The sequence below is a fragment of the Anaerostipes sp. CAG:276 genome (genome assembly GCF_000432215.1).
In the GTDB taxonomy this organism is placed as follows: Bacteria; Bacillota; Clostridia; order Lachnospirales; family Lachnospiraceae; genus Anaerostipes; species Anaerostipes caccae.
Genome location: NZ_FR889179.1, coordinates 7975 through 63393, shown reverse-complemented (window position 1 = coordinate 63393; position 55419 = coordinate 7975). Strand labels below are relative to the sequence as shown.

The following is a 55419-nucleotide window of genomic DNA, read 5'->3' as shown; positions in this document are numbered from 1 at the left end:
ATATCCATATCAGTATTATGGTGGAACGCCTGATTCTGGAAAAAGGGCGGCTGCCTTTAGAAGATGGATCACAATTTGCCAAGTGTCATTCTGAGTTTATTTTAAACTCAAAAAACAGCTTTTCTGTCATAGAATCTAAATATAATGTGTCAGTAAATCAAAAAGAGCTGAAATTAATTTATGAATTAATCACCGGGAAAAGCGGAGGTCCTGCATGAAAATGCAGGGTTTTCTTTTTTCTCTGAAGTTTTTGCATTAAAAGTTGGCACAAAAATTGCTGTATAGCTTTATATAAACAATTTACAGCTGCATGCAAAAGGAGGGCCGAGATGATTGAAATGGTGATAGCAGCGCACGGAGGGTTTGGAAAAGAGCTGCTGAATAGTGTATCACTGGTCGTGGGACCGGTGGACAAATGTGCCGCATGGTCCCTGAATCCCGGGGATAATATTGAGAGAACAGGACTTCAGCTGAAAGAACTGCTGGATGAGATGGACGATGAGGAAGGAGGGATTGTCTTTACGGATATCTGGGGAGGGACTCCGGCCAATCTGTCACTTAAATACTCCAGAAATAAAAACATTAAAGTAATTTCCGGAGCGAGCCTGCCGATGATACTTGAGTTTATAAATGTGAGAGAGGAGCTGGGTCTTTCAGAAACTGCAGAGCGCTGTGTTGAAGCTGCGAGAAAAGGGTCGGTTATCATCAGTGATCTTTTTAATGAAAGGAGGAAGGAAAATGGCTGAGATTCAAATTGCAAGGATCGACTACAGGCTGATTCACGGACAGGTAGTGACAAAATGGATGAAGGCTTATCCCGCAAAGCGCATTGTCATTGTGGATACAGAGCTGGCGCAGGATGATTTTATGGCTGATATCTATGCGATGGCCGCGCCGGCAGGAACGAAAGTGGATGTGGTGGAGACAGACCAGGCAAAAAGTTTTTTGGAAGGAACGAAAGGGAGTGTGTTTTTACTGTTTAAGAATGTGGAATCCTGTTATGAAGCATTTTCTGACGGTGTGATATTTCCAAAGCTGGTCGTGGGAGGAATACCTACGGATGCGGGGAAAGCCCTTGTTTACAGCAGCATTTATATGAGTGCGTCTGAGTATGAGAAGCTGGAAAAGATCAGCGATACAGGGATACAGGTAATTCTTCAGTCCACACCGGACGACTCTTATGCAGAACTTTCAAAAATTAAAGAAAAACTATAAGGAGGATTTGTTATGGATGTACAGACGTTAATCATGGCCATCGCCATGGGTGTGCTCTATTGGATAGCCAACGGATATCTGGGATATACATTGTGGATATCAGTGGGAACGCCGTTTACCATGGGATTGGTCGCAGGGCTGATCTACGGAGATATTGCAACAGGTATTATTTTGGCCGGCAGTATTAAATTGATCTACCTGGGAGTCTTCGCACCGGGAGGACAGCTGCCGGCGGATGAAGGAATAGCCGCAGCATGTGTCATCCCCATTGCCCTAAAGACCGGGATGGCGCCGGAGGTAGCGATTTCTCTGGCCGTGCCGGTTGGGCTTCTGGGAGCATTCCTTTATAACTTTAAAAAGATTGCAAACTGCATGTTTGTTGTAAAGGCCGATAAGTATGCAGAGGAAGGCAACATGAAGGGGGTATGGCGGTGTGCAAGTATCTGGCCGTTCCTTCTCAGTGCACTGCTCTTTTTCCTGCCGGTATTTCTGGTAAATATTTTTGGAGCCGACGTAGTAAAACCTGTTTTGAATGCAATTCCTGAATGGCTGATGCACGGGCTGGAAGTTGCCGGAGGAGTGCTGCCTGCCGTGGGATTTGCAATGATCATTTACATGATAGGAAAAGCAAAATATATTCCGCTGTTTCTCATTGGATTTTACCTGGTGAAAATATCAAATATCAATACACTGGTTGCGGGCGTGTTTGCAGTCTGCATCGCAGTCACAGCCATTGTACTGAAGAGGGAAGTAAAGGAGGAACTGGCTGATGAGTGAAGATATGAAGGTAAAAGAAGCAGTTGAATCAGAAAGCAGAGAAGGCTCAGTCCTCACCAAAAAGGATATTGACAAAGCCTACTTCCGCTGGTGGATGACGGCGGAAATAAGCGCCAACTATGAGAGGATGCAGGGCCTTGCATATGGGGCGAGCATGATCCCGATCCTGGAAAAGTTATATCCGGAGAAAGAGGATCTTTCCGAAGCGCTAAAGCGGCATCTTGCGTTTTTTAATTCAGAGGCGACATGGGGCAGTATGATTTTCGGAAGCGCCATTGCGATGGAAGAAGAGAGGGCAAAACATAAGAAAATGCCCGGAGAAATGATCACCAGTTACAAGACCGGTCTCATGGGACCGGTTGCGGGAATCGGCGATACGGTGGATCTGGCGACGATCTTTACTCTTGTAAGCGCATTCTGCTGCAGCTTTGCGATGAAAGGAAGTCTGGCGGCTCCGATCATCATGTTCCTGTTGGGGGCGGCTATGTATGTAGAAGGGCTGATCTTCCACAGAGTCGGATACAAAATGGGACGTTCTTCTGTGAAGAATATCATGTCCTCCGGTAAATTAAAGGATATGATAAACGGTGCAAATATGATCGGTATGTTTATGATGGGTGCGTTATCCGCAGGTTTGGTCAGCCTGTCCACAGTAGTCAAAACAAAATCTTTTAACCTGCAGGAGACACTGGACTCCATCGCACCCGGAATATTGCCTCTGCTGGTGATTTTTCTGGCATATTTCGGACTGAAGGGAAGGAAGATGTCTGCACCGAAAATTGTTATCCTGATTATTCTTGTGTGTGTAGTGGGATCTTTGCTGAAAGTATTATAAATATAATGAAAATAAAGAAGGTGGTATTATCAGTCTGATCAGCTGTAATTTTTACTCCAGGTCATTGGGGCGCAGCACCCGATTCTATGCGGCTCTGCCAAAGGAAACGGTGGGAGGAAAGCTTCAGGTGCTTTACCTTCTGCACGGGGGAGGGGACAACGAGACAAAGTGGCACCGCAGAGTGCCTGTGGAACGGATTTTCTCCGGGCTGAAAGTTTTAGTCGTCATGCCGGACGGAGGCCTCAGCTATTACACCGATACAGTTTGCGGAGAAAACTACTGGACCTATCTGAGCGAGGAACTGCCGGAGGTCATAAGAAGTTATTTTCCGGTATCTGAAAAAAGGGAAGATACATTTACGGCTGGACTTTCCATGGGAGGATACGGAGCCATGAAACTTGCGCTGCTTAAACCGGAACGGTTTGCCAAAGCGGCAACATTTTCAGGGAGCCTTGACATGGTGAGAGAGATTGGGGTTGTCATGTCCGATACGAAGGAACGGGAAGAATTTCTTGGGGATTACGAAATGGATGAGACATTTTATACATCCATTTTCGGAGATTTAGACAAAATAAAGGGCAGTCCGGCAGACATTTATCATCTGCTGGAAATGCACCGGGGGAAAACAGAGCATCTGCCTGACATCTATCAATGCTGCGGTACGGAAGACTTTTTATACAGGTTTAATCTGCTCTTTAAGAATAAACTGAACCATATGGGGGCAGGGCTTACGTTCGAAGAATGGCCGGGAGGACATGACTGGGTATTTTGGGAAGAAGCCCTCCGCCGCTCAGTCAGATGGTTTTCATTTAAAAGAGAGTATATCTCAGACGGGGAGGTGTAGCTTTGGCGTACATACTCTGTGATTTTTATTCCAGGTCATTGGGAAAAGATACGGTTATTCATATGATTTTTCCGGAATATGGACAGATCGGTAAAAAGAAGATTAAGATCTGTACTCTGCTGCACGGCCAGAGTCAGGATGCTTCTTTCTGGATCCGCAGAACAAATATAGAGCAGATTGCCGGGGAAGAGAACATGGCTGTTATCATGCCGGAGGCAGCGAGAAGCTTTTTCGTGCAAATGCCCAATGAAAGAAATTTTCAAAAATTTCTGCGGGAAGAGCTGCCGGAATTTTTGGACCATACGTTTCCTTTTTTATCAAAGAATCCGGAAGATCACATGATCGCATCCAGCGAAAAATCTTGTGCAGGGAGAATGAAAGATATTGTGTCAGAGGGCTGTTCTTATTACGGACGGTGGAGCTGTCTTCCGCGTGATTTTACAGATGCGGACCTGCGGTTTCTGATGTCGGGAACAGAAATTCATGAAGATGGTTGACATTTAAAAATGCCTATACTAAAATAAACACAAATAAACATTTTCAAAGAGTGTTGACAGAGACAGTACTTATGCTGTAAAAGCAGAGAGCGAGTCAGGGGCGGTGGGAGCCTGATGCAAGTAGCACATAAGGAATATCACTCTTGAGCTGCAAGCTGAACAAAGTAAGCTGTGCCGGCATCCTCCGTTATCAGGATAACATATGTCAGTATGTGAAATAGGTGGTATAGAAGCAGCAAGTGTTGTCCTATTTTAGGACAGCACTTTTTTATTTTACAGGGAAGGTCGCAGAACTTCCCTATGAAATAAAAACGCCGTCTAAGAAAATCAAAATTAATAAAAAAGGAGAAATAGACGATGTACAAGAAAGTATCTTCCGACCTGAATTTTGTTGACCGCGAGAAGCAGACCGTTGAGTTCTGGAAAGAACACAAGATTTTTGAAAAGAGTATCGAAGAGAGAAAAGGGGATGACACCTATACTTTTTATGACGGGCCTCCGACAGCAAACGGAAAACCCCATATCGGCCATGTTCTGACACGTGTCATCAAGGATATGATCCCGCGCTATCAGACGATGAAAGGTCACAAGATCATCCGTAAGGCAGGGTGGGACACCCATGGTCTTCCGGTAGAACTGGAAGTGGAAAAGAAGCTTGGATTGGACGGAAAAGAACAGATCGAAGAATACGGACTGGCTCCTTTCATTAAAGAATGTAAAGAAAGTGTCTGGAAGTATAAAGGCATGTGGGAAGATTTCTCAGGTGTGGTAGGCTTTTGGGCAGATATGGATGATCCCTATGTAACTTATCACAACGACTATATCGAATCCGTCTGGTGGGCATTAAAACAGATCTGGGATAAAGGTCTCCTTTATAAGGGATATAAGATTGTACCTTACTGTCCTCGCTGCGGAACCCCGCTTTCTTCCCATGAGGTAGCCCAGGGATATAAAGATGTAAAAGAAAAATCAGCCATTGCAAGATTTAAAGTGAAGGATGAGGACGCATATATTCTGGCTTGGACCACAACCCCATGGACCCTTCCTTCTAATGTGGCACTCTGTGTGAATCCGAATGAGACTTATGTCAAAGTGGAAAATGACGGATATACTTATTATCTGGCAGAAGCGCTCTGTGACAGTGTACTCGAAGGTGAATACAAGGTGCTTGAGACATACAAAGGAACAGACCTGGAATATAAGGAGTACGAGCCGCTGTTCCCGTTTGTGACACCGAAAGAGAAGGCATATTACGTAACCTGCGATACCTATGTCACGCTGACAGACGGTACAGGAGTGGTCCACATCGCCCCTGCATTTGGTGAGGACGATGCTCAGGTCGGCAGAAAATACGGACTGCCGTTCGTACAGCTTGTGGATGAAAAAGGTGAGATGACAAAAGAGACACCTTGGGCAGGAACGTTCTGTAAAGATGCGGATAAACTGATCCTGAAAGATCTGGTAGAAAGAGGTCTCTTATTTGCGGCACTTGACTTTGAGCACAGTTATCCTCACTGCTGGAGATGTGATACTCCGCTGATCTACTATGCGAGAGAATCCTGGTTTATTAAGATGACGGATGTAAAAGACCAGCTGATCAAGAACAACAATACCGTCAACTGGGTTCCGGAAAACATCGGAAAAGGACGTTTCGGGGACTGGCTGGAAAATGTCCAGGATTGGGGCATTTCCAGAAACCGTTACTGGGGAACTCCGCTGAATGTCTGGGAATGTGAATGCGGACATCAGCACGCCATCGGTTCTATTGAAGAGTTAAAGAGCATGTCTGACAACTGCCCGGAGGACATCGAACTGCACCGCCCATATATTGACGATGTGACTGTAAAGTGTCCGGAGTGCGGAAAAGAGATGCGCCGGGTGGAAGAGGTCATCGATTGTTGGTTTGACTCAGGTTCCATGCCGTTTGCCCAGTGGCATTATCCGTTTGAAAATAAAGAAATCTTCGAGGAGAATTTCCCTGCTGACTTTATATCCGAAGCAGTGGACCAGACAAGAGGATGGTTCTATTCTCTCCTGGCAATCTCTACGCTGCTGTTTGACAAGGCTCCATATAAAAATGTCATTGTATTAGGTCATGTCCAGGATGAAAACGGACAAAAGATGTCCAAGTCCAAAGGAAATGCAGTCGATCCTATGGAGGCACTGGCAGAGCACGGGGCAGATGCCATCCGCTGGTACTTCTATACAAACAGTGCCCCATGGCTTCCGAACCGGTTCCATGGAAAAGCCGTGACTGAAGGCCAGAGAAAGTTCATGGGAACACTGTGGAATACTTATGCATTCTATGTGTTATATGCAGAGATCGATCAGTTTGATCCAACGAAATACAGTCTGGATCATGACAAGCTGCCGGTCATGGACCGCTGGCTTTTATCCAAGCTGAATTCTCTCGTGAGAACTGTGGATGAGAATCTGGGCGCTTACAGGATTCCGGAAGCCGCAAGGGCTCTACAGGAATTTGTCGATGAGATGAGCAACTGGTATGTAAGACGATGCCGTGAGAGGTTCTGGGCAAAGGGAATGGAGCAGGATAAAATCAATGCATATATGACTCTTTACACTGCGTTGACAACTGTCTGTAAGGCAGCGGCTCCGATGATTCCGTTTATGACGGAAGAGATTTATCAGAATCTTGTAAAAAGTGTGGATCAGGAGGCTCCTGAGAGCATCCATCTGTGTGACTTCCCGGCTGTGGATGAGAGTCTCTGCGACAAAGAGCTGGAAGAAAATATGGACGCCGTATTAAAGATTGTCGTTCTCGGACGTGCGTGCAGAAACAGTGCCAGCATCAAGAACCGCCAGCCGATCGGACAGATGTATGTAAAAGCGCCATCAGAGCTGCCGGAATTCTATCAGGATATTATCCGTGAAGAATTAAATGTGAAAGCCATTGAGTTTACAGACGATGTTTCAAATTTCACCACATACAATTTCAAACCGCAGTTAAAGACAGTGGGACCGAAATACGGAAAACTATTAAACGGCATCCGCAAACATTTGACAGAGCTGGACGGAAACAAGGCCAAAGCAGAGCTGGATTCTAAGGGAATGCTTGAGTTCACTGTGGATGGCATGCCGGTGGAACTTTCCGAAGAGGATCTCCTGATCGAAATGGTGAAGCAGGAAGGCTTTGTGACAGAGGCGGACAGTGACTTTACGGTTGTGCTGGATACGAATCTGACAGAAGAGCTTCTCGAAGAAGGCTTTATCCGGGAAATCATCAGCAAGGTTCAGTCTATGAGAAAAGAGGCGGGATTTGAAGTGATGGATCAGATCACGATTTCTTATGAAGCAAATGAAAAAGTTAAAGAGCTGATCTCAAAAAATGAAAGTACTGTCATGAATGATGTGCTGGCTACGGGAATTGTGGCAGGAGAGGCAGCAGGCTTCACGAAAGAGTGGAATATCAATGGAGAAAAAGTAACTCTTGGAGTGAAAAAGAACGAAGAATAATTATTAAATAAAGATGAAAAAGAGATGGGCGGGATATCATCAGCAGATAGGTATTCCGCCCGCCTTTTGCAGATAAAAAGGAACAATATGTAAACGATAAAGTATTGTATCACTTTAACTTTTTTAGCATAGATAAAACGTCTGGCTGGGTAGGGGTAAATTTAACACCTCGTTTGAGCATACCTAGAACTTTTTTTGCTTTCGTTTGGACGATCTGAGCGGTATGTTCGCTGGTTAACTTTAAATGATTCCCGGAAATGGTATAGGGACGCTTGATATATTTTTCTGTTACTGGAAACATATCCTGTATTAAGAAAACACTTTCGATGCCGGTATCCAATTTTGCGATATGCAGGATATCACAAGGCCGGCCATCAGAAATGCGCTGATCTATGAGTTTTTGATATTTCTTTATCTTACTGTTCATAGGAATCATCTAGTAAATTTCATGTGAAGTATCCTGAAAGCAGTAATAATGCGGTCTGGATTCAAGTTTATTGCCTTTCAAATATGGATCGTTCATATCGTGGAAAAATTCATCTTTTATAATATAGAATCCTGAGGTTGTCATATAAATATCCTTTTTTAGTATAATTATGTAAACATAGATTATAAAAACTTCCCACAATTTGTGGGAAGTTTACAACCCAACTATTTATATACCGCATATTGGTCAGCGGTAAACTTTATATATTTATCATAACATATGTTTTTTAAAAGTCAATATATATTTCTATATTTATACAATTATAATAGAAAATGTCATGTTTTGGACTTTGGAATAAATTCAATCTTTAAAGACATTCCCATACCGTCTGCTAGTCTTTTTAACAGATTTAACGTGGGATTTCTAGTTCCGTTTTCTAGTTTGCTTATATCTGCCTGATCAATTCCTGTTCTGTCTGAGAGCTGCTTTTGAGTAAGATTCTGGGAAATTCGGGCATCTACCATAGCTCTGATCACATCCATTTCAGGCTGGAGTTTTTCGTATTCCCTTTTAAATTCGGGATCTTTCAGCTGCTCATTTATAACTTTGTTTAAAGTTTTCATTTTTTCACTTCCTTTTTAAATAATCCATTTTCCGCTTTTTGCTAATGAAATTTCTTTGACTGGAGTTTTCCGTGTTTTTTTAATGAATCCATTTATTAAAATTATTATTCTCCCATAATAGAAAAAATATAAAACTCTGGAAATATCAGTTCCGACCTTAATACGAATTTCAAAAATTCCATCACCAAGATATTTAGTGTAAGCTTCTCTCAGTTGGTTGCCTTTTTTTTGAAGTATCTTTAAAATACCAAGTAATTTAGCTTTCATTTTAGTATCTAAACTTAAAATAAAGTGTTCAACAGGAAGATTGCCATTTATATCTTTGTAAAATTCAATTGTAAATTGATCCAAAGTAAAATTCTCCTTTGTTAAAATAATTATATGGCGTATATCCCATATTGTCAATGATTATAAGTAAAAATAACAAACATGTATTATGAAAAATGTAAATTAATGTATATTATATAGGATTAAAGTTTTTTAATCAAGAAAATATAAAGGAATACATTCTGCCTGTCCTGAATAAAATAATAAGACGGACAGGAAGGGGGATTTTAATGAGAAATAAATTGTCCTACCTTTTCTTTTTGCTGTTTCTGTTCTGCAGTGTTCCATATCTGCTGACAGTGGTGCTTTCAGGAAAAGAAGAAGCAAAACCTGTGGATTTTCAGACCCACACCAGCGGTTACACTGTGACAGTGAGCGGAAAACCGATGGATTTAGAAGCCTATTTGCTGGGTGTACTGCCGACACAGATTTCTATGGATGATGAAAAAGAGGCGTTAAAAGCCCAGGCGGTCATTTTGAGGACAGATATTCTGCGAAGAATCGGTGACAAAAAGAACATAAGCCAGGATTCTCTTCCATACAAATATGAGTCGGATGACAACTTGCAGGAAAAGTTAGGGGAACGAAAATATAAAATAACCGATCAGTCAAGAAAACAGGCAGTCGGGGAGACGACAGGAGAGGTCATTACATATGAGGGAAAATATATACAGCCGTATTTCCATGGCATCAGTGTCGGTACTACTTTGAGTGCCAAAGAATGGTTCGGAAAAGAGATTCCTTATCTTCAGGAAAAAGACAGCCTGAAAGATGTGGAATCACCGGAATATATGACTGGGATTCCAGTGACATATGGGCAGGTGGTGACTCAGCTGAAAAAGGAGAATAAGATCAGTCTGTCAGTGGAGGAAGCCAGGAAATCCATTCGGATCAAAGAAAAGACAGGAAACGGTTATGTCAAAAAAGTACAGGTCGGAAAATATGTTATGACCGGAGAGGCTTGGGCAAAATGCTTTCAGCTGAACTCTACGAACTTTTATCTGGAGCCGTATGACGGCAAGCTGAGGATGGTAGCGCTGGGAAAAGGCCTTGGGCTCGGACTGTCCCAATATGGAGCCAATGAGCTGGCCAAGGACGGAAAAAGTTATAAAAATATTTTAAAATATTATTATACAGGAATTCAAATTACAAAAATGTCTGATCAGTGAATAAAGCCTCAGAATTCGGTAAAACTATCACTGAGGTGATGAAAATGAAAGGACATAACCGGGACGTCTCTTCCCCATTAAAGAAATACTATGCGGTGATGCTGGTAGGACTGGCCCTTTTTATCGGGATCATGACATATTACAGCATAGAATTTAAAAATAAAAGAGACTTAGCAAAACAGCAGGTAGATTTAAACAAGGATTCCGTCGGTGTCAATAACGGGGCTACCGAGGGAACAACAGAAGCAACGACCACAGAAGCGACGGAGGCAGAGACTGAAAAGACCACAGAGACTATGAACCAGAATACGGTATCATATGATGGAAAAACAAAGCTTGCCTGGCCGCTGACAGGAAACGTTCTGATGCCTTACAGCGTTGACTCCACTATTTATTTTGAATCCCTGGACCAGTACCGGGTAAATAAGGGAATCATGATCGAGGCAAAAGAGGGAATGGCAGTAAAAGCTCCGAAAAACGCAAAAGTAGAAGAAATCCGCAAGACCGAAGAATATGGACAGACTGTACTCCTGGATTTAGGGAACGGTTACACCGCACTCTACGGACAGCTGAAAAATCTCGCTGTGAAAGAAGGAGATACAGTGACAAAGAACCAGATTCTTGGTAAGGTTGCGGCCCCTACTGACTGCTTTACACTGGAGGGTGCAAATGTATACCTGCAGATGGAAAAGGACAAGAAGACAATTAATCCAACCAGTTATTTAGAATAGTGGAACAAAGATCTGAAAATATCGTATACTATATAAGAAGCAAAAATAACAGTCAATGTACTTTTTACTTTACTTTGCTTTTAAGGGTATCTTACTTTTCACATCTTTGGCTGCTGTAGAAGAAAGGCTGCCGCTTCGGCAGCTTTTTCTTCGAATAAACGAAGGAGAAATTGAGATGAAGAACTATACATATGTTTTAAAGTGCAGCGACAAGAGTCTCTACACAGGATGGACCAATGACATTGAAAAACGGCTGAAGTCCCACAACGAGGGCAAAGGCGCCAAGTACACAAGAGGCCGGACACCGGTTGAGCTTGTGTACTTGGAGGAGTTTGATACAAAAGAGGCGGCGATGAAAAGAGAAGCCGCCATAAAAAAGATGAGCCGGGCAGAGAAATTAAGGCTGCCCGGCATAAAAGTGTGAGTTTTTTAGCACTATCGTTGTTTCTGTGAAGAAGATTACTGGGTATAGTAAGTAAAATTCAGATTTTACGGCTCTATTGCAAGCCAGTTAAAGTCTGTTGACGCGGCTGTATTATATACTCCGATTTCAAATCCGGTATCAGTCTTATTTCGGATGGAACATGAACACGGAGCAATATTTGTACGCACATGAGAAGCGACAACCATCGGGACACTCTTGTGCGGATACCTGTAACTCACTGCAACAAATGACCATTTACCACTGCCCTGTCCAGCTACGGTTACAGTGCCGCATTCAAATCTATTTGTTAAAGCCGAATTTAAATCATCAACCCTATGATTCACTTTGCTGATTGATTCTGTATGTTCTTGATAAGCTTCAATATTTACCAGTCCCTTGGAGTTCAGTAATACTTCAAAAGGTGCTGTGTTGGAAGTGTTAAAATAAAAATCCCATGTAACAGAATAACCCGAACTTTCCGTCTCGGAAGGAATATGTTTCGCCTGAGATGCCTGTGAAATACAAAATAATATTTCACCTTCATCCGGATCTTCTGCAAAAAATCCAACTTGCCATAAGTCATAACTTTCTTCTAAACCTGTGTTTTCAAGCAGAACTGGAAGAATTGTTTTTTTACCTTCTGCTCTTGAGGGCTGAAGTGTTATATCATATCCCCCTTCTGTGACGTCTGTCTGCTGCCGAAGATCCACAATCGGGACCTTTTTGGCACCTGTCGTAACTCTTGTGATTTTTAATGTCTGTCCCTGAAGCAGCTTAGCCTGTAATACTCTTCCTTTGTCTGTTAATACTGTGTTTTCCCAAATATCCATAACATTACCTCCTGGTTTGTTATCCCTTAAAAAAGCCAATGATAATATGTGGCAAATAACAGCTACTCTAAAAACACCAGATCATGATCTCTATAAATACTATAACATGATGACCATGGGCAATGTGGGCGGGTTCTGTATGGGGCACTATAAAGAGAATAATGTAAGTTATAGTTTCACATAAATAAATCTTATTAAGGCAATTGCAGAAACAGTGCCAGTTCCATGATTCCAAAAATATACTTTTGAATTATCACAGTAATGACAAGTAACTCTTGGGGAGTTTGTTATTGCACATTGTGTGAATAAAAGTTTATATCCAGATAAAGTTGGAGGGGATAAATTATAGTTTACTGATGAAGAGGCTCCAACACTATAAGACATCCACTGTTCTCTTATTGTAACATAATTTGTTAGCTTATTTGTAGTCTCGACTATTTTATTGTTTGCAGAACTTAATTTATCGTTGAGATCATATATTCTGCTATTCACCTCATTAATCGCTTCTGTATGTTCCTGATAAGCCTCAATATTCACCAGACCGCTGGAATTCAATACAACCTCAAATGATACCGTATTGGAAGGATTAAAATAAAAATCCCACGTAACAGAATACCCCGGGCTTTCTGCCTCAGAAGGTATATGTTTCGCCTGTGATGCCTGTGAAATGCAAAATAATATCTCACCTTCATCTGGGTCTTCCGCGAAAAATCCAACCTGCCATAAGTCATAGCTTTCTTTTAAACCTGTGTTTTCGAGCAGAACCGGAAGAATTGTTTTTTCGCCTTCTGTCCTTGAGGGCTGAAGTGTAATGTCATATCCTCCTTCCGTGACATCCGTCTGCTGCCGAAGATCTACAATCGGCACCTTTTTGGAACCCGTCGTAACTCTGGTGATTTTTAGAGTCTGACCCTGAAGCAGTTTCGCCTGCAGTGCTTTTCCCTGGTCGGTCAACACTGTGTTTTCCCAAATATTCATTTTCTTCTCCTTTGTAAAAAATTGATTTGTTAACTGCAGATATGAATATAGCATGATGACCGCGGGCAATGTGGGCAAGTTGAATTTGGGGAGATATCAAAAGAAACACAAAAATCTCTGTGTTTCTTTTGATATCTCCCCAATATGCTGTCTTTAAATATAATGTTAAATAAAAAACATCATGATCAAATGGCAGGCGCTTCCTCCCATGACGAACAGATGGAATATTTCATGAAGTCCGAAATTCTTCCAGTGGTTTTCAAACCAGGAAAGCTTTAGGGCGTAGATGATGCCGCCTACGGTATAGATGATACCGCCGGCCAAAAGCAGCCCGAAGCATACGGCAGACAATTTCTTAAATAACGGGGCAATGGCGATAACGCAAAACCAGCCCATGGCGATGTACATGACAGATGACACCCATTTAGGGCAAGTCACCCAGAACATTTTAAAAACAATACCTAAAATAGCAATGATCCAAATGGCAGTCAGCAGCCCGTAGCCCACTTTGCCGCCCAGTACAATGGTACAGATCGGTGTATAGGAACCTGCTATCAGGATAAAGATCATGGCATGATCGAGTTTTTTCAAAACCTTCATCACATGTTCAGAAGAATAAACGGAGTGGTAGGTTGTGCTGGCTCCGTACAGGCCGATCATACTCAGTACAAAGATTGTCAGTGAGGCGATACGAATATAATCGTGAGTCTGAACACTGCTGACAATCAAGGGTATACCGGCCACAACGGACAGAACCATGCCAATAAAATGAGTGATTGCACTTCCGGGATCTTTCAGTCTAAAATTCATAGTGTATATACCTCCGATAAAAACTTGAGTCATTCATATATTATATGTAGTAATGAAAACTATATTCAGTGTATTTATATACTACTACTACAACGAAGCCATTTCAAGGACTTTTCTTATATTTATAAAAAGTTAAGATATTATTTGACATATGTCAGAAATATGGTATGATAATAAATGACATATGTCAGTAATTTACCAAAGGAGAAAACGGATGCCGAGACCCAGAAAATGCAGAAGAGTCTGTGCCATGCCTGAGAATCAGGGCTTTGAGCCGCTGGGAAAACAGGGAAAATGCTGCGGTAACAAAATTGTTAAGATGAGTATTGATGAATACGAAACTATTCGGCTCATTGATTGGGAAAAACTCACTCAGGTGCAGTGCGCAGAGCAGATGGGAATTGCCAGGACTACGGTCACAGGCATTTACGATTCTGCCAGAACAAAGCTGGCGGACGCTCTCATTCACGGGAAAATGTTAATGATTCAGGGCGGGGATTATACACTCTGTTCCGGAGATAAAGAAAATTGCAGCAGACGCTGCTGTAAAAAAGAAAAGGAGAAAGAAAGATGAAGATAGCAGTAACTTATGAAAACGGAGATATTTTTCAGCATTTCGGACACACAGAGCAGTTTAAAATTTATGAGACAGCCGACGGAGAAGTGTTAAACAGTGTAGTCGTATCCACTATGGGAAGCGGGCACGGTGCTTTGGCAGGATTTTTACAGGAACACGGGGCAGACACCCTGATCTGCGGCGGAATCGGCGCAGGGGCGCAGGAAGCTTTAAAGGAAGCAGGAATCACTCTGTACGGAGGAGTTTCCGGAAGCGCGGATCAGGCTGTTGAAGATCTGCTTAATAATGAACTCTCTTATGACGAAAATGTCATGTGCAGCCATCACGGTGAAGACCATCATCATGAAGGGAACTGCGGGGAACACGGCTGCGGCCGTCACTAATTGTCGAGAGACAGGCGCATTGTCTTCTTGACGCAGAACATGAAAATGTGTTATAGTTGATAACGTTGTTGCTCTGGATTGTCAGCATGCCTGACAACCCGGAGCATTATTTTTGATTGAATGAGAAAGATACAGAGGAATTTATGGACGCAGTAAGATTTGATGAGTTGAATATTAATGATAAAATATTAAAAGCAGTGAAAGAGATGGGCTTTGAGGCTGCATCTCCAATCCAGGGGGCGGCAATCCCGGTGGTGCTTGAGGGAAGAGACATTGTTGGTCAGGCACAGACAGGAACCGGAAAGACCGCTGCATTTGGAATACCGCTTTTGGAAAAGATGGATACAAAGGTGAAAAGGCCTCAGGCGATGATTTTATGTCCCACAAGAGAACTGGCGATCCAGGTGGCAGATGAGATCCGTAAATTAGCCAAATTTATGCATGGAGCCAAAGTACTTCCGATCTATGGGGGACAGAACATTACGAATCAGATTCGGTCCCTGAAAACAGGAGCCAATATTATAGTAGGAACACCGGGCCGTATCATGGATCATATGCGCCGTCATACTCTAAAATTAGAGGATTTGAAAATGGTTGTCCTGGATGAGGCCGACGAGATGCTGAACATGGGATTCAGAGAAGATATCGAGAGTATTTTAAAAGAAGTACCGGAAGAAAGGCAGACTTTATTGTTCTCTGCCACGATGCCGAAGGCGATTCTGGACATTACGAAAAAATATCAGAAGGATTCCAAGCTGATCAAGGTAGTGCGCAAGGAACTGACAGTACCGAATATCGAGCAGTATTACTATGAGGTGAGGCCGAAACAGAAGGTCGAAGTGCTCTGCCGTCTGCTGGATATGCATTCTCCGAAGCTTTCCATCGTATTCTGCAATACAAAACGTATGGTAGACGAAGTGACAGGAGAACTGAAAGGCCGGGGGTACTTTGCAGAGGGGATCCACGGAGACCTGAAGCAGAGCCAGAGAGACCGTGTCATGAAAAGCTTCCGAGGCGGACGTGTGGATATCCTTGTGGCAACCGATGTGGCTGCGAGAGGAATCGATGTAGATGATGTAGATGCAGTCTTCAATTACGATCTCCCTCAGGATGATGAGTTTTATGTGCACCGGATCGGGCGTACCGGACGCGCAGGCAGGACTGGGAATGCATTTACTTTCGTGGCAGGAAAAGAAATTTATAAGCTGAGAGACGTACAGCGCTACTGTAAAACAAAGATCAAGGCAAGACCGATTCCGAGTTTAAATGATGTTCAGGCTACCAGAGCAGAAAAGAGTCTGGAGGAGATCACAGGACTGATTGAAGAAAACAATCTGGATAAATATGTAGATATGCTGGATGAATTCATCAATGAGACTGACTTCACAGCATTAGAGATCGCAGCGGCATTTCTGAAAAAGCAGATTTCAGAGAATGAGGAGCAGGAAGCCAATCAAGGTGAAGACTTTGGCGATACCGGAGCTGAAGCGGGAATGGTAAGACTCTTTATTAACATAGGAAAGAAAAAAGGAGTGCGCCCTGGAGATATCCTCGGAGCGATAGCGGGAGAATCCAGCATCTCCGGCGACCTGGTAGGTGCCATTGATGTGCATGATCAATATACGTTTGTAGAAGTGCCGAAAGAGGTTGCAAAAGACGTTATGTACGGAATGAGACACGCAAAGATCAAGGGGAAGAGTGTCAGCATGGAGCCGGCAAACAGGAAATAAAAGTTTATCACTATCTGCAGGTTCCGACTATCTATTATAAACAAATAAAGATTGGAGGCTGCTTGCAGCCAATAAAGAATGAAAGAGGCTGAAAAGTCTCTTTTTTTCTAACTTTTTTTGTTCTATGTCGTTCTTATAACGAAAAAGTTTACATAAAAAGCCGATTTAAAGATTGAAGAAAGGACGGAGAATGTAATGAAAAAAACATGGTTAAAGCGTTTAATAGCAGTTTCATTGGCATTTATAGCTGCCGGCACTGGGACCGAAACTATGCTGTACGCACAAGGAAATTCTGTAAATTCGGGGGGGGGCATTTCAGGTTCAGGAAATAATTCCTGAGAAAAAAACTGAAAAGACGGATCGACCAGAAGCAGCAGAAATAAAAGGGGCAGTTCAGACAAAGAGTTCAGAGAAGACAACAGAAAAGATTAGAGAGAGGGATAATTTAACAAAAAGGATAACTCGATCAAAAAAATTGGCAAAAAACGGACAGACATTCTTAGATGTGAGTAAGGGAGATATTAGAATCACGAAGGATGGGGCCATAGGGGGAGGCCTTTTAGAAAATGAAACGAAGCTGAATCCTAAAGGATATTGGATTACTGGCACTACCTCGTTAAATAACATTGAAGTATCTGAAGGTGTTACAACAAACATTACTTTGGACAATGTGAATATTACTATAGGAAAGGTAGATACTACTACATCAAAATGGGATTGTATTAATGTCTCTCATGCAAATGTAACCATTACACTAATCGGTTCCAGTAATTTGATATGCAATACTGGCAGGTCAGAAGATATGGTTGGGGACAATACAGGAAATGCAATTACCAAAGATGGGATGGATGGGTCACTTACAATTCAGTGTGAGAAAGCCGACGATGAAGGGCACAAGTGCGATAATTCCTGTGGATCTTTAGTTGCTAAGGGAAACCCTTCTTTGTGGCATGTGGGGGCTATTGGAAGTTTCCAGAGAAATGTATTGGATGAGAAAAATTGTGGTTTCTCAAATTTGACTATTAAAGGTGGAAATATCGAGGCATCTGCAGGATTGCATACTGCCGGGATTGGAGTTGCCTGCGTATCTTGGAGAATGGGAAAAGGATATGCAAAAAATATTGTGATCAGCGGCGGGAATGTAAAGGCAGTTGGTACGCAGTATGGAGCCGGAATTGGAACGGGATACGGAAGTAAAGTGGACGGTATCTACATTTCAGGAGGACATGTGGATGCGCAGGGAGGTAAATATGCACCTGGAATTGGAGCGGCAAGAGGCTCTCTCACGGATCTAAATAAGTTTGAAAATATGCTGATAAGCGGAGGTGATACGGTAGTCATTGCGGTTGGAGACGAGGACACCAATATGCCTGGAATTGGCTCCGGCGCGGGAAAGGATAAAGTATCTAACGTGGCTGTTGTACCTGACTTTGGTTACCAGGGATATATCCAAGATGGTATTTCTCTAATGGACTACATATTTGTAGATGGTATCCCTTTAAAGGACAAGACAGCTATCAACGTGGATAAATTTTGTACAAAAGTGTATTTTGGGCCATTACGGGATACCAATGAAATTGAAAAAGATACAAAGGAACAGATTGGTGCTAATCATGTAATTACCAAGTCTGGCGGGAAAGCATTTACTGAAGATCAGCTGAAAACTATTACTATGGTGACCGGAAAAAAAGAAAATGGAAGTGACTTTTTAGAAGAGGAGATGTCTTTCGAAGATAAAAACCAGATTATTTTACTAAACGAAGCAAAGACGGAGGGAAAGATCGGCGAATTCCCCCTGACGTTTAGCACACCAAACGGGACCAAAACTACGGTAATGGTCTATTTGAAAGCAAATGGGACCGATGTGGCAGAAATGGATTCAAAACAATTACAGCCTACTATTGGAGCCAATGATTTTGAGAGGGACAGCGGAGGGAAAGCGTTTTCAGAAGATGATGTTAGAAGTTTTTCATCAGTCCAGGGCAAAGATGCGGATGGAGTGACCCATCAGATTGGGGACTTCAAAGTAAATGAAAAAGAACTTGAATCTATTAATAAGGTAAAGATTTCGGGTAAAGGGGGAAGTTTTAAGCTTACTTTTACATCACCGGATGAAGAAAAGGCAGTAATTACCGTAACGTTATATGGTGAATATGACAGAATAAATGAAAACCCAGATAACAAAGAAGTAATCAAAGCTAATCATATAATCAGCAGGGCTGGCGGTATAAAATTTACAGAAAAGCAGCTTAAAGAAATCAGCGGAGTGAGAGCTTTATCATCAGATGATTATGCGATAGATACAGAACTAATTTTTCTGCCGGATAGAAAAGAAATTGAGAATATCAATGATGCGAAGACATCTGGAAAAATAGGAGAATATCCGTTGACATTTTCTACCCCCCCAACGGAACCAGAGTCACAGTAATCGTATATTTAAACGAGGAGGGCTTTGACAGTGGTGACTGGAAAAAAGGAGATCCAAGCTTGGGAGCGGATAACCTGCTTTATCCAACTGGTGGTACAGGATTTACGAAAGATGAGATTATAGTACTTTGCAAGGCAAAAGCAAAAAATAAATATGGAGATAATATTGTACCGGAAATCAATGACGAGCAGCTTCAACAAATTAATGTGCATAAACAGAATGGGTATACCGGGTCATTTAAATTATTTTTTTCAATAGAAGATGATATAAAAGCCGAAATAATCGTTACACTGACAGGCAAGCACGAAGTGTCTTATGATACAAAAGGAGGGATAGATACACCTAAATCTCAAAAAGTGGATGGCGGAAATACAGCAGCAGAACCAAGGGAACCGAAAAAGCCAGGTTATGTATTTATAGGCTGGTATTACACAAATGAACAAGGACTGGAACAGAAATGGGACTTTGATACACCTGTACATTCAGATATAACCCTGATAGCAAAATGGGAAAAGGAGACGGAAAAAAATAAAAAATCTGAATCCGAATCAAATCAGCAGAAAAATGGAAAATACAAAAAAGCAGATAACAAAGGCCATTCGGATAATAAGTATCAGAAATGGAAGTATAAAGAAGTCAGCAGACAAAGCAGTAGGTTTGTACCCAAAACTGGAGATTCTGTGAATGTGACAAATGTTATAGCGCTCTTTGTGTGTTGCTTCATTTAAAATTTTTTTGTGTTTGAATCCTCTTGACAATATATATACGGTATTCTATACTAAAAACAGTAACAATTATTATTATGAGAGGAGGACGCCTATGCAGCCTGCGACGAAAAGGAGCAAGCAGAGGGATGCGATCATTAACTTTTTGATGACGAGAAAAGATCATCCGACTGCGGATACCATTTATGTAAATATCAAAGAAGAGTTTCCGAACATCAGCTTAGGTACGGTTTACCGCAATCTGGCACTGTTGTCAAGCCGCGGTGATATCTTAAAACTGAGCTATGACGGCGGGGCAGACAGATACGATGCCAATGTTGGTCCGCACTATCATTTTATATGCAAAGAGTGCGGGGAAGTCATCGATCTTGAGATGGACCCGATCGACCATGTGAATGCGATCGCAAGCGCCCAATTTAAAGGTCGTGTAGACGAAAATGTCACTTACTTCCGCGGAGTATGTGAAAAATGTTTAAAAAAAGATATTGACAATACAAAATAGCGGTGTTATGATTAGATCAACAAGAAAACAGTAACAGTTACTGATATCTATACTGGATTTCTTGAATACAGCAAAAACAGTAAAATAAATTAAAAGGAGATGTATAAGTATGAAGAAATGGGTTTGTACAGTATGCGGTTATGTTCACGAGGGAGATACTCCACCAGAAAAATGTCCGACATGCGGAGTTCCGGCAGAAAAGTTTAAAGAGCAGACAGGCGAAAGAGAATGGGCTGCTGAGCATGTAGTCGGAGTGGCACAGGGAGCCAGCGAAGACATCATGGCTGACTTAAGAGCAAACTTTGAAGGTGAATGTTCTGAAGTAGGTATGTACCTTGCAATGAGCCGTGTGGCACACAGAGAAGGATATCCGGAAATCGGATTATACTGGGAAAAAGCTGCACTGGAAGAAGCAGAACATGCAGCTAAATTTGCTGAACTGCTTGGAGAAGTGTTAACAGACAGCACAAAGAAAAACCTTGAGATGAGAGTTGATGCAGAGAATGGAGCAACAGCAGGTAAGTTTGACCTTGCAAAGAGAGCGAAAGCTGCAAACTTAGACGCAATCCATGACACTGTACATGAGATGGCAAGGGATGAAGCCCGCCACGGAAAAGCTTTTGAAGGATTATTAAAAAGATATTTCGGATAGAAAACATATAGAAAAGAGACTGCGCCCGCAGTCTCTTTTTGTATTTGTTAAAACGAAATCTAAGGATTCAGGATATTCTTTACAATATCCGCGTCGCTTAAATAGACCATTTTGGAATCTTTCAGCTTCACATAGTAATTTTCTCCACTCTTATCTTTGGAGCCGATATACAAGGTGAGGGATTTTGATTTCTTTGTTTCTGTATCCTTATAGGTAATATCTACCGTGACACGGGAATCACTGTCCAGACCGTATTTTGCGAGGTCTTTATCTTTGACTGAGTAGTTCTGACAGTCGCCGAACGTGAACACTCCAAGTCCTCCGGCAATGCTGTCCATATCATTTTTTGATTTGGATGTGTAGGTCTTTTTCCTGCTGCCGTTTGTTATGACAACTTTTTTCAGATTCCCGCTGCTCAGTGTGGGGAAGGTATCCGTTTGCATCATATCATTCAGGGAGTAAGATAAGCCTGAAAGAAGATCTGCGGATACAGTATAAACAGTCGATTTGTCATCCAGGGTCAGATAATAGTTGTCTCCGGATGTATTGCCGATATAATAAGTGGTCTGTGTTCCTTTTTTATCCTTCACCCTGATCGTATAGGCGGGCTGTTCCAGCCCATAATCTTTAAGACTGTCGCCGTTTTTTAATTTCCGGACAGCCTCAATTTTTTGAAACTGAGATGCCATGGAGGTGAGATAACTCTGTTCCACAGGAAATTCGCTGTCTTTTTCATAAAACCATGTACCGTTCCTTTTCACAAAAGACAGATTCTGCCCGTTGTTATAGGAAATAGAGGTAAGATCCGACATATTTTTAATGATCAGTTTGTCAGCAGAACTTTTTTGTACAGACTGTTTTTTCTGATACATGCGGAGTCCGGCGTATAGGGCAAGAAGCCCTGCAAAGACCAGAATCAGAATGATCAATGTTTTTTTCTGTCTCATAGAAACCTCCTTACCTTCTTCTTCGGCGGAACCAGACGACAAAGCCTCCGGCAATGACCATGAAAGGAATGACAAAAATGATCAGGATACTGAAGATACCCGGGTGTGCGATGCTGTTATAAGTCACCTGGAGGCTCTTCGGCGAGACGGAAATATTATCTGCACTGTCCAGATTCGCTGTCACAGAATTCATGAACAGCGTAAGGTTTTCCAACGTTGAGAAAGATTCTGTTACCTGTGCGTCAATGAGCATATTGCTTCCGTAGACGGTCAGACGGCTGTCTTTCTTTTTCTTCTTTCCGCCGCTGTCTTTTACGGTGACCGATTCTGTAGATACGGCTCCCAATAGATAGGTTCCCTGTGTCTGTTTCTTCTCTGTGACGGCACATCCGTTTTCTGAAGTGGTCATGAAAGATTCCACGTTGATGGTATCCCGGACAGGATCTGCCTGCGTCATGCCTTTCGAGTTGATCATCAGAACAGAATTTGAGGAGATACCGGAGGCCATATCGCCGCTCACAGATAAGTTCGGTATGAGATAATAATAATTTCCCTGATAGCAGCGCTCTGCGTCGGCAATATATCCATTGGCAACTTTCAGGCCATAGTCTTCCAAAATACCATAGAGTCGTGTCATGCTCTTGTCTGTATAGGCCAGGAGGGACATGACGTTTCCTCCTTTTTTCAGATAAGTGGTCAGAACTTTGGCTTCATCTTTGGTGAGATCACTGGTCGGGCCGTTGAGTATAAGAAGGTCGCAGTCCTCCGGTATGGATGAGGCAGTCAGGAGATTCAGTTCAGTCACAGAGATCCTGGATTTTTCCATCAGGCCTGTGACAGAAGATGACAGGGCAGTTTCACCGTGCCCGGCAGTGTAATAAGCCTTGTATTCTTTTGTGTTTGTCACATAATTAACCGCACTGGTCAGCTGCCCGTCTCCGTCAAACTTTGTGGCGGAAGAAGATGTATTATAATAAGAAGATTCCGTTACTAAAATATCGTCGAAGGAGATCGAAGTCTGCCGGTCCGTTGCTTTGCAGGATACGACGATACTGTTCTTTTCCGTATCATATTTTGTCAGCGCGGAGGGATGCAGGACAGGGTCTATCCATTCCACTTTCAGGTGGCCGGAGAGAGAGGCATACTTAGTGATAAAGGTCTTGATGCGGTCATCGGTGCTGCCTTTTTCTGCGATCACATAAAGGCTGACATCATTCTTCAAATTTTGAAGCAGCTTTTGGCTTGCTGATGAGATCTCATATATATTAGTGTCGCTGATATCGATCTGCCGCACTTTTTGAGGCAGCTGGGCCACAAGAAGATTAAACAGGATCACGATTCCTATGACAACGGCGGTAACAGCTATGCTATATGAGCCTTTCTTGGAATCCTTTGTCTGAAATAATTGTTTTATTTTATCCACTTCCAGTCCTCCTAACTCCATCGTCTTTTCTGAAATGTCTGTACGGTCAAGAAAATAAAAAGAATGATGACGGAGAGATAGTATAAAAGCCCCCCGATATCAAAAATGTAGTTCTGGGCAAAATTATAAAAAACGCCGGTCAGGACGAAATGTTCCAGGATGTCATGAATGAAATTTTCAAATACAGACGATTTTATAAAATATACTGCAATACTTATGACTACACCGGCAGTTTCCACAGTTCCGGCTATGACATGGTTTTTTGTAATATGATAGATCAGCCCTGCCGCCAGTGACAGGATCAGGATGGTGATAATGACGCCGCTGAGCGCGCTGGTCGGAATATAGTTTAAGAGATTGTCAAGCATATACAAAAAAAATAAAACCCCGAAGGTGCTGATCGCCGCAATGACCGGGCTCTCTGTCAGGGAAGACAGAAACATTCCGATGCCGATAAAGACACAGCCCAGCAGATAAAATGCCAGAATCGAAGAATAGTCCACCAGAAGATGGGCGTTTCCCTGAAACTTGATGATCAGAGGAAACAGGCAGTAGATCAGGCATGGAATGGCGAACACTGTGATCATTGCAAAGTATTTGCCTAGGATGATCTTTGTCAGAGATACAGGCGAGGTCAGAAGCAGCTGGTCTGTTTTGTTTTTTCTTTCCTCCGCAAAGCATTTCATGGAAAGAACCGGGACTGTAATCAAAACAGCAAAGATGACGCCGGACAGCGAATAAGAAAAATAGGGATATCCGCTGGTCAGGTTATATACCATAAAATATACGCCGCCGATGACAGTGAGGAATGCCGCAAAGGCACAGCCAGTCATTGAGGTAAAATAGGAGCGGAGTTCCCGTTTATAAATTGCTTTCATCTTTTTCATCCCCTTCCTGTTCCTGAATGTCTGTGTCAGTCAATTCCAGGAAGACGTCTTCAAGAGTCGTCCTGGAAATATAAATCCTGGTGACCGGGATTCCTTCTCTTGCAAAAGCGAGAGAAATTTCCCGGCAGATCTTCTGGCTGTCACCGGAGAATTCCACTGAGATATCGCAGGACTCTCCTGTGTCTCCTTTCCAGCAGATCGTGCGTATGCCGGAGAGAGAATCCAGGACTGACTGTATCCGGGCCGGGTCCGACATAATGGTAAGCTCCACGGTATCTTTTCCGCGGGACATCTCTTCCAGCTGTTTTGGTGTACCCTCGGCTGCCAGGCGCCCTTTGGAAATAATGAGGACATAATCGCAGATCTCCCGGACCTCCGCCAGAATATGAGAGCTGAGGATGATCGTATGGTCTTTGGAGAGCGTGCGAATGAGCTGCCGGATTTCGATAATCTGCTTTGGGTCCAGGCCAACCGTCGGCTCATCCAGAATAATGACATCGGGGAAACCAAGCACTGCAGCCGCGAGACCGGTTCTCTGGCGGTATCCCTTGGAAAGATTGCGGATCAGGCGGCTGGAAACATCGGTAAGCCTGACCAGGCCCAGGACTTCATCTGTCTGTGCTGCCCTGTTCTCCTTGGGGATATCTTTCAATTCAGATACGAAACTCAAATATTCCCGGACGGTCATATCCGGATAGAGGGGCGGAATTTCCGGAAGATATCCCACGGATCTTTTTGCTTTCTCCGGCTCTTTTAAAATATCGAATCCGTTGATCAGGACTTCTCCGCTGTCTGCACCGATATATCCGGTCATGATATTCATCGTGGTGGACTTTCCGGCGCCGTTAGGTCCGAGGAAACCATAGACCCGGCCTTTCTCGATCGTAAATGACAGGTCATCCAAAGCCGGATGACTGTCATAGCTCTTTGTAAGGTGTTTTACTTCAATCAATTTACTGCCTCCTTTTATGTTGTCTCTAAACAGAATAAAAGAGAATGCTAAACAAAATGTGATGAAAGTTTGATTCTTTTGTGTTCTTCTTCTGATCCTCAGTTACAAGTCTTTTTTTTTATCTCCGTTTCTGTTATAATCTTAGAAAATAATTTCCATTTGACCTGCATTGTGTGAAAAGGGGCGGTGACTATGAAGGTAAAAGGCGTCAGACTTTATGGGGTAAAGGACATCAGGATGGAAGAATTTGAACTTCCCGGGATCAAAGAGGACGAGATCCTGCTCAAGATCCTCTGCAATGGAATTGCCATGTCTACTTTAAAAGAGATCACGCTTGCACAGAGGCATCTGAGGGTTCCGAAGAACATACGGAGATATCCGATCTTGATCGGACATGAATTCGCCGGTGTCATTGAACAGGTGGGTGAGAAGTGGAAGGATCAGTACCGTCCGGGGGATAAGTATGTAGTTGTTCCTGAGATACCGGGTCAGATCGAGTCTCCCGGTTATTCCTATGAGTATTTCGGCGGAGCTGCCACTTACTGCATTGTCCCGGGAGAAGTGATTGAAAAGGGGTGTCTGCTTACTTTTGAGGGGGAAAGCTACTATGAGGCGACGGTGGCACAGGCACTGTACAGCATCGTAGGAAGCTTTCACTCCAATTATCACAGTAAACCCGGTTCCCATGACCACATCTCCGGCATTAAAGAAGGCGGCAATACAGTGATCCTCGGAGGATGCGGACCCATGGGGCTGATGGCCATCCGCTATGTCCTGGCTATGGAGAAGAAACCGAAAAGGCTTGTAGTGACGGACATTAACGAAGACCGGATTGCCAAAGCCAGAAGACTGATCCCGGTGCAGGAAGCCCAGCGAAACGGAGTGGAACTTTACTATATAAATCCGTCTATAATGGTAGACCCCGCCTCTGCACTTCTGGCGCTGACCAATGAAAAGGGGTATGACGATGTCTTCGTCTATGCCCCGCCGAAAAATGTGGCGGAGACCGGGAACAGGATCATGGCCATGGACGGCTGCATGAATATCTATGCGGCCACGGCGGACAAGAAGTACAGGGCTGGCATGAACATCTACGGCAGCCATTATCTCAAGACCAAGCTCATCGGCTCATCCGGGGGTCTTAGAAGCGATATGGAGGAAGCCCTTGAACTGCTCCGTGACAAGAAGGTTGATGCGGCTATGAACATTACTCACATCGGCGGCCTTGATGCGGTTGTGGATACTACACTGTATTTAAAGAAGATGCCGGGAGAGAAAAAGATCGTGTACACGCACATCTCTATGCCGCTGACGGCGATTGAGGATTTTCGGAAACTGGGAAAAGAAGATCCTTTATTTGAACAGCTGGCAGATGCATGCGATGAAGCCGGGGGATTCTGGAACAAAAAAGCAGAAGATATTCTGCTGGCCCGGTATTCGGAGGAAGAATAGAGATACAGATTTTTTTACCGTTATTTCCTAATAACTTCCTTGCATATTTGTATGCGAGTTAGTATAATATAGGAGTGAATTTACTTGACAAGTTCGGGTATAAGTAGGTATACTTTGATAATCAAACTATTATGAGGTATGAAGGAGATTAAATTATGTTAGAGAAAATGAAGGAAATCATTGCAGAACAGTTAAGCGTTGATGAAAGTGAAATTGCGTTAGGGACATCTTTCAAAGATGACTTAGGAGCTGACTCCCTGGACTTATTTGAATTAGTTATGGCATTAGAAGAAGAGTACGATGTAGAGATTCCGTCTGACGATCTGACAGAACTGAACACTGTCGAAGATGTAATCAACTACTTAAAGAATAAAGGTGTAGAAGATTAAGATTGACAAAATATTGGCTTATAACTGATGATCTGAGGTTATAAGTCAATTTTTTAGAAACAGATATTTTGAAACTCAAAGTAATTGACGAGGTGATAGCGATGGGTAAAATTGTTTTTATGTTTCCGGGACAGGGAGCACAGTATGTCGGTATGGGACAAGAGTTCTATGACTCTTTTGAACACAGCGCAGAAGTATTTGAAAAAGCAAATGAAGTGTTGGATATTGATGTGAAGGCATTGTGCTTTGAGGAAAATGAAGACATCAACATTACGGAGTATACACAGGCGGCCATGGTGACAGCCAGTGTGGCCATTTTAAGAGAGATCGAAGCCATGGGTATAAAAGCCGATATGACAGCCGGTTTAAGTCTCGGAGAATACTGTGCCCTTGTTGCGGGCGGGGTCATGAACTTTGAGGATGCGGTCAAAGTAGTCCGCCAGAGAGGAATTCTCATGCAGGATACAGTGCCTGCCGGAGAAGGAGCCATGGCGGCTGTTCTCGGCATGAAGAAAGAAGAGATCGAGGCCGTGCTTCCCGGAGTGGACGGAGTTGTCTCCATCGCCAATTACAACTGCCCCGGACAGATTGTGATATCAGGGGAGGCCAAAGCCGTCGAGGCAGCGGCAGATGTCCTTCGCGAGGCAGGGGCCAAAAGAGTTCTTCCGCTGAAAGTCAGCGGGCCGTTTCACTCTCCTATGTTAAAGCCTGCCGGAGAGAAACTGCTTGAGGTCTTAAGAGACGTGGAAGTTCATGATCCCAAGATACCTTATGTGTCAAATACGACTGCAGAATTTGTCACTTCTAAAGACCAGGTGAAAGACCTGCTGGGAAAACAGGTTTATTCTTCTGTCCGTTGGGAACAATCTATACATAAAATGATAGAAGCGGGAGCAGATACTTTTATCGAGATCGGTCCTGGAAGAACTCTGTCCGGATTTATGAGAAAGATCGACCGGAAGATGAAAGTGATTAATATAGAGAAAAAAGAAGATTTGAAAAAACTTGAGGAGGTCTTATCATGTTAGAAGGAAAAGTAGCTGTTGTCACAGGCGCAAGCCGTGGGATTGGCCGTGAAGTGGCACTGACTCTTGCAGGCTATGGGGCGAAAGTCATCGTCAATTACTGCGGGTCCAGAGAAAAAGCCGAAGAAGTGGTCGCTGTGATCAAAGAAAACGGAGGAGAAGCCCAAACATATCAGGGCGATGTCTCCGATTTTAATACTGCAAAGGAAATGATGGCTTCCGTGAAAAAAGAATTCGGTTCCATTGACATTTTGGTCAACAACGCAGGAATTACAAAAGATAACCTGGCTATGAAGATGAGCGAGGATGAGTTCGATCAGGTGATCAATGTCAATCTGAAAGGAACATTCAACTGCATGAAACATGTGGCAAGGATTATGCTGAAACAGAAGTCCGGCCATATCATCAATATGTCTTCCGTTTCCGGCGTGATCGGAAATGCCGGTCAGATGAATTACTGTGCCTCCAAGGCAGGAGTCATCGGCATGACCAAATCACTGGCAAGAGAGCTTGGTTCCAGGGGAATCACGGTCAATGCAGTGGCACCGGGGTACATAGATACGGAGATGACGGAAGTGCTTCCGGAGGACGTGAAAAAGGGAATCATCGATACGATCCCGTTAAAAAAAGTAGGGACTACAAAGGATATCGCAGAGACAGTAGCATTTTTAGCATCTGACAAAGCGTCCTATATTACTGGGCAGACGATCAGTGTAGACGGCGGAATGGGAATGTAAAGGAGAACAGTATGAAGAATTTAAAGAGAGTCGTAGTCACCGGAATGGGTGCGATTACTCCGATCGGAAACAGTGTGGAAGAGTTCTGGGACGGAATTAAACAGCAAAAGACTGGATTTGCTCCAATCAGTCATTTTGATGCCAGTGAATACAAAACTCATCTGGCAGCAGAAGTAAAGGATTTTAAAGCGAAAGATTATATAGACCCGCGTTCTGCAAGGAGAATGGAACTGTTCTCCCAGTACGCCGTGGCTGCGGCCAAAGAGGCTATCGAGGATTCCGGACTGGATCTGGAAAAAGAAGATACAGCGAGGATTGGTGTATCTGTCGGGTCGGGAACAGGAAGTCTGCAGATTGTAGAAAAAAACACCGAAGTCATCCGTACAAAGGGTCCTAACAGAGTCAAGCCTCTGGTGGTTCCGATGATGATCTCCAACATGGCTGCGGGAAATGTTTCCCTTGCGTTTGGGTTAAGGGGCAAGAGCATCAATGTAGTTACTGCATGTGCTACAGGCACGCAGTCTATTGGAGAAGCATTCCGCTCGATCCAGTGCGGCGAGGCAGATGTGATGGTGGCAGGAGGAACGGAAGCCTGCATCACGCCGGTAGCTGTGGCGGGATTTGCCTCTCTGACAGCACTGAGCAGTTCTGAAGATCCAAAACGTGCATCCATTCCGTTTGATAAGGAAAGAGACGGATTTGTTATTGGAGAGGGAGCAGGCGTAGTAGTGCTCGAGACATTGGAGCACGCCAAAGCCAGAGGTGCCAGGATCCTTGCGGAAGTCGTGGGATATGGTGCTACCAGCGATGCTTTCCATATCACATCTCCGGCAGAAGACGGAGAGGGTGCAGCGCGTGCGATGCAGTTTGCCATTGACGAGGCGGAGATTCGTCCCGATGATGTGGACTATATTAACGCCCACGGAACGAGTACACCGGCCAACGACAAGTTTGAGACGAAAGCGATCAAAACAACCTTCGGAGAGCACGCCAAAGACTTGAAGATCAGTTCTACAAAATCTATGATCGGTCACGGACTTGGGGCTGCCGGAGCCATTGAGTTTATCACCTGTGTAAAAACTGTTCTGGAAGACTACATTCATCCGACCGTAGGACTTAAGGTGCCGGATGAGGAATGTGACCTGGATTACACATTAGAGCCGGTCACAGACCGCACGGTCAATTATGCTTTGAGCAATTCACTTGGGTTCGGAGGGCATAATGCAACACTTCTGATCAAAAAGTTTGCGGAATAGGGAGGATAGACTATGAAATTAGAGGAAATGAAAGAACTGATCCAGGCATTATCAGAGTCAGATGTCGATAAGTTTGAATATAAAGATGATGATTTCTCAGTAAAGCTGTCAAAGAAGAAGGAAAGAGTCCTGGCAGCACCGGAATTGGCAGCGCCGCCTGTACCCGCGGCGGCTCCTGCGCCGCAGAACACGCCGGAAGTTCTGCCGGAAGTAAAAGAGGCGGAAGGCAATGCCGTGACAGCTCCTTTGGTCGGGACTTTTTATGCAGCTCCGTCGGAAGGAGCAGAACCGTTCGTGCAGGTAGGTGATACGGTGACAAAGGGACAGATCATTGGAATTGTTGAAGCTATGAAGCTGATGAACGAAGTGGAGAGTGAGTTTGAAGGAACCGTAGTGAGCATCCCGGTTCATAACGGGGATATCGTGGAATACGGGGAACCTCTGGTCATTATCCGGTAGGAAAGGGGAAACATATGCTGAATATTAAAGAAATTATGAATATTATCCCACACAGGAGCCCGTTTCTTCTGGTTGACCGGATTGAGGAAATGGAAGTCGGAAAAAGGGCAGTGGGCAAAAAATGCGTGACATACAATGAACCGTTCTTTGCGGGACATTTTCCGCAGGAGCCGGTGATGCCGGGTGTGCTGATCATCGAGGCACTGGCTCAGGTGGGAGCCGTGTGCTGCCTTTCTGCGGAAGAGAATAAAGGAAAGATTGGATTTTTAGGCGGAGTCAATAAGGCAAAATTCCGCGGAAAAGTCGTACCAGGAGACGTGCTGAATCTGGAAGTAGAGATGATCAAGGTGAAAGGACCGGTAGGCGTCGGCAAGGGAACCGCAACGGTGGACGGAAAGGTCGTCGCGTCCGGCGAAATCACATTCATGATCGGCTAGGAGGAAGCGTCGTATGTTTAAGAAAATTTTAATTGCAAACAGAGGAGAGATCGCGGTGCGCATTATCCGGGCCTGCCGTGAGATGGACATCCTTTCTGTAGCGGTTTGCTCCGAGGCGGATAAAGAGGCTCTGCACGCACAGCTGGCGGACGAGACCGTCTGTATCGGTCCTGCGCCTGCAAAGGACAGCTATCTGGATATGGAAAGGATCATTGGAGCTGCCATGGCGGTAGGAGCGGATGCCATTCATCCGGGATTCGGATTTTTATCGGAGAACAGCAAGTTTGTCCGCATGTGTGAAAAGTGCAACATATCCTTTATCGGGCCTTCCGCAGAAATCATTGACAAGATGGGGGATAAATCTTCTGCCAGAAAGACGATGATGGAAGCGGGTGTTCCGGTTGTGCCGGGGACCAAAGATGCGGTTTATGAAGCTTTGGAGGGCAGGAAGACTGCCGATGAGATGGGATATCCTGTCATGATCAAGGCATCCGCAGGCGGCGGAGGCAAGGGCATGAGGATCTGCGAAGATTCCGCAGAGTTTGAACATATATTTGAAACGGCAAAGCGGGAAGCAGAAAATGCTTTCGGAGACGGCACCATGTATATTGAAAAATATATCCGTGATCCGAGACATATCGAATTTCAGATTCTGGCTGATAAATACGGAAATGTAGTTCATCTGGGTGAGAGGGACTGTTCCATCCAGAGACGTCATCAGAAGCTGATCGAGGAGTCACCGTCACCGGCCATTAACAAAGAACTCAGAGAGAAGATGGGAGCCATTGCAGTCAAAGCGGCAAAAGCGGCCGGATATTACAGCGCAGGCACCATTGAATTCCTGAAGGACCAGGACGGGAATTTCTATTTCATTGAGATGAACACCAGGATTCAGGTAGAACATCCGGTCACGGAATGGGTCACCGGCATAGACTTGATCAGGGAACAGATTCGCATTGCGGCGGGAAGGTATCTGACTTATCAGCAGAAGGATATCCATATCTCCGGACACGCCATCGAGGTAAGGGTAAATGCAGAGGATACGGAACACGATTTCAGGCCGAGTCCGGGAACCGTTACAAACGTACATTTTCCGGGCGGCAAGGGTGTGCGCATTGACTCTGCCCTGTTTACCGGTTATCAGATTCCTCCGTTCTATGATTCGATGGTTGCAAAACTGATCGTATATGACAAAAACCGTGAACTGGCATTGAGGAAGCTCAGAAATGCTCTGGGAGAGCTGGTGCTGGAAGGCATCAGGACGAACATTGATTACCAGTATGACATCATCAATCATCAGGATTTTATTGACGGAAATGTAGATACCGGATTTATTGAAAGGTTCCAGAAGGAACGGGAAGAAGAGACAGAAAGCCAGGGTGAAGCATCATGTTAAAAGAAATGTTTAAGAAAAGAACATTGACACCTCAGGAGAAAAAGCAGGCGGAACGGGTAAAAAAAGCCAAAGATACCCTGCTTGAATACCAGGCGCCGGAAGGGCTGTTCCAAAAATGCAGTGACTGCGGAAAGCCGGTCTATAACGAAGACATTATTGAAAATTATTATATCTGTCCCCACTGTGGAAATTATTTCAGAATACGGCCGAGAACAAGGATCGCCATGGTCCTGGACCGCAATACCTTTGAGGAGTGGGACACCGGACTTGCCACGTCCGATCCGCTGGAGTTTCCGGGCTATTTGAAAAAGCTGGAGCACCAGAAATCTGTGACCAATCTGGAAGAAGCGGTGATCACGGGAAAAGGAAAGATTGGGGGCAGTGAAGCGGCCATTGCAGTCATGAGCGCTGATTTTATGATGGGCAGCATGGGCCAGGTCGTTGGTGAAAAGATCACAAGGGCCATCGAGAGAGCAACTGATCAGAGAATCCCGATCATTATTTTTACATGTTCGGGAGGAGCCAGGATGCAGGAGGGAATCATTTCCCTGATGCAGATGGAAAAGACATCGGCGGCTTTGAGAAGACATGACCAGGCGGGACTTTTGTATATCAGTGTACTGACAGATCCGACGACCGGAGGAGTGACTGCAAGTTTTGCCATGCTGGGAGATGTCATACTGGCGGAACCGGGAGCATTGGTTGGATTTGCAGGGCCGCGAGTCATCGAGCAGACCATCGGACAGAAGCTTCCGGATGGTTTCCAGAGATCTGAATTTCTGCTGGAGCACGGATTTGTGGATAAGATCGTTGAGCGGAAGAACCTGCGGAAAGTGCTTGCCACCATTATAAGGAGTTGTTGTTATGAGTCATAATAATTTAACACCATGGGAGAGAGTCGAGATCTCCAGGTCAGCGGAGCGGCCGACCAGCCTGGACTACATCACAACGATTTTTGACCGTTATATGTCTCTGCACGGAGACCGCTTATTTGGCGATGACGGGGCGATCGTAGGAGGGCTGGCATCCATAGACGGGATTCCGGTCACAGTTGTCGGACAGCAGAAAGGCCGTTCTACAAAAGAAAATATAAAAAGGAACTTCGGAATGCCTTCCCCGGAAGGCTACAGGAAGACTATGCGTCTCATGCGCCAGGCAGAGAAATTTCACCGTCCGGTCATCTGTTTTGTGGATACGCCGGGAGCCTTCTGCGGCATCGAAGCTGAAGAGGGCGGTATCGGTGAGGCGATTGCGAGGAACCTTTATGAGATGTCTTCCCTGAAAGTTCCGATCCTTTCAATTATGATCGGAGAAGGCGGCAGCGGCGGAGCCATCGCCATGGCTGTCGGCAATGAGGTGTGGAGTATGGAAAACTCCACTTACTCAGTCCTTTCCCCGGAAGGGTTTGCAAGTATTTTGTGGAAAGACGGAAGCAGAGCATCCGAGGCTGCAAAAGTAATGAAGATCACAGCGGCAGATTTAAAGGAACTCGGAGTGATCGAGAAGGTTATCAGAGAACCCGAACCTGCAAGCATTGATAATATTATCGAACTTTCAGAGGAGATCAGAGAGATGATTGTTGATTTCCTGAAACGATATAGGAAGAAAACGCCGGAAGAGATTGTAGAAGAGAGATACCAGCGCTTTAGAAAGATGTAAGTGAAAGAAAGACCACGGAGGTAATGGAAGTGAAACCATTAAAGATCGGGGATTTGGTTGCGAAAATCCCTATTATACAGGGGGGAATGGGCGTAGGTGTCAGTTTGAGTTCCCTTGCGGGAGCTGTTGCAAAAGAGGGCGGCATCGGTGTGCTGTCGGCGGCTCAGATCGGATACGACGAGCCGGATTTTGAGAAGGACCCTGAGGGGGCCAACATGCGTGCCATGAAAAAACACATCAGGAAGGCCAGAGAGATTGCGCCCGACGGTATCATCGGCATAAACATTATGGTAGCCACAAGGCTGTATGCCAACTATGTAAAGGAAGCGATTGCAAACGGCATTGACCTGATCATTTCAGGCGCGGGACTTCCGACAGAGCTTCCGGCTCTGGCAAAGGGAAGCAGGACAAAGCTTGTCCCGATCGTATCCCCGAAAAAGTCGGCGCGGGTGATTCTCAAGATGTGGGATAAAAAACATCAGACGGCGCCGGATGCGCTTCTGATCGAGGGGCCGAAGGCCGGAGGTCATCTGGGATTTAAATACGAAGAGCTTGTCAGCGATGAGACTTATGAAAACTATGACGATACGATCCGTGAGATCATAGACATGGTAAAACCATATGAAGAAAAGTATGAAAAAGACATTCCGGTTATCGTGGCGGGAGGAGTTTCTTCCAAAGAAGACATGGAGCACTGTCTTTCTATGGGAGCTTCCGGCGTGCAGATTGCCACTCCGTTTGTCACCACTGAGGAATGTGATGCTGATATCAGGTATAAAGAAGCTTATATTAACTGCAAAAAAGAAGATATCACAATCGTAAAGAGTCCGGTGGGAATGCCGGGGCGGGCCATCAAAAATAAATTTATGGAAATCGTCCAGAGAGAAGGCAGGATCAAGCCGAAGCACTGTTTTAACTGTATGTCTGCCTGCAATCCCGGTGAGACAGTTTACTGCATCACGGAGCGCCTGATCGAGGCTGTCAGAGGAAACATTGATGATGGATTGATCTTCTGCGGGGCTGATGCGTGGAAGTGTCATAAGATCAGCACGGTAAAAGATGTGATTGGAAGCTATATAAAATAAAAGATTAAGCGAACAAAAAATCTCCGCAAAAGGATTCACTGCCTTTTGCAGAGATTTTTTGTTTCAGAGCAGTCTTCACACCAAGACCACATCGGTCATTTCCTGTATATTGCTCAGGACATCTCCGGGAATGTCGTTGTCGATGATCAGATGGTCAATATCATGCCAGCTTGTGTACTGTATGAGGGAAGATGCCTGAGCCTTGGAGCTGTCAGCGATCACTACATTGGTTCTGGCATTGGGTATGATGGCCTGTTTCGTCTGGGCGTCCTGAAAATCGGATACGGCCGGCCCTTTGTGCTGCTCAAAGCCATTGGTGCCGAGGAATGCAATGTCGACCTTAAGAGAATTAATCAGGCTCGTGGCCTGGAATCCTTCGGCTGCCATACTGTTGGGATTCAGCATGCCTCCGGTGAGGATGACCTTGTTGCTGCTGTGTACCAAAGCATATGCGGCTTCCAGGGAAGTGGTCACGATGGTGTAGCCTGACTTTTTGCTGAGCATCCCGGCCAGGCAGAAGATCGTACTTCCGGAGTCCAGGAATATGACATTGCCGTCACCGATAAATTCCATTGCCCGTTCGCAGAGTTTTTCTTTTAATGGAAGCTTTTCCCTCACCCTGGATTCCCATGGAAGCGGCTGCAGTTCATAGACAGAAGTTGCGCCGCCGTGACTTTTTTTTACCGCTCCTATTTCATTTAAATGAAGTAAATCCCGCCGTATCGTTTCCCTGGATACCTGAAACTGCTTGGCCAGCTGGCTGATCTTTACGCTTCCATTGCTGTTTAATAATCTTATAATTTCTTTATGGCGTTCTGCCGCGATTAATTTGCCCATCCTGTGTCTCCTTCGTGAATCAAGCTGTTTTAAGCATAGTTTACTGCATTTTTAAGTGAAAGTCAAATTTATACAGCACAAAATCATGCAAAACTCCAAAAAAAGCAAAATATTATGTTGACATTATTGGATTATGAATCTATAATGAAAGCATAAAGCAACAAAACGCCACAATATAAAAACATATTGCCACATAACAAGAAGAAGGAGAATAGGATGGAAGCAGTCAATTTAAAGATCATCACGGACGAACTTTCAAAGTTTTCAGGAATGGTTAAAGAAGAAGAAATCCAGGGTTTGGCAGATGAAATTAAGAAAGCAAATAAAATCTTTTTGGCAGGAGCAGGGCGTTCCGGGCTGGCAGCCAGAGGATTTACCAACCGTTTGCTGCATATGGGATTTGATGTACACTTTGTGGGAGAGATCTCCTGCCCGCCGATCAAAGAAGGAGATCTGATCATACTCGGATCCGGTTCCGGAACAACACAGAGCCTGATCGTTATGGGAGAAAAAGCAAAGAAGGTAGGGGCAAGGATTGCAACCGTTACTATGTTCCCGACTCATACCATCGGAGAGATGGCAGACGTTATCGTGACAGTTCCCGGCTCTACACCGAAGAAGGCAGAAGGAGAAAAGAACCTGGCAGAGTCCAATCAGCCGATGGGAAATCTGTTCGAGCAGATGAGCTGGCTGACCTATGACAGTATCATCATGAATCTGATGAGCGATCTTGGGCAGACAAGCGAAGAAATGATGGGAAGACATACAAACTTAGAATAAAAATTGTCCAGTTCATTTTGAAACTCAAAGAGGAGGAAAAGAATTGCAGAGATTTGTAAATAATCCGGATTATGTTGTTGAGGATATGCTGAAAGGCTTCTTGAAAGCCCATGATGATCTGATTGTAAAGAATGAAACAAATGACAGGGTAGTTCAGTATAAAAATACGCCGGTAGAAGGTAAAGTAGGTCTGGTAACCGGAGGCGGAAGCGGCCATGAGCCCGCATTCCTTGGTTATGTGGGAGAAAATATGATGGATGCGGTAGCTGTCGGAGAGGTGTTTTCATCTCCGTCTGCCCAGGCATTTTATGATGCATTTATGGCGGCAGACTCAGGAAAAGGTGTCGCATGCCTGTTTGGTAACTACGCCGGGGACAACATGAATGTAAAAATGGCAATCCGCAAAGCAAAAAAACAGGGAGTCACTGTAAAATATGTGACTGCGACAGACGATGTGGCATCTTCCCCGAAAGAGACAAAGGAAAAACGCCATGGAATCGCAGGCGGTGTCTTCATGTGGAAAACTGCGGGAGCGAAGGCTGCCATGGGAGCTGACCTGGATGAAGTGATCGAACTGGCTCAGAAAGCAGTGGACAACACTAGAAGTATCTGTGTGGGACTCAGTCCATGCGCAATACCGGCTGTGGGCCATCCGAACTTTGATATTAAAGAAGGCGATATGGAATTCGGAATCGGACATCACGGAGAACCGGGGATCAACGTTCAGAAACTAAAGCCTGCCAAAAAGATCGCAAAGGATATGGCAAAGGCAGTGATCGATGATCTGGAACCGGAAAACGGTGCTGAAGTGGCAGTGCTCTTATCCGGTCTGGGAGCAACACCGATCATGGAATTATACGTACTCTATGATGAAATTGAAGCGTATCTTAAGGATCAGGGACTTTCTATTTATAAGGTGCTGATCGGAGATTATGTGACATCACTGGATATGAATGGTGCGGCACTTACGGTTATGAAGCTTGATGAAGAGTTAAAAGAGCTTCTGGACTATGATGCCAAAGCGCCGGGTTTAAAATAAGTCATTGACAACATTATTTAGATAGGAAAGGAACCTGATTATGAAATTACAGTTAGCTTTAGACGAAATGCCGTTAGTAGATGCCTTGAGATTTGCAGATAAGGTTGCAGAACACGTTGATATCATTGAAATTGGAACGCCGTTTGTCATGGATGAGGGAATGCGCGGAGTGCGTGAATTCCACCGTTTCTTCCCGGATAAAGAAATTCTTGCAGACTTAAAGATCATGGACGGCGGATACCTGGAAGCAAGCTATGCATATGAAGCCGGTGCAGCTTATGCGACAATCCTTGGAGTATCTGACAATCTGACGATCGAAGGGGCTTTAAAGGCTGCCAGAGATTATGAGAGAAAGCTTGTTGTGGATATGATCTGTGTAGAAGACCTTCCGAACAGAATTGCAAAGATGGAAGAGATCGGAGTCGATATTTTAGCAGTTCACACCGGAGCTGACCAGCAGGCGGCAGGCAGAGAGCCGATCCAGGATCTTCAGGTTATGACTGAGCATGCAAAAAAAGCTCAGATTGCCGTAGCCGGAGGAATCAACAGTAAGACCATCGACAAATATGTGGCATTAAAACCGGAGATCATTATTGTAGGATCAGCAATCGGTCATGCGGATGATCCGGTAGCGGAAGCAAAAGCAATCAAAGACGCAATGCTGTAAAATACATAAGTAGTGAGGTAAAGTACTATGGCTAGTTTTAAAAATGCAGATGCAGGTATTATTGTAGACCAGCTGATCAAGACCATTCAGGAGCAGAGAGATTATCTGAGCGAAATTGATGGGAAGATCGGCGACGGTGATCATGGTATTAACATGAACAAAGGGTTTACGATGTGCGAAGATAAACTCAAGGGAAAGACTTATAACCTGAGTGAAGGTTTATCGATCCTTGGGGAGACTCTTCTCGACGATATCGGCGGGTCCATGGGACCGCTGTACGGTATGCTGTTTGATGAGATGGCAATGGCCTGTGAAGACGCTGAGGAGATTGACGCCGAGGTGTTTGGCGAAATGGTTACCAACGCTGTGGAAGGCCTGCAGGAGATCAGTCCTGCGAAGGTGGGTGATAAATCTCTGATCGATACATTGGTTCCGGCCAAGGAAGCTTTTATCGCAGCAAAAGAAGAAGGCAAAGAGTTTGCGCAGTGCCTGGAGGCAATGAATGAGGCTGCCGAAAAAGGGTGGCAGTCTACAAAAGATCTCGTGGCAAAGATCGGACGGGCAAGCCGTCTGGGAGAACGGTCCAGAGGAGTTCTGGATGCAGGAGCCACAAGCTGTTATTTCATTGTGACGGGTATCGGCAAAGCGGCAATCGGGCTGCTCAAATAAATCTGTCTGAGATACACTATGTGAGAGATTGAGGGATTTCTTATTCAGGAAAGGCTGTCATGCCGGGAAACCGGCGGGCGGCCTTTTTGCAGCAGATTATAATAGATCTGCTGACTGCAATAAGTTATACTATTTATAGACCTAATAACCAAATATCATATATATGTGGGATAAGGAGGAAATCAGATGATACCAACAAGAAAATTGAGCAACGGTGTAGAGATGCCGTACCTGGGGTTTGGGACGTGGAAGCTGAAAGGTGAGGAGTGCTCTCAGATGGTGAAATATGCGCTGGACACAGGTTACACAGCAATTGATACGGCGCAGGTTTACTTAAATGAAGAGGCGGTCGGAGAGGGAATCCGCCGTTCCGGCAGGAAGAGAGAAGAGTTCTTTGTAACTTCAAAGGTGAGAAACCGTTTTCAGGGTTATGATAATACTTTATATGCCGTTGAGGCGTCTCTTAAGAGGTTTGGTTTAGAACAGCTGGATCTGTTTCTGGTTCACTGGCCCGGAGAGGACATGTACGTCCCTACATGGAAAGCTCTGGTCCGCATGTATGAGGAAGGGCTGCTCCGGGCAGTGGGAGCAAGCAATTTTTATCCGGAGCATCTGGAAACCTGTGCCCAGGAAACAGGCGTTATGCCGATGGTAGATCAGATCGAGATGCATCCTTATTTTCAGCCGTACGAGATCGTTGAATACTGCAGAAGCCATGATATCTTTCCGGTTGCGTGGAGTCCGCTTATGGCAGGGGGAGAGAGCAGAAAGGACGCAAAGACTGCAAAAGCCGGAGAGACAGGAGTACAATTAAAAAGCCCGATGGAAGACCCGGTGATTCTAAAGATTGCAGAGAATCATGAAAAGACTCCGGCACAGGTGATCCTGCACTGGCTTGTGCAAAATCAATTCGGTGTGATACCGAAATCCTCAAATGAGGGAAGAATCAGGCAGAACATGGAGATCTTTGATTTCCGGCTGACGGATGAAGAGATGAAACAGATGCAGAAGCTTACCGAAAAGCAGATCCGGGTGGGAGACGATCCGAGAACCTACCGGTTCCCTCTGCTGGATGAGATGATCGCGGCAGGAAAAGAGCCGGAGAGAGACAAATTCGGAAATTACATGTGACATTTTCTTCATGATTTCCGTTCGGCTCTTAGAATGTCTTGCTCCAATCATGAAGAAAATGGACGTAAAATAATGTAGGCAGAAGGACGGCACAGCCCGTCCTTCTTTTTTGAGTTGTTAACTGCAGACTGCGAAGTGCAGAAATCAAAATCGTTAAATTGCATTCCTCAAATATATATGCTACATTAGTGGAAAAAGAGAAAACCATAAATAGGAATCAAATACATGGATATAATGAAAACAAGCGGTATAAAGAAAAAAGTAATAGAAGAGATCAGACAATTAGCAGTGGATTACAATATTCAAAAAGTAATCTTATTTGGGTCACGTGCCCGTGGAGATTACCATGAGAGAAGTGATATTGACCTGGCAGTATTGGGTGGAGATACAAATAACTTTGCACTGGCAGTGGATGAGGAGACTTCTACGCTGCTGATGTATGATATCGTAGATTTAAGTCTGCCGGTACAGGAGGAACTAAAAGATAGGATTTATCAGGAAGGGATCGTGATCTATGAAAAAATTTGATAACTTCTGTAAAGCGTTGGACAATCTTGAAGACATTTATAAATATGAAGAACCCTATGACATTGTCGTATTGACTGGACTGGTGGCGCTTTATGAAATTTGTTTTGAACAGTTTTGGAAGGCAGTCAAGGAAGTTTTATCTGAAAATGGAATAGAAGAGGCAGCCACAGGGTCACCCCGCAGTATTATAAAACTTGCTTATAGTGTGAATTTAATAAAAGATCAGGAAGTCTGGCTGGAGGCTCTGGTATCCAGAAACAATGTTGCTCATGCATATAATCAGGCGATTGCCATGGATATTGTAAAGAAGACCAAAGAACGGTATGTCGTCATGTTTCGGGAACTCAGATCGGAAATCAAAGAAAACTGGTTCTGATATTTGACCGTGTTTCTTCTATAATATATGTTTTTATTTTTGTTTCCTGAAAAAAACAAAAAAATCCCTTGCAATGGGAAAGAATATAAGATATAATCAAATCGTTGTGACCTTGATAGCGGTGAAGCGAGAGGTTGCTGTACCGGCAAAAGCCGGCGCAGGTTTTCCGTGGAGCGAATGTCAAGTTGTTAAAACTGGCGACAAGTCACTGTACGAATATTACAATCTATTTTTAATATTTAAAGATAGAGACGCAGTGTGTAAATCTTACGATACACACGGAGGAGTGTACAGTCACCACTTGTCGTGCTACAAGAAATTTATAGTGCGAAAAGGAGGCGGCTTTTTTTATGGCAGCAAGTCAAGTAATGAGAATTACATTAAAAGCGTATGATCATCAATTAATCGATGCTTCAGCAAAGAGTATCATCGAAACAGTAAAGAAAACAGGATCTAAGGTGAGCGGACCGGTACCGATGCCGACAAAGAAGGAAGTAGTTACCATCATCCGTGCAGTACACAAGTACAAAGATTCCAGAGAACAGTTCGAGCAGAGAACTCACAAGAGATTGATTGACATCATCACACCAACACAGAAGACAGTCGATGCATTATCTAAGTTAGAAGTACCGGCTGGTGTTTACATCGATATCAAGATGAAAACAAAATAGGAAGTTATCCCGCAGGGTTATGAACAAATAAGGAATCCCCTTAAGCTTTCATAGCGTCTAGGATGATTTTAACGTCAAGCGTTATAATCCGCTGTAGATTAAATAGGAGGAAATATCAATGAAAAAAGCGATTTTAACAACAAAAGTCGGAATGACTCAGATCTTTAACGAAGACGGAGTTTTAACACCGGTTACTGTACTGCAGGCTGGGCCTTGTGTCGTTACTCAGGTAAAGACAGAAGAAAACGATGGCTACGAAGCAGTTCAGGTCGGATTTGCAGATAAGAAAGAAAAGTCTGTAAACAAACCGGAGAAGGGACACTTCGACAAAGCAGGTGTTGCACCTAAAAAATTCGTGAGAGAATTCAAATTTGAAAATGCTTCTGAATACACAGTAGGTCAGGAAATCAAAGCTGACATTTTTGAAGCAGGAGATAAAATCGATGCAACTGCTACATCCAAAGGTAAAGGATATGCAGGTGGTATCAAACGTCACGGTTTAAGTACTGGTCCTAAGACACATGGTTCTAAGTATCACCGTCATGCAGGTTCCAATGGTATGGCTTCTGATCCGAGCAAAGTTTTCAAAGGGAAGAAAATGCCGGGACAGATGGGTTCTGAAAGAGTTACCATCCAGAATCTCGAAGTAGTAAAGGTTGATGCGGAAAATAACATTATTTTGGTAAAAGGTGCTGTACCAGGACCTAAGAAATCTTTAGTAATGTTAAAAGAATCAGTGAAGGCGTAGGCCTAGGGAAGGAGGACAATCAGATGGCAGAAGTATCTGTGTTAAACATGGAAGGAAATGAAGTTGAGAAATTAAATCTTAACGACGGCATCTTCGGTGTTGAAATAAATGAGCATTTAGTGCATTTGGCAGTTGTAAGCCAGTTAGCAAATAACCGTCAGGGTACACAGAGCGCGAAGACACGTTCAGAAGTACGCGGCGGCGGAAGAAAACCTTGGAGACAGAAGGGGACCGGTCATGCACGACAGGGATCTATCAGAGCTCCGCAGTGGACAGGCGGAGGAGTTGTATTTGCTCCGAAACCGAGAGAATATTCTAAGAAGTTAAATAAGAAGGAAAGAAGATTAGCTCTGAAATCCGCATTAACTTCCAGAGTCAATGAAAATAAGTTCATCGTAGTAGATGAGTTCAAATTTGACGATGTAAAGACAAAGAATGTTGCAAACATGTTAAACAACTTAAATGTAAAAAAAGCGTTGGTTATCATGGGAGATAAGAACGACAACTTAATCTTATCCGCAAGAAACATTCCTGGAGTAAAAACTGCTCTCACAAGCACCATCAACGTATATGATATCTTAAAATATGATACCGTTGTTGTTTCTAAAGAAGCAGTAGCAAATATCGAGGAGGTGTACGCATAATGGCAGACATCAAATATTATGACGTTATTTTAAAGCCGATTGTAACTGAAAAAAGTATGAATGCAATGGCAGAGAAAAAATACACTTTCTTAGTTCATCCGACTGCAACAAAATCTCAGATTAAAGAAGCAGTGGAAAAGATGTTCGAAGGAACAAAGGTTGCCAAAGTCAACACAATGAACTGCGACGGAAAGACAAAAAGACGTGGAATGACTTTTGGAAAGACCGCTAAGACAAAGAAAGCGATCGTACAGTTGACAGAAGAAAGCGCAGATATCGAGATTTTTGAGGGGTTATAGGCATTGAGCACTTAGAGAGTGCAAGCGAAAGCGCAGCATGAGCTTAGTGCGAAAGCCGTTACCGAGACTCAGTGAAGCCGAGCCGCAGGCGAAAGCTGAACGCTAGTCGAGTGTAACTACCTTAATATATTTTATTGAATCTATACGCAACAAAAGCGTGATATTAAATTGGAATTGAAAGGAGAAAGACATGGGAATCAAGACATATAACCCATATACACCTTCCAGAAGACATATGACCGGGTTAGATTTTACAGATGTGACAAAGAGCACACCGGAAAAATCTCTGACAACTTCTTTAAAGAAGACAGCCGGCCGTAATAATCAGGGTAAAATTACAGTAAGACACCGCGGAGGCGGAGTCAGAAGAAAATATAGAATTATCGACTTCAAGAGAAGAAAAGATGGTATTCCGGCAACAGTAACAGCTATCGAATACGATCCGAACAGAACAGCAAACATCGCACTGCTCACATACGCAGACGGTGAAAAAGCTTATATCATCGCTCCGAACAAATTAGCTGTAGGTGCTACAGTTATGAACGGTCCGGACGCTGAGATCAAAGTTGGAAACTGCTTACCGATGGCAAACATCCCGGTAGGTACAGAAATCCACAATATCGAAATGTATCCTGGAAAAGGCGGACAGTTAGTTCGTTCCGCGGGTAACTCCGCTCAGCTTATGGCGAAAGAAGGAAAGTATGCAACCCTTCGTCTTCCGTCAGGAGAGATGAGAATGGTTCCTGTTGTGTGCAGAGCTACGATCGGCCAGGTTGGAAACATCGAACATGACCTCGTAAACATCGGTAAAGCGGGACGTAAACGCCATATGGGATTCCGTCCTACAGTCCGCGGTTCTGTTATGAACCCTAATGACCATCCGCACGGTGGTGGTGAAGGTAAGACTGGTATCGGCCGTCCGGGTCCATGTACACCTTGGGGTAAACCGGCACTTGGTTTGAAGACACGCAAGAAACACAAACAGTCTAACAAGATGATCATTAGAAGAAGAGACGGTAAAAACGTTAAATAGTTTAAGGAGGTAACTTATGGCTCGCTCACTGAAAAAAGGACCATTTGCGGATGCAAGCTTATTGAAAAAAGTTGATGCAATGAACGAAGCTGGAGACAAAAATGTCATCAAGACATGGTCCCGCCGTTCCACAATCTTCCCATCCTTTGTAGGGCATACAATTGCCGTACATGACGGAAGGAAGCATGTGCCTGTATATATAACAGAAGATATGGTTGGACACAAACTCGGAGAGTTTGTTGCGACCAGAACATTCCGTGGTCATACAAAAGCAGAAAAGAAATCAGGAATCAGATAATCGATAGAGGAACGGAAGGAGGTTTCACAATCCATGGCTAAGAAATACAGCAGATCTCAGTACAAAAAAGAAAGAAATGCACAAAAAGATACGAGACCCAGCGCTACCTTATCCAATGCCAGAGTGTCTGTTACTAAGGCATGTTTCGTATTGGATGCGATCAGAGGAAAGAGCGTTCAGGAAGCACTTGGTATCTTATTATATAACCCAAGATACGCATCTAGTTTAATCGAAAAATTATTAAAGTCTGCAATTGCCAATGCAGAAAATAATAATGGAATGAATCCGGAAAACCTTTATGTTGCAGAGTGTTATGCAAACAAGGGACCAACAATGAAAAGAGTTAAACCTCGGGCACAGGGAAGGGCATACAGAATCGAACACCGTATGAGCCATATCACTGTTGTGCTTGACGAAAGATAGAAGGAGGCAATAATGGGACAGAAAGTTAATCCTCATGGTTTAAGAGTTGGTATTATCAAAGACTGGGATTCCAGATGGTATGCAGAAGGCAATTTTGCAGATAACCTGGTTGAAGATGATAAGATCAGAAAATATGTAAAGAAAAAATTATACAATGCAGGAATCTCCAGAATCGAAATCGAGAGAGCTTCCGACAGAGTAAAATTGATCGTTTATACAGCAAAACCTGGAGTAGTGATCGGAAAAGGCGGATCTGCCATTGAAGAACTGAAAAAAGAACTCCAGAAGATGACAGACAAGAAGCTGTTAATCGACGTAAAAGAAGTAAAAAGACCGGACAAAGACGCACAGTTAGTTGCAGAAAATATCGCACAGCAGTTAGAGAACCGTATCTCTTTCAGAAGAGCTATGAAGTCCTGCATGCAGAGAACGATGAGATCCGGAGCACAGGGAATTAAAACATCCGTTTCAGGACGCTTAGGCGGAGCTGATATGGCCCGTACAGAATTCTACAGCGAGGGAACAATTCCTCTGCAGACACTCCGTGCAGACATCGATTATGGATTTGCTGAAGCAGACACAACTTATGGTAAAGTCGGAGTTAAGACTTGGATTTACCATGGTGAAGTTCTTCCGACGAAAGAAAAGCAGGAAGGGGGAAATAAATAATGTTAATGCCTAAGAGAGTAAAACGCCGTAAACAGTTCCGCGGAAGCATGCGCGGAAAAGCGACTCGCGGTAATAAAATCACTTACGGAGAATTCGGTATCGTGGCAACAGAGCCGGCTTGGATCAGATCCAACCAGATCGAGGCAGCCCGTGTCGCTATGACCCGTTACATCAAGCGTGGTGGTAAGGTTTGGATTAAGATTTTCCCTGATAAGCCAGTGACAGCACAGCCTGCTGAAACTCGAATGGGTAAAGGTAAAGGTAACTTGGAATACTGGGTAGCAGTTGTAAAACCAGGACGCGTTATGTTTGAGATTTCTGGTGTAAGTGAAGAAGTTGCAAGAGAAGCTTTACGTCTTGCTGTTCATAAACTACCTGTTAAGTGTAAAATTGTTTCTCGTGAAGCTTTAGAAGGCGGTGACAACAGTGAAAACTAAAGAATTTGTAAAAGAGTTAAATAATAAATCTATTGATGAATTAAACAAAGAGCTAGTAGCTGCGAAAAAAGAATTATTCAACTTGAGATTCCAGAATGCAACAAATCAACTTGAGAACACAAGCAGAATCAAAGAAGTTAGAAGAAACATCGCTCGTATCCAGGGAGCGATTACAGCAAAGGCTAACGCTTAAATCGAAAGGAGGAATTTGTTGTGGAAAGAAATTTGAGGAAAACCCGTGTCGGGAAAGTTATAAGCGACAAGATGGATAAGACAATCGTAGTTGCAATCGAAGATAATGTAAAACATCCATTATATAAGAAAATCGTGAAGAGAACTTACAAGTTAAAAGCTCATGATGAAAATAATGAATGCCGTATCGGAGACAGAGTTAAAGTTATGGAAACAAGACCTCTCTCTAAGGACAAGAGATGGAGACTTGTGGAAGTAGTCGAAAAAGCGAAATAGGATTGTTCCATTAGGAAAGGAGAAACAGCATGATTCAACAGGAGTCAAGACTTAGAGTGGCTGACAACACTGGAGCAAAAGAAATCCTTTGCATCAGAGTGTTAGGTGGATCCACTAGAAGATATGCTAACATCGGCGATATTATTGTAGCTACGGTCAAAGATGCAACACCAGGTGGCGTTGTAAAAAAAGGTGATGTAGTAAGAGCCGTTGTTGTTCGTACGAAAAAAGGTGCCCGCCGTAAAGACGGATCTTATATTAGATTTGATGAAAACGCTGCAGTTATTATCAAAGAGGATATGAACCCGAGAGGAACTCGTATCTTTGGACCAGTGGCAAGAGAGCTCAGAGACAAAAAATTCATGAAGATTGTTTCATTAGCACCAGAAGTATTATAAGGAGGAAACACTGTGTCAGGAATTAGAATTAAAAAAGGCGATCTTGTAAAAGTCATCGCTGGAAAAGATAAGGGTAAAGAAGGCAAAGTTGTTGCAATCGACCACAAGAAGAATACTGTCATCGTTGAAGGTGCTAATATGCTTACTAAACATACCAAACCAAGCGTACAGAACCAGCAGGGCGGTATTGTGACAGAAGAAGGCCCGATCCATATTTCCAACGTGATGTTCGTTCATAACGGAAAAGCTACAAAGATCGGCTACAAAGTAGAAGACGGTAAAAAAGTCCGTGTTGCAAAGGCAACCGGAGATGTGATTGATTAATAAAGAGAGGAGGTTTCGGACAGTTGAGTAGATTAAAAGAACAGTATACCAACGAAATCATGGAAGCCATGATGAAGAAATTCGGATATAAAAATATTATGCAGGTACCAAAGCTCGAGAAGATCGTGATCAACATGGGCGTTGGTGAAGCAAAAGAAAATAAAAAGCTCTTAGATGCTGCTGTTGCAGATATGGAAACGATCTCCGGACAGAAAGCGATCGTAACCAAGGCAAGAAAATCTGTTGCTAACTTCAAGTTAAGAGAAGGAATGCCGATCGGATGCAAGGTTACATTAAGAGGCGAGAGAATGTACGAGTTTGCTGATCGTCTGATCAACCTGGCACTGCCTCGTGTACGTGACTTCAGGGGTGTAAGCCAGAACTCTTTTGATGGAAGAGGAAACTACGCATTAGGAATCAAAGAACAGTTAATTTTCCCGGAAATTGAATACGACAAAGTGGATAAAGTCAGAGGTATGGATGTGATTTTTGTTACAACAGCCAACACAGACGAAGAAGCTCGTGAATTATTAACCTTATTTGGTATGCCGTTTAAGAAATAGTTAGGAGGGTTCCCATGGCTAGAAAGTCAATGGTATTAAAGCAACAGAGAAAACAGAAGTTTTCAACAAGAGAATATAGCCGTTGTAGGATTTGTGGACGTCCACATGCTTACTTGAGAAAATACGGAATCTGCAGAATCTGCTTCCGTGAGTTAGCGTACAAAGGACAGATTCCAGGCGTGAAAAAGGCCAGCTGGTAAGAATAGGGAAGGAGGAACAAACAATGACAATGAGCGATCCGATTGCAGATATGCTTACAAGAATCCGTAATGCAAACACTGCGAAACATGATACCGTAGAAATTCCTGCTTCTAAGATGAAGGTTGCGATTGCTGAAATCCTTTTAAAAGAAGGTTTCATCAAAGCATTCGACATTAAAGAAGAAGGTGCATATAACAACATCGTTATCACATTAAAGTACGGCCAGGATAAGAGTGAAAAGATCATTACAGGTCTTAAGAGAATCTCTAAACCAGGACTCCGTGTATATGCCAACTCAGAAGAACTTCCTAAAGTATTAGGCGGACTTGGAGTGGCAATCATTTCAACAAACAAAGGTGTTCTTACAGACAAAGAAGCAAGAAAAGAACACGTAGGCGGAGAAGTACTTGCGTTTGTATGGTGACCTAGAGCACTTAGCGAAGTCAAGCGTTAGCGCAGACTGAGGTTAGTGCGAAGGTCGTTCGGAGGAACTTAATGAGGGCGAGCTGCAGGCGAAGGCCGAATTTAGTGAACCGAACTTCCTTACAAAAGGCTTGCGTAAGCTTCAAACAAATTTTTTAACTTGAATTTATCTTATTGTTAAACTTTATATTATATAATAAAACGAATTCTGAAAACAGAAAGGACGCCCAGTCCTTTCCGACAATTTAAGGAGGTAACCTATGTCTCGTATAGGTAGATTGCCAATCGATATCCCTCAGGGAGTTGAGGTTAAGATTGAAGAAGGAAACAAAGTGACTGTAAAAGGTCCTAAAGGAACACTGGAAAAGAATCTTCCGGTGGAAATGGAAATTAAATTAGAAGACAACCAGATCGTGGTATCCAGACCGAATGACTTAAAGAAGATGAAATCCTTACACGGGTTGACCAGATCTTTGATCGCCAACATGGTGACTGGAGTGTCTCAGGGATATGAAAAGAAGCTTGAAATCAACGGTGTTGGTTACAGAGCACAGAAAAAAGGAAAAGAAATCACTTTCAACCTTGGATTTTCACATCCGGTAGCAATGACAGATCCAGAAGGCATCGAAACTGAAATGGACGGTCAGAATATCATTATCGTTAAAGGTATTGATAAAGAAAAAGTTGGACAGTACGCTGCGGAAATCAGAGAATTAAGAAAACCTGAGCCTTACAAAGGAAAAGGTATTAAATATGCTGATGAAGTTATCAGACGTAAAGTCGGTAAGACTGGTGCGAAGTAAAGGAGTGAGATAGGATGATTAAAAAACAGTCAAGAAGCAAAGTTCGTGCGAAAAAACATTTAAAGCTTCGTAATCATATTAGCGGAACAGCGGAGAAACCGCGTTTAAGCGTATTCAGAAGCAATAATCATATGTACGCTCAGATCATTGATGACACCGTTGGAAATACTTTAGTATCAGCATCCACTTTACAGAAAGACGTAAAAGCTGATTTGGAGAAGACTAACGATGTAAAAGCGGCAGCTCACTTAGGAAAAGTGATTGCTGAGAGAGCAGTTGCAAAAGGTATCTCCACCGTTGTTTTTGACAGAGGCGGATTTATTTATCAGGGAAAAGTAAAAGCATTAGCAGACGCAGCACGTGAAGCTGGTCTTAAATTCTAACAGGAGGAAATCAAATGAAGCGTACAATGATCGACCCTAGCCAGTTAGAGCTGGAAGAAAAAGTTGTATCTATCAAACGTGTTACCAAAGTAGTAAAAGGTGGACGTAATTTCAGATTCGCAGCATTAGTTGTTGTTGGAGATAAGAACGGACACGTTGGTGCAGGATTAGGAAAAGCAATGGAAATTCCAGAAGCGATCCGCAAAGGAAGAGAAGCGGCTGCTAAGAAATTAGTGGAAGTACCGATTGACGAAAAAGGAAGTACACCGCATGATTTTACAGGTAAATTCGGAAGTGCGTCTGTATTATTAAAGACATCTCCGGAAGGTACTGGAATCATCGCAGGAGGACCTTCCCGTGACGTATTGGAGCTTGCAGGATACAAGAATATCCGTTCTAAGTCTTTAGGATCCAACAACAAGCAGAACGTTGTTCTCGCTACGATCGAAGGACTTAAAAACTTAAAAACTCCAGAAGAAGTAGCAAAGCTTCGCGGAAAATCTGTAGAAGAGCTCTTAGGTTAGGAGGAACATGAAAATGGCAGATAAATTAAAAATTACTTTAGTAAAATCTACAATCGGTGCCATTCCAAAGCATAGAAAGACAGTGGAAGCTTTAGGACTCAAGAAGTTAAACAAAACTGTTGAAATGCCGGATAATGCAAGTGTCAGGGGAATGATTCATCAGGTTCAGCATTTAGTAAAAGTAGAAGAAATTTAATTGTAGATTAGGAGGTGCGAAGGATGGAATTATCAAACTTACGCCCTGCAGACGGATCTAAGCACAGCGACAACTTCAGAAGAGGTCGCGGACATGGTTCAGGAAATGGAAAAACTGCAGGTAAAGGACATAAAGGACAGAAAGCCCGTTCCGGCGGCGGAGTAAGACCGGGATTTGAAGGCGGACAGATGCCTTTATACAGACGTATTCCAAAGAGAGGCTTCACTTGCATTAACTCTAAAGAAATCATTGGAATCAACGTATCAGCATTAGAAAGATTTGAAGACGGAGCCGAAGTTTCTATTGAGACTTTAGTAGAAGCGGGAATCGTTTCTAATCCGAAAGACGGAGTCAAAATCTTAGGCAGTGGAGAACTCACAAAGAAACTTACAGTAAAAGCAAATGCTTTCAGTGCAGGGGCAAAAGAAAAGATCGAAGCTCTTGGAGGAAAAGCCGAGGTGATTTAGTATGGCGAATGCATTGACAAATGCGTTTAAAAACAAAGAACTAAGGAAAAAGCTTGCGTTTACGGTGATCATTCTGATCGTCGTGCGCTTCGGGTCACAACTGCCGATTCCAGGAATCGATACTGCCCAGGTGACTGCATATTTAAAGAGTACATTGGGAGATTCATTCAATCTCCTGAACTCTTTTACCGGCGGGTCCTTTTTGCAGATGTCTGTATTTGCACTGAGTGTTACGCCATATATTACATCTTCCATCATCATGCAGCTGATGACGATCGCTATCCCTGCATTGGAGGAGATGCAGAAAGACGGCGAAGATGGAAGAAAGAAAATAGCTAAGATTACGAGATACGTTACGGTTGTATTAGGACTCATTGAGTCCGCCGGTATGACCATAGGTTTCAGCCGCAGCGGTGCGCTGGGACCGGAACACACAAATTTTACCATTGTAACGATGATCATTGCCCTGACAGCGGGTGCGATCCTCGTTATGTGGCTTGGTGAGCGTATCACGGAAAATGGTATTGGAAACGGTATTTCTATCATCCTGTTGATCAACATCGTATCAGGAATGCCGAAAGATTTTTATGCGCTCTATAATCAGTTTATGAAAGGCAAACAGATCGGACCGGCACTGATTGCCGGATGTGTGATCGCAGCCGTTGTGCTGTTCACTGTCGTGTTCGTTATCATTCTTTCAGACGCTGAACGCCATATTCCGGTACAGTATTCAAAAAAAGTTCAGGGAAGGAAAATGGTCGGCGGCCAGTCAAGCCATATTCCGCTGAAAGTGAATACAGCCGGAGTTATCCCGATTATCTTCGCCTCATCTATCATGCAGTTCCCGCTGATTATTCAGCAGCTGTTTAAGTATGAGAGCAATGGATTTATGGGAAAGGTTCTGCACAGTTTAAGTTCGTCCACATGGTTTGACGCAAATCATCCGAAGAGATCGCTGGGTCTTCTTATATATATTGTACTTGTTGTTATTTTTGCATATTTCTATACATCGATTACTTTTAATCCTCTGGAAATTTCAAATAACATGAAGAAACAGGGAGGATTTGTACCGGGTATCCGTCCGGGCAAACCGACAGTAGATTATTTAAACAAGATCTTAAAATATATTATTTTTATAGGTGCAGCTGGACTAACAATTGTAGCAGTCATTCCGTTTTTCTTTAACGGTGTATTTAGTGCTCAGGTTTCTTTTGGCGGAACTTCTATCATCATCGTGGTTGGAGTCATATTAGAGACGATCAAGCAGATTAAATCTCAATTGTTAGTGCAAAACTATACTGGTTTTTTAAATGACTAATGTGCGATAAGCTGTAGGGAATTCTACAGCTTATTTGTGCATTACATAATGTAAGGAGGATTCATTATGAAGATTATTATGTTGGGGGCTCCAGGAGCAGGAAAGGGAACTCAGGCAAAGCAGATTGCAGAGCAGTATAACATTCCGCATATTTCGACCGGTGACATTTTCAGGGCGAATATCAAGAATGGAACCGAGCTTGGCAAAAAAGCCAAAGAGTATATGGACCAGGGACTGCTGGTTCCGGATGAGCTGGTAGTTGATCTTGTGGTTGACAGGATTGAGAAAGACGACTGCCAAAAGGGCTTCATTTTAGATGGATTCCCAAGGACGATTCCTCAGGCAGAAGCGTTGGATGCGGCTCTCGCGGCAAAAGATATGAAAATTGATTATGCGCTGGATATCGAGGTTCCCGATGAGAATATCATCGACCGGATGTCCGGAAGACGTTCCTGCAGGGAATGCGGTGCGATCTTCCACGCAAAATATAATCCTCCGAAATCAGAAGGAATCTGTGATATATGCAGCGGCGAGCTGATCCTCCGAGATGACGACAAGGAAGAGACAGTGAAGAAAAGGCTGGATGTTTATCACGAACAGACCGCACCGCTGATTTCTCACTATAAGAGTGCAGGCAGCCTGCATGAGATCGACGGCACAAGGCACATTGATGTAGTATTTGATGAGATCAAAAGCATTTTAGAGGCATAAGATTAACATGGCAGTGACGATCAAATCAAAAAAAGAAATCGAACAAATGAGAGAGGCCGGTAAGATCTTGGAAGAGACGCATGACCGTTTGGCCGAGATCATCAAACCGGGAATTTCTACTTTAGAGATTGACCAGTTCGGGGAAAAGATCATAAGGGAATACGGGTGTATTCCTTCTTTTCTGAATTACAATGGTTACCCGGCATCCATCTGTGTGTCTGTCAATGACGAAGTGGTCCACGGCATCCCAAAGAAGGAGCGGATCTTAAAGGACGGAGATATTGTCAGCCTGGATGCAGGGGTCATCTATCAGGGATACCACTCTGACGCCGCCAGGACCTATGGCGTCGGGGAGATCTCAGAGGAAGCAGCCCGCCTGATCAGGGTCACAAAGGAAAGCTTTTTTGAAGGTATGAAGTTTGCCAAAGAAGGGAATCATCTATTTGACATTTCCGAGGCAATTCAGAGATACGTAGAGAATAATGGCTATTCTGTGGTGAGAGACCTGGTGGGCCATGGGATCGGAACTCATCTTCATGAGGACCCCCAGATCCCAAACTTCAAGGAACGAAGAAAAGGCATGAAGCTCAGGGCAGGAATGACACTGGCTGTAGAACCGATGGTGAACGCCGGAACATGGAAAGTGGAATGGCTTTCTGATGACTGGACCGTTGTAACGGCAGACGGAAGCCTTGCCGCCCATTATGAAAATACAATCTTAATAACCGAAGATGGTTACGAATTATTATCATTATCAAAGTAGAAAAAGGAGTCGGAAAAATGGCAAAGTCAGAAGCAATTGAAGTAGAAGGAATCGTATTGGAGAAACTGCCGAATGCGATGTTTAAGGTAGAGATCGAGGGAGGACATGTGATTTTGGCACATATCAGCGGAAAGCTCAGAATGAATTACATCAAGATCCTTCCGGGTGACAAGGTTACTCTTGCACTTTCTCCGTATGACCTGTCAAAGGGAAGAATTATTTGGAGAGATAAATAAGAAAAGCCTTGAAAATCAGATAGCATGATGATATAATTGAATCCGAACGTTTTGAGAAAGGAGAATTACAAGTGAAAGTTAGAGCATCTGTAAAACCTATGTGTGAAAAATGCAAGGTAATTAGAAGAAAAGGTTCTGTCAGAGTGATCTGTGAGAATCCGAAGCACAAACAGAGACAGGGATAATTTCTATTTCACGTAGCAAGGATTCCTATCTTTGTTCTTTGTGTGTTTATATTACTGTATCCAAGGTACCATACAGTAATACTTTTTGTTAGGCGGCTGCAGTATGGAACGCAGATTCCATGCTGATATTTATATAGATAAAATCGTAGTCAGGCTAGAGACATATATATCATTTCACCGTACGCGGATATATGGATTGCCCCTGAACAACATTAAAATGAATAATTTTTGGAGGAAGAAAAAACATGGCTCGTATTTCAGGTGTTGATTTACCAAGAGAAAAACGTGTGGAGATTGGACTTACCTATATTTATGGAATCGGTCTTACAAGCTCTAAACGTATTTTATCAGAAGCAAATGTAAACCCGGATACTCGTGTACGTGACCTGACAGATGATGAAGTTCGCAGAATCAGCGAAGTTATCTCTGAGTCACAGACAGTAGAGGGAGACTTAAGAAGAGAAATCGCTCTTAATATCAAGAGATTAAAAGAAATAGGATCTTACAGAGGAAAACGCCATAGACAGGGACTGCCTTGCCGTGGACAGAAGACAAAGACAAATGCCAGAACATGTAAAGGTCCTAAGAAAACTGTTGCAAACAAGAAAAAATAACAGCTTACACATGGGCCATCAGATCTTTGATGGTATACTTTGGACGGAAACACATGACACGCCCCGTTGGGTTGTCAGGTTTTCTGGCTGTTTAGTGGATATGGTTTAGTTTAAAGAAAGGTAAAGAGTTAATTATGGCTAAAGTTACAAAAAAAGCGGCTAAAAAACGTGTGAAAAAGAATGTTCAGCACGGACAGGCACACATTCAGTCATCTTTTAATAATACAATCGTTACATTAACTGATGCTCAGGGAAATGCTCTTTCTTGGGCCAGTGCAGGTGGATTAGGATTCAGAGGATCCAAAAAATCTACTCCTTATGCGGCACAGATGGCTGCTGAGACAGCGACAAAAGCAGCATTAGTACACGGTTTGAAAACAGTGGACGTTATGGTGAAAGGACCGGGATCAGGAAGAGAAGCAGCAATTCGTGCTTTATCAGCTGCTGGTCTGGAAGTTACAAGCATCAAAGATGTAACACCGGTACCTCACAATGGATGTCGCCCACCAAAACGCAGAAGAGTTTAATTTA

The 55419-nt window shown here is 43.6% G+C and carries 73 protein-coding genes and 1 pseudogene (1 of these 74 only partly in view); 63 read left to right on the top strand and 11 right to left on the bottom strand.

Annotated features, from left to right (window positions below; genetic code table 11):
- The 8 genes from QVP35_RS04285 to ileS all read left to right on the top strand — a co-directional run.
- On the top strand, positions 1-218 hold the 3' portion of the coding sequence (locus tag QVP35_RS04285) for a PRD domain-containing protein (RefSeq protein WP_022260829.1). 1210 nt of this gene lie to the left of the window's left edge; only the last 218 of its 1428 coding nucleotides appear in the window; its start codon lies beyond the left edge, outside the window; the stop codon is at positions 216-218.
- Between the two features lie 111 nt (positions 219-329).
- On the top strand, positions 330-746 hold the full coding sequence (locus tag QVP35_RS04280) for a PTS sugar transporter subunit IIA (protein WP_009289984.1): 417 nt from the start codon (positions 330-332) through the stop codon (positions 744-746).
- Positions 739-1215: a PTS sugar transporter subunit IIB gene (locus QVP35_RS04275; protein WP_009289983.1), complete on the top strand. Its 477-nt coding sequence runs from the start codon at positions 739-741 to the stop codon at positions 1213-1215. The genes QVP35_RS04280 and QVP35_RS04275 overlap by 8 nt, the downstream gene beginning before the upstream one ends.
- 12 nt (positions 1216-1227) lie before the next feature.
- Entirely contained in the window at positions 1228-1992 is a 765-nt protein-coding gene (locus QVP35_RS04270) for a PTS sugar transporter subunit IIC (protein ID WP_009289982.1), read from the top strand.
- Positions 1985-2827: a PTS system mannose/fructose/sorbose family transporter subunit IID gene (locus tag QVP35_RS04265; protein WP_009289981.1), complete on the top strand. Its 843-nt coding sequence runs from the start codon at positions 1985-1987 to the stop codon at positions 2825-2827. The genes QVP35_RS04270 and QVP35_RS04265 overlap by 8 nt, the downstream gene beginning before the upstream one ends.
- A gap of 64 nt (positions 2828-2891) precedes the next feature.
- Positions 2892-3671, top strand: coding sequence for an alpha/beta hydrolase (locus QVP35_RS04260; RefSeq protein ID WP_006568440.1), 780 nt, complete (start codon positions 2892-2894; stop codon positions 3669-3671).
- Between the two features lie 2 nt (positions 3672-3673).
- Positions 3674-4168: a hypothetical protein gene (locus QVP35_RS04255; RefSeq protein WP_022260827.1), complete on the top strand. Its 495-nt coding sequence runs from the start codon at positions 3674-3676 to the stop codon at positions 4166-4168.
- A gap of 357 nt (positions 4169-4525) precedes the next feature.
- On the top strand, positions 4526-7642 hold the full coding sequence (gene ileS / locus QVP35_RS04250) for an isoleucine--tRNA ligase (protein WP_009289978.1): 3117 nt from the start codon (positions 4526-4528) through the stop codon (positions 7640-7642).
- A 109-nt stretch (positions 7643-7751) separates the two neighbouring features.
- Here the strand turns inward: ileS and cptIN are convergent, their stop codons facing one another.
- The 3 genes from cptIN to QVP35_RS04235 all read right to left on the bottom strand — a co-directional run bounded on the left by cptIN (position 7752) and on the right by QVP35_RS04235 (position 9043).
- Entirely contained in the window at positions 7752-8069 is a 318-nt protein-coding gene (gene cptIN, locus QVP35_RS04245; RefSeq protein ID WP_022260826.1) for a type III toxin-antitoxin system CptIN family toxin, read from the bottom strand.
- 335 nt (positions 8070-8404) lie between these two features.
- On the bottom strand, positions 8405-8692 hold the full coding sequence (locus tag QVP35_RS04240) for a helix-turn-helix domain-containing protein (RefSeq protein ID WP_009289977.1): 288 nt from the start codon (positions 8690-8692) through the stop codon (positions 8405-8407).
- A gap of 15 nt (positions 8693-8707) precedes the next feature.
- Entirely contained in the window at positions 8708-9043 is a 336-nt protein-coding gene (locus tag QVP35_RS04235; RefSeq protein ID WP_009289976.1) for a type II toxin-antitoxin system RelE/ParE family toxin, read from the bottom strand.
- Positions 9044-9249: 206 nt separating this feature from the next.
- Here QVP35_RS04235 and QVP35_RS04230 point away from each other — a divergent pair, with 206 nt between their 5' ends.
- The 3 genes from QVP35_RS04230 (at position 9250) to QVP35_RS04220 (ending at position 11343) form a co-directional block, all read left to right on the top strand.
- On the top strand, positions 9250-10188 hold the full coding sequence (locus QVP35_RS04230) for a SpoIID/LytB domain-containing protein (RefSeq protein ID WP_009289975.1): 939 nt from the start codon (positions 9250-9252) through the stop codon (positions 10186-10188).
- Positions 10189-10232: 44 nt separating this feature from the next.
- Positions 10233-10919: a M23 family metallopeptidase gene (locus tag QVP35_RS04225; RefSeq protein ID WP_022260824.1), complete on the top strand. Its 687-nt coding sequence runs from the start codon at positions 10233-10235 to the stop codon at positions 10917-10919.
- A 175-nt stretch (positions 10920-11094) separates the two neighbouring features.
- Positions 11095-11343 carry a GIY-YIG nuclease family protein gene (locus tag QVP35_RS04220; protein ID WP_009289974.1) on the top strand — a complete coding sequence of 83 codons (249 nt, stop codon included), beginning with the start codon at positions 11095-11097 and terminating at the stop codon, positions 11341-11343.
- Positions 11344-11408: 65 nt separating this feature from the next.
- On the opposite strand, the gene QVP35_RS04215 is transcribed toward QVP35_RS04220, so the two are convergent.
- From QVP35_RS04215 to trhA, 3 genes are all read right to left on the bottom strand, one after another.
- The gene (locus tag QVP35_RS04215) at positions 11409-12173 is read right to left on the bottom strand and encodes a hypothetical protein (protein WP_009289973.1); all 765 of its coding nucleotides are present in this window, start codon (positions 12171-12173) and stop codon (positions 11409-11411) included.
- Between the two features lie 168 nt (positions 12174-12341).
- Positions 12342-13151, bottom strand: a complete 810-nt coding sequence (locus QVP35_RS04210) for a hypothetical protein (RefSeq protein WP_009289972.1) — start codon at positions 13149-13151, stop codon at positions 12342-12344.
- Positions 13152-13316: 165 nt separating this feature from the next.
- Positions 13317-13961 carry a PAQR family membrane homeostasis protein TrhA gene (gene trhA, locus QVP35_RS04205; RefSeq protein ID WP_022260823.1) on the bottom strand — a complete coding sequence of 215 codons (645 nt, stop codon included), beginning with the start codon at positions 13959-13961 and terminating at the stop codon, positions 13317-13319.
- 214 nt (positions 13962-14175) lie between these two features.
- On the opposite strand from trhA, the gene QVP35_RS04200 reads away from it, so the two are divergent.
- From QVP35_RS04200 to QVP35_RS04170, 7 genes are all read left to right on the top strand, one after another.
- A complete protein-coding gene (locus QVP35_RS04200; protein WP_022260822.1) occupies positions 14176-14535 on the top strand; it encodes a DUF134 domain-containing protein in 360 nt (119 codons plus the stop codon).
- Complete coding sequence (locus QVP35_RS04195; RefSeq protein ID WP_009289969.1) at positions 14532-14921, top strand: NifB/NifX family molybdenum-iron cluster-binding protein; 390 nt, start codon at positions 14532-14534, stop codon at positions 14919-14921. Before QVP35_RS04200 ends, QVP35_RS04195 begins: the two co-directional genes overlap by 4 nt.
- A gap of 143 nt (positions 14922-15064) precedes the next feature.
- The gene (locus QVP35_RS04190; protein WP_009289968.1) at positions 15065-16651 is read left to right on the top strand and encodes a DEAD/DEAH box helicase; all 1587 of its coding nucleotides are present in this window, start codon (positions 15065-15067) and stop codon (positions 16649-16651) included.
- 505 nt (positions 16652-17156) lie between these two features.
- Positions 17157-19079: a hypothetical protein gene (locus QVP35_RS04185; RefSeq protein ID WP_225103767.1), complete on the top strand. Its 1923-nt coding sequence runs from the start codon at positions 17157-17159 to the stop codon at positions 19077-19079.
- 59 nt (positions 19080-19138) lie between these two features.
- Positions 19139-19807 (top strand): InlB B-repeat-containing protein, encoded by a 669-nt coding sequence (locus tag QVP35_RS04180; RefSeq protein WP_009289966.1) that lies wholly within the window; start codon positions 19139-19141, stop codon positions 19805-19807.
- A gap of 91 nt (positions 19808-19898) precedes the next feature.
- Positions 19899-20306 carry a Fur family transcriptional regulator gene (locus tag QVP35_RS04175; protein WP_009289965.1) on the top strand — a complete coding sequence of 136 codons (408 nt, stop codon included), beginning with the start codon at positions 19899-19901 and terminating at the stop codon, positions 20304-20306.
- A gap of 109 nt (positions 20307-20415) precedes the next feature.
- The gene (locus QVP35_RS04170; protein ID WP_006568456.1) at positions 20416-20958 is read left to right on the top strand and encodes an NADH peroxidase; all 543 of its coding nucleotides are present in this window, start codon (positions 20416-20418) and stop codon (positions 20956-20958) included.
- Between the two features lie 59 nt (positions 20959-21017).
- On the opposite strand, the gene QVP35_RS04165 is transcribed toward QVP35_RS04170, so the two are convergent.
- Genes QVP35_RS04165 through QVP35_RS04150 form a run of 4 tightly spaced genes read right to left on the bottom strand, consistent with a single transcriptional unit; the run spans position 21018 to position 25167 of the window.
- Positions 21018-21905 carry a DUF4340 domain-containing protein gene (locus tag QVP35_RS04165; RefSeq protein WP_009289964.1) on the bottom strand — a complete coding sequence of 296 codons (888 nt, stop codon included), beginning with the start codon at positions 21903-21905 and terminating at the stop codon, positions 21018-21020.
- A gap of 10 nt (positions 21906-21915) precedes the next feature.
- A complete protein-coding gene (locus tag QVP35_RS04160; RefSeq protein WP_009289963.1) occupies positions 21916-23328 on the bottom strand; it encodes a GldG family protein in 1413 nt (470 codons plus the stop codon).
- An 11-nt stretch (positions 23329-23339) separates the two neighbouring features.
- Positions 23340-24206: an ABC transporter permease gene (locus QVP35_RS04155; RefSeq protein ID WP_039930478.1), complete on the bottom strand. Its 867-nt coding sequence runs from the start codon at positions 24204-24206 to the stop codon at positions 23340-23342.
- Positions 24190-25167: an ABC transporter ATP-binding protein gene (locus QVP35_RS04150; RefSeq protein WP_009289961.1), complete on the bottom strand. Its 978-nt coding sequence runs from the start codon at positions 25165-25167 to the stop codon at positions 24190-24192. The genes QVP35_RS04155 and QVP35_RS04150 overlap by 17 nt, the downstream gene beginning before the upstream one ends.
- Positions 25168-25359: 192 nt before the next feature.
- Between QVP35_RS04150 and QVP35_RS04145 the strand changes: the two genes are divergently transcribed.
- The 10 genes and pseudogenes from QVP35_RS04145 to QVP35_RS04100 all read left to right on the top strand — a co-directional run bounded on the left by QVP35_RS04145 (position 25360) and on the right by QVP35_RS04100 (position 35062).
- Complete coding sequence (locus tag QVP35_RS04145; RefSeq protein ID WP_009289960.1) at positions 25360-26619, top strand: zinc-binding dehydrogenase; 1260 nt, start codon at positions 25360-25362, stop codon at positions 26617-26619.
- Between the two features lie 155 nt (positions 26620-26774).
- Positions 26775-27008, top strand: a complete 234-nt coding sequence (gene acpP / locus QVP35_RS04140) for an acyl carrier protein (protein ID WP_009289959.1) — start codon at positions 26775-26777, stop codon at positions 27006-27008.
- A gap of 101 nt (positions 27009-27109) precedes the next feature.
- On the top strand, positions 27110-28036 hold the full coding sequence (fabD, locus tag QVP35_RS04135; RefSeq protein WP_009289958.1) for an ACP S-malonyltransferase: 927 nt from the start codon (positions 27110-27112) through the stop codon (positions 28034-28036).
- Positions 28030-28770 (top strand): 3-oxoacyl-[acyl-carrier-protein] reductase, encoded by a 741-nt coding sequence (fabG, locus tag QVP35_RS04130; RefSeq protein WP_009289957.1) that lies wholly within the window; start codon positions 28030-28032, stop codon positions 28768-28770. Before fabD ends, fabG begins: the two co-directional genes overlap by 7 nt.
- Positions 28771-28781: 11 nt before the next feature.
- Positions 28782-30026 (top strand): beta-ketoacyl-ACP synthase II, encoded by a 1245-nt coding sequence (gene fabF, locus QVP35_RS04125; RefSeq protein WP_006568465.1) that lies wholly within the window; start codon positions 28782-28784, stop codon positions 30024-30026.
- A gap of 12 nt (positions 30027-30038) precedes the next feature.
- On the top strand, positions 30039-30485 hold the full coding sequence (gene accB, locus QVP35_RS04120; RefSeq protein WP_009289956.1) for an acetyl-CoA carboxylase biotin carboxyl carrier protein: 447 nt from the start codon (positions 30039-30041) through the stop codon (positions 30483-30485).
- 14 nt (positions 30486-30499) lie between these two features.
- Positions 30500-30922, top strand: a complete 423-nt coding sequence (gene fabZ / locus QVP35_RS04115) for a 3-hydroxyacyl-ACP dehydratase FabZ (RefSeq protein WP_006568467.1) — start codon at positions 30500-30502, stop codon at positions 30920-30922.
- A gap of 13 nt (positions 30923-30935) precedes the next feature.
- Positions 30936-32318 (top strand): acetyl-CoA carboxylase biotin carboxylase subunit, encoded by a 1383-nt coding sequence (locus tag QVP35_RS04110; RefSeq protein ID WP_009289955.1) that lies wholly within the window; start codon positions 30936-30938, stop codon positions 32316-32318.
- Positions 32312-33977 (top strand): annotated as a pseudogene (locus QVP35_RS16540) (acetyl-CoA carboxylase carboxyltransferase subunit alpha). Before QVP35_RS04110 ends, QVP35_RS16540 begins: the two are co-directional and overlap by 7 nt.
- Positions 33978-34000: 23 nt before the next feature.
- Positions 34001-35062 carry an NAD(P)H-dependent flavin oxidoreductase gene (locus QVP35_RS04100; RefSeq protein WP_009289954.1) on the top strand — a complete coding sequence of 354 codons (1062 nt, stop codon included), beginning with the start codon at positions 34001-34003 and terminating at the stop codon, positions 35060-35062.
- A gap of 75 nt (positions 35063-35137) precedes the next feature.
- Here QVP35_RS04100 and QVP35_RS04095 read toward each other — a convergent pair whose 3' ends face one another.
- Complete coding sequence (locus QVP35_RS04095; RefSeq protein ID WP_006568472.1) at positions 35138-35899, bottom strand: DeoR/GlpR family DNA-binding transcription regulator; 762 nt, start codon at positions 35897-35899, stop codon at positions 35138-35140.
- A 216-nt stretch (positions 35900-36115) separates the two neighbouring features.
- Here QVP35_RS04095 and hxlB point away from each other — a divergent pair, with 216 nt between their 5' ends.
- From hxlB to rpsK, 35 genes are all read left to right on the top strand, one after another.
- Entirely contained in the window at positions 36116-36679 is a 564-nt protein-coding gene (gene hxlB / locus QVP35_RS04090; protein ID WP_006568473.1) for a 6-phospho-3-hexuloisomerase, read from the top strand.
- A gap of 43 nt (positions 36680-36722) precedes the next feature.
- The gene (locus QVP35_RS04085) at positions 36723-37718 is read left to right on the top strand and encodes a dihydroxyacetone kinase subunit DhaK (protein WP_009289951.1); all 996 of its coding nucleotides are present in this window, start codon (positions 36723-36725) and stop codon (positions 37716-37718) included.
- 40 nt (positions 37719-37758) lie between these two features.
- Positions 37759-38385, top strand: coding sequence for a 3-hexulose-6-phosphate synthase (gene hxlA, locus QVP35_RS04080; protein ID WP_009289950.1), 627 nt, complete (start codon positions 37759-37761; stop codon positions 38383-38385).
- A 27-nt stretch (positions 38386-38412) separates the two neighbouring features.
- The gene (gene dhaL, locus QVP35_RS04075) at positions 38413-39054 is read left to right on the top strand and encodes a dihydroxyacetone kinase subunit DhaL (RefSeq protein WP_009289949.1); all 642 of its coding nucleotides are present in this window, start codon (positions 38413-38415) and stop codon (positions 39052-39054) included.
- 186 nt (positions 39055-39240) lie between these two features.
- Positions 39241-40185 (top strand): aldo/keto reductase, encoded by a 945-nt coding sequence (locus tag QVP35_RS04070; protein WP_022260818.1) that lies wholly within the window; start codon positions 39241-39243, stop codon positions 40183-40185.
- A 225-nt stretch (positions 40186-40410) separates the two neighbouring features.
- Positions 40411-40713 carry a nucleotidyltransferase family protein gene (locus QVP35_RS04065; protein ID WP_009289947.1) on the top strand — a complete coding sequence of 101 codons (303 nt, stop codon included), beginning with the start codon at positions 40411-40413 and terminating at the stop codon, positions 40711-40713.
- Complete coding sequence (locus QVP35_RS04060; RefSeq protein ID WP_009289946.1) at positions 40700-41089, top strand: HI0074 family nucleotidyltransferase substrate-binding subunit; 390 nt, start codon at positions 40700-40702, stop codon at positions 41087-41089. The genes QVP35_RS04065 and QVP35_RS04060 overlap by 14 nt, the downstream gene beginning before the upstream one ends.
- Positions 41090-41439: 350 nt before the next feature.
- On the top strand, positions 41440-41760 hold the full coding sequence (rpsJ, locus tag QVP35_RS04055; RefSeq protein ID WP_009289945.1) for a 30S ribosomal protein S10: 321 nt from the start codon (positions 41440-41442) through the stop codon (positions 41758-41760).
- 118 nt (positions 41761-41878) lie between these two features.
- Positions 41879-42508: a 50S ribosomal protein L3 gene (gene rplC, locus QVP35_RS04050; RefSeq protein ID WP_006568485.1), complete on the top strand. Its 630-nt coding sequence runs from the start codon at positions 41879-41881 to the stop codon at positions 42506-42508.
- Between the two features lie 23 nt (positions 42509-42531).
- Positions 42532-43152, top strand: coding sequence for a 50S ribosomal protein L4 (gene rplD, locus QVP35_RS04045; RefSeq protein WP_006568486.1), 621 nt, complete (start codon positions 42532-42534; stop codon positions 43150-43152).
- Complete coding sequence (gene rplW, locus QVP35_RS04040) at positions 43152-43451, top strand: 50S ribosomal protein L23 (protein WP_006568487.1); 300 nt, start codon at positions 43152-43154, stop codon at positions 43449-43451. The genes rplD and rplW overlap by 1 nt, the downstream gene beginning before the upstream one ends.
- A gap of 190 nt (positions 43452-43641) precedes the next feature.
- On the top strand, positions 43642-44484 hold the full coding sequence (rplB, locus tag QVP35_RS04035) for a 50S ribosomal protein L2 (RefSeq protein WP_022260817.1): 843 nt from the start codon (positions 43642-43644) through the stop codon (positions 44482-44484).
- Positions 44485-44500: 16 nt separating this feature from the next.
- Positions 44501-44782 carry a 30S ribosomal protein S19 gene (rpsS, locus tag QVP35_RS04030; RefSeq protein ID WP_006568489.1) on the top strand — a complete coding sequence of 94 codons (282 nt, stop codon included), beginning with the start codon at positions 44501-44503 and terminating at the stop codon, positions 44780-44782.
- Between the two features lie 33 nt (positions 44783-44815).
- Positions 44816-45205: a 50S ribosomal protein L22 gene (rplV, locus tag QVP35_RS04025; protein WP_006568490.1), complete on the top strand. Its 390-nt coding sequence runs from the start codon at positions 44816-44818 to the stop codon at positions 45203-45205.
- Between the two features lie 12 nt (positions 45206-45217).
- On the top strand, positions 45218-45874 hold the full coding sequence (rpsC, locus tag QVP35_RS04020; protein WP_006568491.1) for a 30S ribosomal protein S3: 657 nt from the start codon (positions 45218-45220) through the stop codon (positions 45872-45874).
- Positions 45874-46311 (top strand): 50S ribosomal protein L16, encoded by a 438-nt coding sequence (rplP, locus tag QVP35_RS04015; protein ID WP_006568492.1) that lies wholly within the window; start codon positions 45874-45876, stop codon positions 46309-46311. Before rpsC ends, rplP begins: the two co-directional genes overlap by 1 nt.
- The gene (rpmC, locus tag QVP35_RS04010) at positions 46301-46504 is read left to right on the top strand and encodes a 50S ribosomal protein L29 (protein WP_006568493.1); all 204 of its coding nucleotides are present in this window, start codon (positions 46301-46303) and stop codon (positions 46502-46504) included. Before rplP ends, rpmC begins: the two co-directional genes overlap by 11 nt.
- Before the next feature lie 20 nt (positions 46505-46524).
- Positions 46525-46779, top strand: coding sequence for a 30S ribosomal protein S17 (rpsQ, locus tag QVP35_RS04005; RefSeq protein ID WP_009289944.1), 255 nt, complete (start codon positions 46525-46527; stop codon positions 46777-46779).
- 29 nt (positions 46780-46808) lie between these two features.
- Complete coding sequence (rplN, locus tag QVP35_RS04000; RefSeq protein ID WP_006568495.1) at positions 46809-47177, top strand: 50S ribosomal protein L14; 369 nt, start codon at positions 46809-46811, stop codon at positions 47175-47177.
- A gap of 12 nt (positions 47178-47189) precedes the next feature.
- Positions 47190-47501, top strand: a complete 312-nt coding sequence (gene rplX, locus QVP35_RS03995) for a 50S ribosomal protein L24 (RefSeq protein WP_006568496.1) — start codon at positions 47190-47192, stop codon at positions 47499-47501.
- Between the two features lie 23 nt (positions 47502-47524).
- Entirely contained in the window at positions 47525-48064 is a 540-nt protein-coding gene (rplE, locus tag QVP35_RS03990; RefSeq protein ID WP_009289943.1) for a 50S ribosomal protein L5, read from the top strand.
- 14 nt (positions 48065-48078) lie between these two features.
- A complete protein-coding gene (locus QVP35_RS03985; RefSeq protein WP_006568498.1) occupies positions 48079-48264 on the top strand; it encodes a type Z 30S ribosomal protein S14 in 186 nt (61 codons plus the stop codon).
- A 23-nt stretch (positions 48265-48287) separates the two neighbouring features.
- Entirely contained in the window at positions 48288-48689 is a 402-nt protein-coding gene (gene rpsH / locus QVP35_RS03980; RefSeq protein ID WP_006568499.1) for a 30S ribosomal protein S8, read from the top strand.
- Between the two features lie 259 nt (positions 48690-48948).
- The gene (gene rplF / locus QVP35_RS03975) at positions 48949-49491 is read left to right on the top strand and encodes a 50S ribosomal protein L6 (protein ID WP_006568500.1); all 543 of its coding nucleotides are present in this window, start codon (positions 48949-48951) and stop codon (positions 49489-49491) included.
- 14 nt (positions 49492-49505) lie between these two features.
- Positions 49506-49874, top strand: a complete 369-nt coding sequence (rplR, locus tag QVP35_RS03970) for a 50S ribosomal protein L18 (RefSeq protein WP_009289942.1) — start codon at positions 49506-49508, stop codon at positions 49872-49874.
- Between the two features lie 14 nt (positions 49875-49888).
- Positions 49889-50398, top strand: coding sequence for a 30S ribosomal protein S5 (rpsE, locus tag QVP35_RS03965; RefSeq protein WP_006568502.1), 510 nt, complete (start codon positions 49889-49891; stop codon positions 50396-50398).
- Between the two features lie 13 nt (positions 50399-50411).
- Positions 50412-50594 carry a 50S ribosomal protein L30 gene (rpmD, locus tag QVP35_RS03960; protein WP_009289941.1) on the top strand — a complete coding sequence of 61 codons (183 nt, stop codon included), beginning with the start codon at positions 50412-50414 and terminating at the stop codon, positions 50592-50594.
- Between the two features lie 23 nt (positions 50595-50617).
- Complete coding sequence (rplO, locus tag QVP35_RS03955; protein ID WP_009289940.1) at positions 50618-51061, top strand: 50S ribosomal protein L15; 444 nt, start codon at positions 50618-50620, stop codon at positions 51059-51061.
- A 1-nt stretch (position 51062) separates the two neighbouring features.
- On the top strand, positions 51063-52379 hold the full coding sequence (gene secY, locus QVP35_RS03950; protein ID WP_006568505.1) for a preprotein translocase subunit SecY: 1317 nt from the start codon (positions 51063-51065) through the stop codon (positions 52377-52379).
- 66 nt (positions 52380-52445) lie between these two features.
- Positions 52446-53090 (top strand): adenylate kinase, encoded by a 645-nt coding sequence (locus QVP35_RS03945; RefSeq protein WP_006568506.1) that lies wholly within the window; start codon positions 52446-52448, stop codon positions 53088-53090.
- Positions 53091-53097: 7 nt separating this feature from the next.
- Positions 53098-53853, top strand: a complete 756-nt coding sequence (gene map, locus QVP35_RS03940) for a type I methionyl aminopeptidase (RefSeq protein WP_006568507.1) — start codon at positions 53098-53100, stop codon at positions 53851-53853.
- 17 nt (positions 53854-53870) lie between these two features.
- Positions 53871-54089, top strand: coding sequence for a translation initiation factor IF-1 (infA, locus tag QVP35_RS03935; RefSeq protein ID WP_006568508.1), 219 nt, complete (start codon positions 53871-53873; stop codon positions 54087-54089).
- A gap of 71 nt (positions 54090-54160) precedes the next feature.
- Positions 54161-54274 (top strand): 50S ribosomal protein L36, encoded by a 114-nt coding sequence (gene rpmJ, locus QVP35_RS03930; protein ID WP_024729360.1) that lies wholly within the window; start codon positions 54161-54163, stop codon positions 54272-54274.
- A gap of 245 nt (positions 54275-54519) precedes the next feature.
- Positions 54520-54888, top strand: a complete 369-nt coding sequence (rpsM, locus tag QVP35_RS03925; RefSeq protein ID WP_006568509.1) for a 30S ribosomal protein S13 — start codon at positions 54520-54522, stop codon at positions 54886-54888.
- A 134-nt stretch (positions 54889-55022) separates the two neighbouring features.
- On the top strand, positions 55023-55415 hold the full coding sequence (rpsK, locus tag QVP35_RS03920; protein ID WP_006568510.1) for a 30S ribosomal protein S11: 393 nt from the start codon (positions 55023-55025) through the stop codon (positions 55413-55415).
- Positions 55416-55419 lie beyond the last annotated feature (4 nt).

Bases quoted from the DNA above. Each gene is read 5' to 3' on its own strand.
- QVP35_RS04280 (WP_009289984.1), top strand. From the start codon at position 330: ATGATTGAAATGGTGATAGCAGCGCACGGAGGGTTTGGAAAAGAGCTG.
- QVP35_RS04275 (WP_009289983.1), top strand. From the start codon at position 739: ATGGCTGAGATTCAAATTGCAAGGATCGACTACAGGCTGATTCACGGA.
- QVP35_RS04270 (WP_009289982.1), top strand. From the start codon at position 1,228: ATGGATGTACAGACGTTAATCATGGCCATCGCCATGGGTGTGCTCTAT.
- QVP35_RS04265 (WP_009289981.1), top strand. From the start codon at position 1,985: ATGAGTGAAGATATGAAGGTAAAAGAAGCAGTTGAATCAGAAAGCAGA.
- ileS (WP_009289978.1), top strand. From the start codon at position 4,526: ATGTACAAGAAAGTATCTTCCGACCTGAATTTTGTTGACCGCGAGAAG.
- cptIN (WP_022260826.1), bottom strand. From the start codon at position 8,069: ATGAACAGTAAGATAAAGAAATATCAAAAACTCATAGATCAGCGCATT.
- QVP35_RS04240 (WP_009289977.1), bottom strand. From the start codon at position 8,692: ATGAAAACTTTAAACAAAGTTATAAATGAGCAGCTGAAAGATCCCGAA.
- QVP35_RS04230 (WP_009289975.1), top strand. From the start codon at position 9,250: ATGAGAAATAAATTGTCCTACCTTTTCTTTTTGCTGTTTCTGTTCTGC.
- QVP35_RS04225 (WP_022260824.1), top strand. From the start codon at position 10,233: ATGAAAGGACATAACCGGGACGTCTCTTCCCCATTAAAGAAATACTAT.
- QVP35_RS04220 (WP_009289974.1), top strand. From the start codon at position 11,095: ATGAAGAACTATACATATGTTTTAAAGTGCAGCGACAAGAGTCTCTAC.
- QVP35_RS04215 (WP_009289973.1), bottom strand. From the start codon at position 12,173: ATGGATATTTGGGAAAACACAGTATTAACAGACAAAGGAAGAGTATTA.
- QVP35_RS04210 (WP_009289972.1), bottom strand. From the start codon at position 13,151: ATGAATATTTGGGAAAACACAGTGTTGACCGACCAGGGAAAAGCACTG.
- trhA (WP_022260823.1), bottom strand. From the start codon at position 13,961: ATGAATTTTAGACTGAAAGATCCCGGAAGTGCAATCACTCATTTTATT.
- QVP35_RS04200 (WP_022260822.1), top strand. From the start codon at position 14,176: ATGCCGAGACCCAGAAAATGCAGAAGAGTCTGTGCCATGCCTGAGAAT.
- QVP35_RS04195 (WP_009289969.1), top strand. From the start codon at position 14,532: ATGAAGATAGCAGTAACTTATGAAAACGGAGATATTTTTCAGCATTTC.
- QVP35_RS04190 (WP_009289968.1), top strand. From the start codon at position 15,065: ATGGACGCAGTAAGATTTGATGAGTTGAATATTAATGATAAAATATTA.
- QVP35_RS04175 (WP_009289965.1), top strand. From the start codon at position 19,899: ATGCAGCCTGCGACGAAAAGGAGCAAGCAGAGGGATGCGATCATTAAC.
- QVP35_RS04170 (WP_006568456.1), top strand. From the start codon at position 20,416: ATGAAGAAATGGGTTTGTACAGTATGCGGTTATGTTCACGAGGGAGAT.
- QVP35_RS04165 (WP_009289964.1), bottom strand. From the start codon at position 21,905: ATGAGACAGAAAAAAACATTGATCATTCTGATTCTGGTCTTTGCAGGG.
- QVP35_RS04155 (WP_039930478.1), bottom strand. From the start codon at position 24,206: ATGAAAGCAATTTATAAACGGGAACTCCGCTCCTATTTTACCTCAATG.
- QVP35_RS04145 (WP_009289960.1), top strand. From the start codon at position 25,360: ATGAAGGTAAAAGGCGTCAGACTTTATGGGGTAAAGGACATCAGGATG.
- acpP (WP_009289959.1), top strand. From the start codon at position 26,775: ATGTTAGAGAAAATGAAGGAAATCATTGCAGAACAGTTAAGCGTTGAT.
- fabD (WP_009289958.1), top strand. From the start codon at position 27,110: ATGGGTAAAATTGTTTTTATGTTTCCGGGACAGGGAGCACAGTATGTC.
- fabG (WP_009289957.1), top strand. From the start codon at position 28,030: ATGTTAGAAGGAAAAGTAGCTGTTGTCACAGGCGCAAGCCGTGGGATT.
- fabF (WP_006568465.1), top strand. From the start codon at position 28,782: ATGAAGAATTTAAAGAGAGTCGTAGTCACCGGAATGGGTGCGATTACT.
- accB (WP_009289956.1), top strand. From the start codon at position 30,039: ATGAAATTAGAGGAAATGAAAGAACTGATCCAGGCATTATCAGAGTCA.
- fabZ (WP_006568467.1), top strand. From the start codon at position 30,500: ATGCTGAATATTAAAGAAATTATGAATATTATCCCACACAGGAGCCCG.
- QVP35_RS04110 (WP_009289955.1), top strand. From the start codon at position 30,936: ATGTTTAAGAAAATTTTAATTGCAAACAGAGGAGAGATCGCGGTGCGC.
- QVP35_RS04100 (WP_009289954.1), top strand. From the start codon at position 34,001: ATGGAAGTGAAACCATTAAAGATCGGGGATTTGGTTGCGAAAATCCCT.
- QVP35_RS04095 (WP_006568472.1), bottom strand. From the start codon at position 35,899: ATGGGCAAATTAATCGCGGCAGAACGCCATAAAGAAATTATAAGATTA.
- hxlB (WP_006568473.1), top strand. From the start codon at position 36,116: ATGGAAGCAGTCAATTTAAAGATCATCACGGACGAACTTTCAAAGTTT.
- hxlA (WP_009289950.1), top strand. From the start codon at position 37,759: ATGAAATTACAGTTAGCTTTAGACGAAATGCCGTTAGTAGATGCCTTG.
- dhaL (WP_009289949.1), top strand. From the start codon at position 38,413: ATGGCTAGTTTTAAAAATGCAGATGCAGGTATTATTGTAGACCAGCTG.
- QVP35_RS04070 (WP_022260818.1), top strand. From the start codon at position 39,241: ATGATACCAACAAGAAAATTGAGCAACGGTGTAGAGATGCCGTACCTG.
- QVP35_RS04065 (WP_009289947.1), top strand. From the start codon at position 40,411: ATGGATATAATGAAAACAAGCGGTATAAAGAAAAAAGTAATAGAAGAG.
- QVP35_RS04060 (WP_009289946.1), top strand. From the start codon at position 40,700: ATGAAAAAATTTGATAACTTCTGTAAAGCGTTGGACAATCTTGAAGAC.
- rpsJ (WP_009289945.1), top strand. From the start codon at position 41,440: ATGGCAGCAAGTCAAGTAATGAGAATTACATTAAAAGCGTATGATCAT.
- rplC (WP_006568485.1), top strand. From the start codon at position 41,879: ATGAAAAAAGCGATTTTAACAACAAAAGTCGGAATGACTCAGATCTTT.
- rplD (WP_006568486.1), top strand. From the start codon at position 42,532: ATGGCAGAAGTATCTGTGTTAAACATGGAAGGAAATGAAGTTGAGAAA.
- rplW (WP_006568487.1), top strand. From the start codon at position 43,152: ATGGCAGACATCAAATATTATGACGTTATTTTAAAGCCGATTGTAACT.
- rplB (WP_022260817.1), top strand. From the start codon at position 43,642: ATGGGAATCAAGACATATAACCCATATACACCTTCCAGAAGACATATG.
- rpsS (WP_006568489.1), top strand. From the start codon at position 44,501: ATGGCTCGCTCACTGAAAAAAGGACCATTTGCGGATGCAAGCTTATTG.
- rplV (WP_006568490.1), top strand. From the start codon at position 44,816: ATGGCTAAGAAATACAGCAGATCTCAGTACAAAAAAGAAAGAAATGCA.
- rpsC (WP_006568491.1), top strand. From the start codon at position 45,218: ATGGGACAGAAAGTTAATCCTCATGGTTTAAGAGTTGGTATTATCAAA.
- rplP (WP_006568492.1), top strand. From the start codon at position 45,874: ATGTTAATGCCTAAGAGAGTAAAACGCCGTAAACAGTTCCGCGGAAGC.
- rplN (WP_006568495.1), top strand. From the start codon at position 46,809: ATGATTCAACAGGAGTCAAGACTTAGAGTGGCTGACAACACTGGAGCA.
- QVP35_RS03985 (WP_006568498.1), top strand. From the start codon at position 48,079: ATGGCTAGAAAGTCAATGGTATTAAAGCAACAGAGAAAACAGAAGTTT.
- rpsH (WP_006568499.1), top strand. From the start codon at position 48,288: ATGACAATGAGCGATCCGATTGCAGATATGCTTACAAGAATCCGTAAT.
- rplF (WP_006568500.1), top strand. From the start codon at position 48,949: ATGTCTCGTATAGGTAGATTGCCAATCGATATCCCTCAGGGAGTTGAG.
- rplR (WP_009289942.1), top strand. From the start codon at position 49,506: ATGATTAAAAAACAGTCAAGAAGCAAAGTTCGTGCGAAAAAACATTTA.
- rpsE (WP_006568502.1), top strand. From the start codon at position 49,889: ATGAAGCGTACAATGATCGACCCTAGCCAGTTAGAGCTGGAAGAAAAA.
- rpmD (WP_009289941.1), top strand. From the start codon at position 50,412: ATGGCAGATAAATTAAAAATTACTTTAGTAAAATCTACAATCGGTGCC.
- rplO (WP_009289940.1), top strand. From the start codon at position 50,618: ATGGAATTATCAAACTTACGCCCTGCAGACGGATCTAAGCACAGCGAC.
- secY (WP_006568505.1), top strand. From the start codon at position 51,063: ATGGCGAATGCATTGACAAATGCGTTTAAAAACAAAGAACTAAGGAAA.
- QVP35_RS03945 (WP_006568506.1), top strand. From the start codon at position 52,446: ATGAAGATTATTATGTTGGGGGCTCCAGGAGCAGGAAAGGGAACTCAG.
- map (WP_006568507.1), top strand. From the start codon at position 53,098: ATGGCAGTGACGATCAAATCAAAAAAAGAAATCGAACAAATGAGAGAG.
- infA (WP_006568508.1), top strand. From the start codon at position 53,871: ATGGCAAAGTCAGAAGCAATTGAAGTAGAAGGAATCGTATTGGAGAAA.
- rpsM (WP_006568509.1), top strand. From the start codon at position 54,520: ATGGCTCGTATTTCAGGTGTTGATTTACCAAGAGAAAAACGTGTGGAG.
- rpsK (WP_006568510.1), top strand. From the start codon at position 55,023: ATGGCTAAAGTTACAAAAAAAGCGGCTAAAAAACGTGTGAAAAAGAAT.